This is a genomic window from Planomonospora alba (genome assembly GCF_039534085.1).
GTDB lineage: Bacteria > Actinomycetota > Actinomycetes > Streptosporangiales > Streptosporangiaceae > Planomonospora_B > Planomonospora_B alba.
Map to the genome: position 1 here is coordinate 1 of NZ_BAAAUT010000008.1, position 57,293 is coordinate 57,293.

Sequence of the window (57,293 nt, forward strand, 5' to 3'; positions counted from 1 at the left end):
CCGCGGGCGGAGCCGGCGCGGGCTCCCGGGCCGCGCAGGCCCGTCCCGGCGCCCGCCGGCGGCGCGGAGGCGGTCGTCGCGGGGGCGGCCGGGCCGGAGACCGTCGTCTCGCGGGAGGTCCCGCCGGAGGCCCCGCCCGTCACGGCGGCAGGGGTGCAGGGGCTGGACACCCGGGAGTGGCGGCCGGGCCGCCGCATCCGGTCCGCCGTCTTCCCGCCGGAGGCGCGCGAGCGCCGCCGGGCCGTGCTCCACCGGCGCTGGGTGATCGGCACCGGTCTGCTGACGGCGCTGGCGGCCGCGACGGCCAGGAGCCCGCTGCCGGAGGCGGCGCTGCTGCTGCTGACCGCCTACGGCGTGGCGATGCTCGTGGACGGGGGCGTCGCGCTCTTCGCCCGGCGCAACCGGGGCCGCGCGCTCCTCGACCTGGCCTGCGCGGCCGGGACCGCCGGGCTCTGCTTCCTGCTGGGCGCGCTCTTCAGCCCGCTCACCCTCGCACTGGCCCTGGGCACCGTGGTCCTGGTGCTGGTCGTCATCGTCCTGAGCAGCTGAGTCCCGCCGGGTCCCGTGCCTCGCGGGGGTGGCGGACACCACGCGCGGATTCCGGAACATCGTTCTGTATGGTGGAGGTGATGACTCGCCGGGTAGGAGGCCGATCGGGCGGTGGAAGCCGTACGGGGTGGCGGTTTGCGCCTAAGCTACCGATGGGTAACATGAGGGCGGGGGACCAGGGAGGGCATGTCCCGCCCGGGCCACCCGCTGTCATGCCGCCCTCGGGCACCTGGCAGTCTTGGCATCCACGTGCACGTGCCCCGCGTGTGCGTACCGAGCATCCGGCGTCAGCCGCGGCGACGCGGTGGCGCACGCGAACACGGGAGGTCGGCCACCGGCCATGAACATCGTCGTCTGCGTGAAGCAGGTCCCCGACACGGCGACCGAGCGCAAGCTGCGGTCCGATGACAAGACGCTCGACCGCGACGCCGCCGACGGCGTCATCAACGAGCTCGACGAATACGCGGTCGAGGAGGCGCTGCTGCTGAAGGAGGCCCACGGCGGTGAGGTGACCGTCCTCACCATGGGTCCCGACAAGGCCAGCGACACCATTCGCAAGGCCCTGGCCATGGGCGCCGACAAGGCCGTCCACCTGGTCGACGACGGCCTGCACGGCTCGGACGCGCTGGGCACCTCCTACGCCCTGGCGCAGGCGCTGAAGAAGATCGGGTTCGATCTGGTCGTGCTCGGCTCCGAGTCCACCGACGCCCGCACCGGCGTGCTGGCCGCCATGCTGGCCGAGCGCCTGGGCGTGCCGCAGCTGACCTTCGCCAAGAAGGTCGAGGTCGACGGGTCGTCCATCGCGATCCAGCGCGTCACCGACTACGGCTACGACAAGGTCGAGGCATCGCTGCCCGCGGTCGTCTCCGTGGTCGAGAAGATCAACGAGCCGCGCTACCCGTCCTTCAAGGGCATCATGGCCGCCAAGAAGAAGCCGGTGGAGAAGCTCGGCCTCGCCGACGCCGAGATCGACGCCTCCCAGGTGGGCCTGGCCAACTCCTGGAGCGAGGTCGTCGACTTCGCCGCCGCCCCGCCGCGCGCGGCCGGCACGATCGTCAAGGACGAGGGCGACGGCGGCGCGAAGGCCGCCGAGTTCCTCGCGTCGAAGAAGTTCATCTGAGGACGGGAGGAATAGCTGACATGTCCGAAGTTCTCGTTCTCGTCGAGCACGTCGAAGGCCAGATCAAGAAGGTCACGCTGGAGCTGCTGACGCTCGCCCGCAGGCTGGGCGCCCCGTCGGCCGTGTGGACCGGGCCGGGCTACTCCGCCGACGCCAAGGCCAAGCTGGCCGAGCACGGCGCCGAGAAGATCTACGTCGCCGACTCCGCCGACATCGCCGACTACGTGGTCGCGCCGAAGGTCGACCTGCTCCAGCAGCTCGTCTCCTCCGCCTCCCCGGCCGCGGTGCTCGTCGCCGCGACGGCCGAGGCCAAGGAGATCGCCGGGCGGCTGGCCGTACGGACCGACTCCGGTGTGCTGACCGACGTGGTCGGCCTGGAGGAGGGCGCGGTCGCCGACCAGTCCATCTTCGGCGGCGGCGTCAACGTCCGCTCGCGTGTCACCAAGGGCATCCCGATCATCGCGGTCCGCCCGAACGCGGTCCCGGTCGAGGCCGCCGCGGGCGCGGGCGCCGAGGAGCAGGTCTCCGTGGCCGTCTCCGAGGCCGCCAAGACCGCCAAGGTCGTGGAGCGGGTCAAGGAGGAGAAGGGCGCCCGTCCGGAGCTCACCGAGGCCGCGATCGTGGTCTCCGGTGGCCGGGGCGTGGGCTCGGCCGAGAACTTCTCGATCATCGAGAAGCTGGCCGACTCGCTCGGCGCGGCCGTCGGCGCCTCCCGCGCCGCCACCGACGCCGGCTGGTACCCGCACCAGTTCCAGGTCGGCCAGACCGGCAAGACCGTCTCGCCGCAGCTCTACATCGCGGCCGGCATCTCCGGCGCCATCCAGCACCGGGCGGGCATGCAGACCGCCAAGACGATCGTCGTGGTCAACAAGGACCCCGAGGCGCCGATCTTCGAGATCGCCGACTTCGGTGTGGTGGGCGACCTCAACCAGGTCATCCCGCAGCTGACCGAGGAGATCGCCAAGCGCAAGTAGGCGCCGCGGGCCCGCGCGGGGACGTGCGCGAAGGGGCGGGGAGCACACGCTGCTCCCCGCCCCTTCCGCTTCCCGCCGTCCCGTCCGGGCCGCCGCCCGCCGCCCGGGACGCGCTGTCCGGCGGATGGGGCCGGGGCGTTCCCCGGCCCTCGCCCTGCCCGGGCCCGGACCCGGAAACGGCGCCGGGACCGGGACCGGACCGGGCAGGTCAGGCGGCCACGGTGAGCCCGTGCTCGGAAGCCCGCGCCGGGGCCGGGGCGGCCGTGCCGTACCGGGGGAGGAAGCGGGCGGCCAGGGCGATCAGGACGCCGAGCGCGACGGCCGTGCCGAGCGCGACCCGCAGCGACGCCAGATCGGACAGCAAGCCGATGACCACCGGGCCGAGCAGCAGACCGGCGTAGCCCATCGCCCCCGTCTGGGCGATGGCCGGGCCGGGGTTGCGGGTGGCGTCGCCCGCCAGAGACATGGCCACCGGGGAGACCGTCGCCACCGACAGGCCCACGAAGAACATGGCCGCGACGGCGACCGGCGCCGAGGGCACCGTGATGACCACGGCGAAGGTGGCGGCGGTGGACAGCCCGGAGAAGACGACCATGCCGCGGGCGCCGAACCGGGCCCGGATCCGGTCGCCCGCGAGGCGGGCGAGCAGCATGCCCGCCTCGAAGACCGGGTAGCCGAGCGCGGCGACGGCCTCCGGGGCGCCGAGCGTGCCGCGCAGGTACAGGCCGTTCCAGTCCGCGATCGTGCCCTCGACCATGAACGCGCAGAACGCGATCACGCCGAGAAGGTAGACCACCGGGGGCATCCGGTGCCGGGTCCCGGACCGGCCGGCCTCCGCGGCGGGGGCGGGGTCGGGCAGGTAGGAGCGGCTGACGGCGACCAGCACGGGCAGCGCGGCCAGGGCGACGAGCGTCAGGTGGGCGGTGACCGACAGCCCGGCCGCGATGGCGGCGGAGCCGATCACGCCGGCGCCCATCGCGCCCACGCACCAGCCGGCGTGCATGCCGTTCATCAGCGGGCGGCCGTGGGCCCGCTCGACCGTCGAGCCCTGCGCGTTCATCGCGACGTCCAGCGCGCCGAAGGCCAGGCCGAACAGCCCGGCCGCGACCAGCAGCGCGGGGAAGGAGGGGGCGAGCGCCACCAGGACCAGGGTGGCGGCACAGAGGGGGGCACCGACCCGCAGGACGCTCCGGCTGCCGAAGCGCGTCATCACCCGGCGCATCGACTGCATGGTCACCAGCGCGCCCAGTCCCCACACCAGCAGCGTGAGGCCGACCGAGGACTCGGACAGGCCGAGTTTGTCGGAGAACGCGGGCAGGCGCACGGTCATCGATCCGCACAGCAGTCCACCGAGTACGAAAGTGAGGATCGCCCCGTTGCGGGCTCTCCTCAGGTCGCGGGTCATCACACGATCCCTTCTGCAGAGTCTTCTGGATCCGGATCAGGTCTGCCGCCGCGCACGGGAACCGGCCGCCTCCGCGGGTGCGGGGCGGCCGCCTTCGCGCGCGCCGGGTCCCGGCGGCCGGGCGCGGGGGATCGCGCCGGAAGGGCCCGCCGGGGTCGGAGGTGAGGGGGTGGGGAGAGGTGGCCGGGCCCGGGCTAGCCGGGCAGCAGGTCCAGCAGGCGCCGCTGCAGCTCGGCGTAGTGCCGCTCGTCGTAGAGGCCGGGGTCGTGGCTGGCCACGTCCCAGATCCCCTCGCAGGCCAGGCGGACGATCTGCGCGGCCACCGGGTCGGGCTCGGACTCCAGGCCCTCGCGGTGCCAGCGGGCCATCGCCTCGCGCAGCGGGGCGAGGAGGTAGGGGCTGCCGGAGGCGCCGGTGACCACCGCCCAGCGGCGCAGCCTGCCGCTCCGCACGGCGGCGAGTGTGGCGGCCAGGTAGTTCTTGGTGTAGGTGTCGTGGCCCTGGGCGGCGACGAGCTCGTCGAACTCGTCGATCAACCGCTCGACCATGGCTTTGATCAGGGCCTCTTTGGTGGCGAAGTGGTAGAGCAGGCCGCCCTTGCTGCAGCCGGCGCGCTCGGCGACGGCCGACAGGGTGAGTGCCGAGGAGCCCTCGTCGGACAGCAGCTCCTCCGCAGCGTCCAGTAGCTCCTCCCGTCTCATGGGCCGCTACTGTACCGTCCGGACGGTTCAGTAGCAACCGCGGGACGCCTTCCGTCGCGGGCGCGGATACGCTTGGAAGGCTGCACAACGAGTCGCGGAGGGGGAGCATGGCAGTCAAGCCCGCTTATCTCGATCACGCGGCGACCACGCCGATGCTCCCCGAGGCGATCGAGGCGATGACCGCCCGGCTCGGCGACGTCGGCAACGCGTCCTCGTTGCACGCGGCGGGCCGCCGGGTCCGCCGGGTGGTGGAGGAGTCGCGCGAGTCCATCGCGGACGCGCTCGGCGCCCGGCCCAGCGAGGTCGTGTTCACCTCGGGCGGCACCGAGGCCGACAACCTGGCGATCAAGGGCCTCTACTGGGCCCGCCGCGCCAAGGGGGCGACCCGCATCCTGATCAGCTCGGTCGAGCACCACGCCGCCCTCGACCCCGCCCACTGGCTGGCCGACCACCAGGGCGCCACCGTCGAGCTGCTCGACGTCGACGCGTACGGCCGGGTGCACCCGCAGACCCTCCGCGAGGCCATCGAACGCGACCCGGACGACGTCGCCCTGGTGAGCGTGATGTGGGCCAACAACGAGGTCGGCACCGTCCAGCCGATCCGCGTGCTCGCCGCCATCGCCCGGGACCACGGCATCCCGTTCCACACGGACGCGGTCCAGGCCGTGGGCCAGCTGCCGGTGGTCTTCTCGGAGTCCGGGGCGGACGCGCTGACGCTCTCCGGGCACAAGGTCGGCGGGCCGATGGGCGTCGGAGCGCTGCTGCTGGCCCGCGGCGTCGACCCGGTCCCGGTGCTGCACGGCGGGGGGCAGGAGCGCGACGTGCGCTCCGGCACGCTGGACGCCCCGGCGATCGCCGGCCTCGCGGCGGCCGTGCAGGCCGCCGTCGCCCGGCAGACCGAGCTGGCGGCCCGGCTGGCCGCCCTCCGCGACGACCTCGTCCACCGGGTACGGCAGGCCGTGCCCGACGTGATCCTCAACGGCGACCCGGTGAACCGCCTCCCCGGCAACGCGCACTTCTCCTTCCCCGGCTGCGAGGGCGACGCGCTGCTCATGCTCCTGGACGCCAAGGGCGTGGAGTGCTCCACCGGCTCCGCCTGCTCGGCCGGGGTCGCCCAGCCCTCCCACGTGCTGCTCGCCATGGGCGCCGACGGGGTGCGGGCCCGCGGCTCCCTGCGCTTCTCCCTCGGCCACACCTCGACCGAGGCCGACGTCGACCGCGTCGCCGAGGTGATCGGCTCGGTCGTGGAACGCGCCCGCCGCGCCGGCCTGTCCTGATCCGCGGGCCCGCCCTCCGCCCGCCTCGCCCTGATCCGCGGGTCCGCCCGCTCCGTCCCGCATGCGCTCCGGCCCCGGGCGCGGGCGGGCCCGCGCCCGGCTAGGGTCGAACGGTGAGCGGAGTGTTGATCACGGCACGCGGCCTCGGAGTCGTGCTCGGCGGTGAACCCGTCCTGCGGGGCGTGGACCTGACGGTCGCCCGCGGCGAGATCGTCGCCGTGGCGGGGGAGAACGGCGCGGGCAAGTCGACGCTGCTGCGCTGCCTGGCCGGGCTGCGGTCCCCGGACTCCGGGGAGCTCTCCGTGCTCGGCGGGCCGCCCCGGGACGAGCCGGCGTTCTGGCGCGACGTCGTCCTGGCGGGCGACGAGCCCGCCTGGTACCCGGGGCTGACGGCCCGCGAGCACCTGGAGCTGATGGGCACCGTGCACGGTGCCTCCCGGCTGGACGCCGAAGCGGCGCTGGAGGCGTTCGGCCTGCACGGGCGGGCGGACGCGCCGCCCCCGGCCCTGTCGACCGGTCAGCGGCAGCGGCTCCTGCTGGCGGCGGCCTTCCTGCGGCCGAGCCGGCTGCTCCTGCTGGACGAGCCGGAGCGGGGGCTCGACGCCGGCTTCCGGCGGCGGCTGGCGGCCATCCTGGCGGAGTACGCCGCCGGGGGCGGGGCTGTGGTGATGGCCACCCACGACGCGGCGCTCGCCGAGGCGGCCGGGGGCCGGCGGGTCGAGCTGGCCGCCGGACGGGTGAGGAGCGCCGCGTGAGCACCGTACCGGCCGTCCGCGCCTTCATCCGCGCGCGCGGCCGCCGGCGCCGGGGCTGGACGGACCGCTACACGGCCGTCTTCGGGCTGGCCATGGCCGCCGTGGTGCTGGCCGAGCCCGCCTCCCGGATGCTCGCCGCGGCCCTCCGGCCGGGCGACCCGTCACGCGCCGGGGCCGGGGTCGCGCTGCTCCTGCTGGTCTACGCGGGCCTCCTCGCCGCCGCCCGCGTGATCGGCCCCGTCGTACCGCGGCCCGCCGACGCGGCCTGGCTGCTGCTCTCCCCGCTCGACCGCCGCGGCGTGCTGGGACGCCCCGCGGGTCTCCTCCTCGCGGTCTCCGCCGCGGCCGGAGCGGTGCTCGGCGTGGGCGCGCTCGCGGTCCTGGGCGCCCCCGACCTGCCGGCGGTACGGCTGGCCGCGGCGGCCGTCCTCGGGATCGCGGCGGCCACGGGCGGCGCGGCCGCCGCCGTGCTGGCGCAGGCGTCACGGGAGCAGGCATCCTGGACCGTCCCGGCCGCCGCCGCGGCCACGGTCCTGACGGCGGCCGTCGTGCTCTCGTCGTCCGCGCCGGGACACCGCCTGCTCTCCCTGGCCGCCTCCGCGCCGCCCGCCCTGGGCGCGGCGCTCGCCGGGCTTTCCGCCGTGCCCGCCGCCGCGCTGGTGCGGCGGGCGTGGGCGGCGCTGGAGCGGATCCCGGCCCGGACCCTGCTGGCCGCCTCCACCCGGGCGGGCAGGGCGGCCGCCGTCGCCGCCGCTCTGGACCCCGGGGTCGTCACCTGGGCCGCGGAGGAGCAGCACTGGCGGGGCCGGGTGCTCCGCTCCCGGCCCTGGCCCGCCCTGCCCGCGCCGTCGGCGGTCGCCTGGCAGGACTGGCGGCGGCTGGCGCGCCGTCCGTGGCCGGTGGCCGTGCTGGCCGCGGTGGCCGCGCTGCCCGCGCTCGCCGCGGGGGCGATCGGCTCCGGCCCGGCAGGCGCGGTGACGGACCCGGCGGCGAGTACGGCGGTGGGCACGGCGGTGGACGGCTCCGGCCCGCTGGGCACGGCGGCGGCCACGGCCGCGGACGCGATGGCAGGCGGCCTGGTGGTCGCCGGCCTCGTCGTCGCGGGCGCGCTGGCCGCCGCGCTGGCGGGTGTCTCCGGCGCCCGCCGGGACGCGTCCGATCCCGCGCTGGCGCGGATGCTCGGGACAGGGCCCCGCAGGGTCCTCGCCGCCAGGGCGCTGCTGCCGGGACTGCTGGGTGCCGCGTGGCTGGTCCTCGCCCTGGCCGGGCTCACGCTGAGCGGTGCGCTTCCCGCCGGCCCGTGGTGGCTGCTGGGAGCGCTGGCCGCGCCCGCGTCGGCGGCCGGGGCGTTGCGGGCCGCCCGCAGACCGCCGCCCGACCACGCGCTGCCGGTTATCGACACGCCGATGGGGGTGATCCCGACGGGCCCGATCATCTGGGCTCTGACCGGGATCGACCTCGCGGTGCTCGGATCCCTGCCGCTGATCGGGGCACTGGCGTCCGGGTCCGCCGAGCCCGGTGGCCTCCTGGCCGCGCAGGCGCTGCTCGGCGCGGCCGTCCTGGCGGGCTTCCTGCTGCGGTCGGGGAGGCGCGAGGCCGGATGACCCGGCGGATCCCTCGGGCCGCCACGGCGGACGCCGCGGTGGACGCGGAGCCGGCGGGCGGTCAGCCGTCGAGCCGGTACAGGCGGAGGAAGTCGTTGTCGACCGGGAGCACGGCGCACCGCCGGAACCCCGCCTCGGCCGCGTAGGCGCGCAGGGCGCCGGCGCGCAGCACGGTGCCGGTGGCCGCCGACGGCCGCTCGACCAGCTGGGTGGGCAGGCAGTGCGTGACGCTCCAGCCGTACATCATCCGCTCGACCTTGTCGCCGGGCGCGGTGAACCGGTCGGCCACCCGCTCGTCGGCGACCAGCACCGCGCCGCCGGGGGCGAGGGCGGCGCGGACGGCGCGCAGCGCCTCCACCGGCCGGGGGAAGTCGTGCAGCGCCTCCAGGATCAGCACCAGGTCGTAGGGGCCGGCGCCGGCCAGCGACGCGGCGTCCGCGCACGTCAGGCGGACCCGGCCGGCGAGCCCGGCCCGCGCGGCCTGCTCACGCGCCTCGGCGATGGAGGCCTCGTCGAGGTCGATGCCCTCCACCTCGGCGTGCGGGAAGGCGCGGGCGAGCGCGAGGGTGGACCAGCCCTGCCCGCAGCCCACGTCCGCGATGCGCGGGCGCGGGGCGGTCTTCAACCGCGCGACCACGTCGGGCAGGGCGGCCAGCCAGGCGGTGGGCAGTTCGTGGGTGAAGGCCGGCCGGTTGATGTGGCCCTGGCCGTGCCGGAACGCCCTGCCGTACGCCTCGTAGGGCACGCCCTCGCCGGTGCGGTAGGCCTCGGCCACCCGGGGGAGCACACCGCCGATCCCGGCGAGGAGGTGCGCGAACGGCGCGGCGTGCGCGGGGTCGTCGGCGTGCAGCAGCACCCGGGCGTGCGCGGGGTCCAGGCGGTAGCGGCGCTCGTCGGCGGCCCCGGCGGGCTCCCCGCCGACCGCCTCCAGCAGGCCGGCGACGGCCTGCTGCTCCAGCCACTCGCGGGCGTAGCGCGGGGCGATCCCGGCGTGCCCGGCCAGCGCGGCCGGGGTGAGCGGGCCGTGCCGTTCGAGGGCCCGGTAGAGGTCCAGCTCGGTGCCGAGGTAGACGGAGAAGAGCTCCAGGGCGTCGACGGCGCCGTCGAGCAGCCGTTCGGCGAGCAGGTCGCCGCGGTCGGCCCCGGTGTCCGGAGCGGGTTCGGTGTGCGGGGCGGGCATGGCATGTCCTTCCTGGTGAGGGGGGCGGCATGCCGTAAGGGTTCCCGGTACGGGCGGGCGGTTGTAGGGAGGAATGCACACAACGCCGCGCGGCCGCCACCCGGCGGCGCCGCACCCGCCGCCCGCATCCGGGCCAGACGGCCCGGGCGCCGGCCCGGGAACCCGGGAACCCGGGAACCCGGACGTCGCCCCGGGAGCGCGGGCGGCGGCCCGGGAACGCCCCCCGGGCGCGTCAGCTCAGGAACGGGGAGACGGCGATCCAGCCGGGGTCGCTCGCGACGTCCACCCGGGGCCGTCCCTCCTCCCAGCTCACCACGAGCTCCTCGGCGTGGACCGCCGCGTCCCCCGCCGGGTCGGCGTAGACGTGCAGCACCCGCTGGCCCTCGGCGCTGGTGTGGACGGCGAGCACGGCGCTGCCGTGCAACCGGCTGATCCGCCCGGCGAGGCGCTCCTCGAAGTCGCGCAGCGCCTCCAGCGACGGCCCGACGGGCAGGCCGTCGGCGTCGCGGTGCCGGTAGGGCAGGGTGATCGCGATGTGCTGGTCGAACAGCGGGTGGTCGACCGGGCGGAGCGGGTAGCGGGCGGTGGCGATCAGGCGGGCGCCGGTGGCGGTCTCGCCCTCCAGCAGCGCCCACTGCTCGTGGCGGAAGTCGGAGGCCAGGTCGGCGACCACACCGGGCAGGTGGACGGCGGGCACGGCGTCGATGGGCGGCACCTGGGAGGCGGAGACGTCGCCCACCCAGCGGGCCACGTCGTCCTCGCCGAGCAGCCAGTCGAGGGCGAGCAGCGTCGCCTCGGTCCTGGTGTCGGAGTCGAGGAGGCCGAAGAGCGGGTGGTGGGCGACCACGTCGAGGCGGGGACCGCCGTGCGGGACCCGCAGGCCCAGCACCAGCTCGTCCAGGCGGAACCCGTGGCCGCCCACGTCGATGGAGATGTCCATGGCGTGCGGGTTGGGCTGCCGGGACGGGTGGAACTCCCACAGCGTGTCGGCGGGCGGCGCGGCGGCGGCCCAGCGGTGCGCCAGGGGGCGCAGTTCGGGATCGCCCGCCGCGGTGACCACCAGGGCCTGGTCGGCGTCGCGTCCGGGGGCGATCTCCCAGACCAGGGAGGGGTGGACCACCTGCACCGCGGGCGCGATCCACTCGGCCAGCCGGTCGGCCTCCCCGGCGGCGACCATCGCGTCCAGCTCCGGTCTCGCCCCGGCCCACCACGACCAGAACTCGGCCGTGCCGTCGGCGGGCTCCTCGCCGGATCCGCCCTTGCGCCCGAACAGTCGCATGGTCCTGGATTCTCCCAGTACGACGGTGCGTCTGCCAACGCAGGTAGGCTTCAAGAGTTATGGCTCTCCGTGTGCTTGCCGCCATGTCCGGCGGCGTCGACTCCGCCGTGGCCGCCGCCCGCATCGCCGAGGCGGGCCACGAGGTCACCGGCGTGCACCTGGCGCTGTCGGCCAACCCGCAGTCCTACCGGACCGGCGCCCGGGGCTGCTGCACGATCGAGGACTCGCGCGACGCCCGCCGGGCCGCCGACGTGATCGGCATCCCCTTCTACATCTGGGACATGGCCGAGCGGTTCCACCGGGACGTGGTCGAGGACTTCGTCAGCGAGTACGCCGCCGGCCGCACGCCCAACCCCTGCCTGCGCTGCAACGAGAAGATCAAATTCGAGGCGGTGCTCGACCGGGCGCTGGCGCTGGGCTTCGACGCGGTGGCCACCGGGCACCACGCCCGGCTCGTCGACGGCGTGCTGCACCGCAGCCCCGACGAGGGCAAGGACCAGTCCTACGTGCTCGGCGTGCTCACCCGCGAGCAGCTCAGCCACGCGATCTTCCCGCTCGGCGACTCCACCAAGGCCGAGGTCCGCGCGGAAGCCGCGCGCCGCGGGCTCACCGTGGCCGACAAACCCGACAGCCACGACATCTGCTTCATCGCCGACGGCGACACCCGGGGCTTCCTCGCCGACCGCCTCGGCAGTGCCGAGGGCCCGATCGTGGACGAGTCCGGGCAGGTCGTCGGCACGCACGAGGGCGCCTACGGCTTCACCGTGGGCCAGCGCAAGGGGCTGCGCATCGACCGGCCGGCCCCCGACGGCAGGCCGCGCTACGTGCTGTCCATCGAGCCGGTCACCAACACGGTGACGGTCGGCCCGCGCTCGTCGCTGGAGGTCACCTCCATCACGGCCGTCCGGCCGGTCTGGAACGGCCCGCTGGAGGCGCCCCGCGAGCCGCTGGCCTGCACGGTCCAGCTCCGCGCCCACGGCGAGGTGTACGGCTGCCGCGCCCAGGTCTCCGGCGACGGCTCCGAGGTCCGCATCGTGCTGGACGCCCCCGCCACCGGGGTGGCGGCGGGCCAGGCCGCGGTGCTCTACCTCGGCGACGCCGTGATCGGCTCCGCCACCATCGCCTCCGCCGCCTGACCCGCCCGCCGGGGGCGGGAGGAGACCGCTTCCCGCGGTGGCCGGACGGCCCGCCCGCCGCCCGGGGGATCAGGGGGTCCGGCGGGTGGTCTCGGAGCGGAAACTGCGCCCGAGTTCGGGACCGAGGCCGTGGTAGTGCCGGAAGTTGTAGATCAGAGGGCTCCAGGCGGCGGGGTCGATGCGATCCGTCCCCGGGACGACGATGCGGGGTGCGGCGTGCACGCGCAGCACCCGCGACTCGACGATGAGGAAGCCCCCTGCCCTGTCGGGCCGGATGCCTTCGGCGCGCGCCTCCAACTGGAGGGGGCAGCCGGCGACGCGCGGAGGCCGGACGATGCCGGAGGGCTCGGGGCGCAGCCCGGCGGCTTCGAACTTGTCGTCCTCGTACCGGTAGAGGCCCTGTTTCTCGGGCGGCACCGGGTGACGGCCGGTCAGAGGCGCCAGGCGCTCGACGGCCGTCCACTGCTCCGGCGCGGGAAGGTTGATCACCAGGTCGGGGCGCTCCATGAGGTTGTGCGCGGTCTGGCTGGACCGCGCCAACCCCATGACCACCACCTGGCCCAGCGCCCACGCCGAGGAGATGGGCGCGAGATTGACGCCTGCGTCGTCGTTCTCGGTGGTCAGCAGGACCACCGGCGTCCCGAAGTACAGGATGCTCGGGGAGATCACCAGGTGGCCGTCGTCGTCGTGCGTGGTCATGGCCGTAACCGTAGGAGCGGGACGCTTCGGCGGACCCCGAAGTCTCCCGTCGCGAGGACGGGCCGGTGAGCAGGCGCGACATGCCCGACGGCAACCCCGACGTGGCCGCCCCGGCCGAGTTTCCGGCCCGTCGGACCCGCGCCGCCTTCTGCCCGGCTCTGCCGGACGGCCATGCCGGGACGGTCACCGAGCCGCGCCGCGCTCCGCCGGCACCTCGCTCCGCCCGAGGAGGTCCTCACCGCGGGCTGATCCCGCTCCGGGCCGGTCCCTCCGGGGCTCAGGGCAGGGTGACCGACTCGCCGGGTGCGAGGCGGCGCATCTCGGCCCGCTGGGCGTCCGACTCGGTCTGCAGCCACCGGTCGATCAGGCCCAGTCCGAGCTCGTTGAGCAGGCCGTCGTGGGTGGAGAAGGCCCGGGCGGGGCGGACCTCGCGCAGGTAGGCCACCATCTCCGGGAGCTTCAGCCACGGCGCGTTGGTCGGCACCAGGAGCGTGGGCACCTCGGTGCCCGGCGGGGTGAGCGCGTCGCCCGGGTAGAAGACCTCCTCGTCCACCAGGAAGCCGACGTTCTGCACGATGGGCTGGTCGGGGTGGTTGGGGGCGTGCCACTCGCCGACGACCCGGATCTGGAAGCCTGCCGTGCCGAACGTGTCGCCGTCGCGCACCGTCCGGATCTCCGCCGGGACGCCGGCGAGCGTGGCGGCCACGGCCTCGCAGGTCCAGATCTCCAGGGACGGGTCGGCCTCGGCGGCCCGGCGGAGCCGGTCGGGCTCGACGTGATCGAAGTGCTCGTGGGTGACGAGTACGGCCCGGGCGCCCTCGAGCGCCTCCTCCTCGCTGAAGGAGCCGGGATCGATCACCAGGGCGGTGCCGTCCTTCTCGAGGCGGACGCACGCGTGGCCGAACTTGGTGAGCTTCATGATCGCATGTTATCGGCGTGCCGTCCGGGGACCCGGAGGACGCTCCGGTCGTCTCCGCGCCGCCGGAGCGGTCCCGCCCGGCCGCGTCCGTGATCGGCGGACGGGCCTAAGCTGGCCACCGTGAACACGTTTCCGTGGGATGAGGCGGCCGCGACCGGCATCGGGTCGCATCCGGGGGAGGACCACGCCGAGGCGCTCAGGATCGTCTTCGGGGAGCTCCCCGCCCTGCCGTACCTGCCCGAGCTGCCCGCGCGGGGCGTCGGCGCCGACATGGTCGGACGGGGGGCCTCGCTGCTGGTGGAGCTGCCCGTGGAGGTGCAGCCCTCGGGCTGGCGGTTCACCGACCGGCCCGGCCGGGACGCCAAGCGGGCCCGCGACCACCTGCGGCGCGACCTCGACGGCCTGGAGGAGGCGGCCCAGGGGTACGAGGGCCCCTTCAAGATCCAGGTGTGCGGGCCGTGGACCCTGGCCGGCGCCGTGGAGCTGCGGCACGGCGACCGGACGCTCGCCGACGCCGGGGCCGTGCGCGACCTGGTGGACTCCTTCGCCGAAGGGCTCGCCGCGCACGTGGCGCAGGTGCGCAAGCGGGTGCCGGGCATCACCGGGCTCGTGGTCCAGCTCGACGAGCCGGGCCTGCCCGGCGTGCTGGCGGGCACCGTGCCGACGGCGTCGGGGTTCGGCCGGCTGCGCGCGGTCGAGGCCCCGGTGGTGACCGAGCGGCTCCGGTCGGTGCTGGCCGCGCTGCCGGAGGGGACCTTCCCGATCGTGCACTGCTGCGCCCCCGAGGTGCCGTTGGCGGTCCTGCGCGGGGCGGGGGCGAAGGGGGTCTCGCTGGACGCCTCCCTGCTGCGGCGCAGGGACGAGGACGCGATCGGCGAGTGCGTGGAGGCCGGGACGGCCTTCTTCCTCGGGGTCGTGCCCGGCGGGGACGCCCCGCTCGCGGACGTCGGCGTGGTCGCCCGGCCCGCCGTCGGGCTCTGGCGCCGCCTAAGCTTCCCCTCCGCCACCCTGGCGCGGCAGGTCGTGCTCACCCCCGCCTGCGGTCTGGCCGGGGCCTCGCCCGGTTACGCCCGCGCCGCGCTGGCGAAGTGCCGCGAGGCGGCCCGCGTGCTCCGGGAGGACCCGGGCGACTGACCGGGACCCGCCCGCCGCGCGCCTGACCGGGCGCGGGCCGGGACCGGGACCCGCCCGCCGCGCCGCCTGACGGGGTGCGGCCGGGACCGGGTCGCGCGCCGGGCGACCGGCCGGGGCGCGTCCGCGTCGCCCGGGTTGCAACGGGGCTTCAAGCGGCCCGCAAGTACGAAGCCCTATTTCTGGACATGTCAAAGAACGTCCACATGTCTGGAGTTTTCATGCGTACCGGCGTCCGTGTCCTGGTCGGCCTGACCGCCACCGCGGCCCTCGTCCTGGGCGGGTCCACGGCGGCTTCGGCCGCCTCGGCGGCTTCCGGCTGGAAGTGGGGGCCGATCCACTCCACCGACGGCCACGCCACCGCCAAGGGGAAGATCGTCGTCACCCAGAGCGCCTTCCAGATCCGGGGGAGCCTCGGCGACACCCGGGGGAAGGGCTGCTCGTGGATCCTGCTGCGCTGGCAGAAGGGGAGCAACGGCAAACACGCCTCGGCGGCCTACTACAACTGCACCCCCGGCACGGGGACGTTCCGCAAGAACATCTCCTACCCCCTGACGGTCAAGGCGAAGGTCTGCCGCGGCACCTCCAAGAAGCCGACCGGCCGGTGCACCTCCTGGAAGACGATCTACCGCCAGGGCGGCTGAGTCCTCCGCGGTCCCGTCCCGCCGCCGCGCCCCGTCCGCGCCCCGGGCGGGGCCGCCCCCGCCCGGGACGCCGCGCGCACGGCGCGGAGGAGACCCGCGCCCGGGCGTTTGTCGGTGCCCGGCGATAGATTCTCCCTGCCGGTCCGACGAGGGGAGAGCAGGCGATGGGCGTTGAGGTCGAGGGCGTTCCGGTGACGGCGCTGGAACGGCACGCGGAGTTGAGCGAGCTGGTCGAGGAGGCCAACTGGCGCTACTACGTGCTCGACTCGCCGACCGTCAGCGACGCGCAGTACGACGGGTGGATGCGGGAGCTGCGCGCACTGGAGGAGGAGCACCCGAGCCTGCGCACCCCGGACTCGCCGACCCAGAAGGTCGGCGCGCCCATCTCCACCGAGTTCGCGCCGGTCGCCCACCTGAGCCGGATGGAGAGTCTGGACAACGCCTTCAACGCCGACGACCTGGCCTCCTGGCAGGCGCGCGCCGAGCGGCTGGCCGAGCAGGACCCCGGTCCCTACCTGTGCGAGCTGAAGATCGACGGACTGGCGATCTCGCTGGTCTACGAGAAGGGCCGGCTGGTCCGGGGCGCCACCCGGGGCGACGGCCGGGTGGGCGACGACGTGACCGCCAACGTGCGCACGATCGCGGACATCCCGCAGCGCCTGACCGGTGACGACGTGCCCGACCTGGTCGAGGTCCGGGGCGAGGTCTACATGCCGGTCGCGGAGTTCGCCGAACTCAACGAGCAGCTCGTCGCGGCGGGCAAGCCGCCGTTCGCCAACCCGCGCAACTCGGCGGCGGGCTCGCTCCGGCAGAAGGACCCGCGGATCACCGCGCAGCGCCCGCTGCGCATGATCGTCCACGGGATCGGCGTGTGGGAGGGGGCGGTCCGGCCGCGCGCCCAGTCGGAGATCTACGACCGGCTCCGGGCGTTCGGCCTGCCGGTCAGCGACCTCTACCGGCTCGTCGACGACCTCGACGGCATCAACGGCTACGTCGAGCACTACCGGGAGCACCGCCACGACCCCGCCTACGAGATCGACGGCGTCGTGGTGAAGGTGGACCGCATCGACCTGCAGCGCAACCTGGGCTCCACCAGCCGGGCGCCGCGCTGGGCGATCGCCTACAAATACCCGCCGGAGGAGGTCAACACCAAGCTCCTCGACATCCAGGTGGGGGTGGGCCGGACCGGCCGGGTCACCCCGTTCGGCGTCATGGAGCCGGTCGTGGTGGCGGGCTCCACGGTCGAGCGGGCCACGCTCCACAACGCCTCGGAGGTCGCGCGCAAGGGCGTGCTGATCGGCGACACCGTGGTGCTGCGCAAGGCGGGCGACGTGATCCCGGAGATCGTCAAGCCGGTCGAGGAGCTGCGCGACGGCACCGAGCGCGCGTTCACGATGCCCACGCACTGCCCGGAGTGCGGCACCGAGCTGGCCTACGAGAAGGAGGGCGACGCCGACCTGCGCTGCCCCAACACCCGGGCCTGCCCTGCCCAGCTGCGCGAGCGCATCTTCTTCGCCGCCGGGCGCAAGGCTCTCGACATCGAGGGCCTGGGTTATGTGGCGGCCACCGCACTGACCCAGCCGCTGCCGCCGCAGGAGCCGCCGGTCCGCACCGAGGCCGACCTGTTCGACCTGACCATCGGGCAGCTGCTGCCGATCCGGTCGGTCGTCCGCGACCCCGACACCGGCCTGCCCAAGACCGACCCGGAGACCGGCGAGCCCAAGGTCGTGGCCTTCTTCGCCAACAAGGACGGCACACCCAGCAAGAACGCCGAGAAGATGCTCCAGCAGCTGGAGGCCGCCAAGGACCGGCCGCTCTGGCGGGTGCTGGTCGCGCTCTCCATCCGGCACGTCGGCCCGCCCACCGCGCAGGCGGTCGCCGCTGAGTTCCGCTCGCTGGAGGCGATCGCGAAGGCCACCGAGGAGGAGCTCGCCGCGGTCGAGGGCGTCGGGCCGCGGGTGGCCGCGGCGATCCACGACTGGTTCCGGGTCGACTGGCACCGCGAGATCGTCGACCGGTGGAGGGCCGCCGGGGTCCGGATGGAGGACGAGCCGCCGGCCGACCGGCCGCCGCAGACCCTGGCCGGGCTGACCTTCGTGGTCACCGGGACGCTGGCGGACTACACCCGCGACGAGGTGGGGGCGGCCCTGGCGGCCAGGGGCGGTAAGGTCTCCGGCTCGGTGTCGAAGAAGACCTCCTTCCTGGTGGCGGGGGAGAACGCCGGGTCCAAATACGACAAGGCGGTCAAGCTGAAGGTGCCGATCCTCGACGGGAGCGGCCTGGCGGTGCTGCTGGAGGAGGGGCCCGAGGCGGCGGCCGCGGTGGCGGCCCGGCCGGAGGAGTAACGGAGCGTGTTGGGCTGCGCCGCTATGTAGGCATTATTGGTGCTTCGTCACAGACGGTACGCAATCGGTTTCGCGAAGTGGCTCAGAGGCCGTAGTCTCCCATAGTGAACTAATGGGGGTTTTATTACTCATGGCCGACCCAACGGATACGCGCGACACCGGACCCCGGAGGGGATCCCCCCTGTGGGCCTACCTCACGGCGGTCACCGTGACCGGCACCACCGCCCTGCTCGTGGCGCTGTGGCGGACGAGTCCCGGGGAGCTGGACGATCTCGCCGGCTCCCCGCTGTTCTGGACGCTCATGGTCCTGGTCGTGCTGGGAGACCTGCGCCCGGTGATGCTCTCGTCGTCGGTCGCGGCGGGAGGCACCTACCCGTCGACGATGTTCAGCTTCGCGGCGCTGCTCCACTACGGACTGCCGGTCGCCGTGCTGATGCAGGCCGTCGGCATCGTGGTCAACGGGGCCGTCACGCGCAAGGCGTGGCACCGGACGATGTTCAACATCGCCCAGGTGACGCTGGCCTGCACCGCCGCCGGGGTGGTGCTGGTGCTGTTCGGCCACCGCCCGGCGCCGGAGACCCCCTGGGCGCCCGAGGGGGAGGACCTGTTCGGGATCGGGCTGGCCGCCCTGGCCTACTTCGCGGTCCGCGGGCTGCTGGTGTGCGGCGCGGTGGCGCTGCACGAGCGCCGGTCGGTCCACCGGGTGATCAGGACCACGATCGGCCACCAGAGCCTGGTCTACGCCGCGCTGCTCGGGCTGGCCCCGCTGGTCGCGGTGGTCATGGACCACTCCCCGGCGCTGGTGCCGCTGTTCATCGCGCCGCTGGCCGCGGTCTACTTCACCGCCACGCTCTCGGTCCGCCGCGACCACCAGGCGATGCACGACGGGCTCACCGGCCTGCCCAACCGCAAGCTGCTCGTGCTGCGCACCGAGGAAGCGCTTGCCGAGGCGCGGAGCCGGCCGGGGGAGCGGGTCGGCCTGCTCCTGCTGGACCTGGACCGCTTCAAGGAGGTCAACGACACGCTCGGGCATCCGGTGGGCGACCGGCTGCTCCAGACGGTGGCGCACCGGCTGACCCACAGCGTGCGGCCGGGCGACGTGGTCGCCCGGCTCGGCGGCGACGAGTTCGCGGTGCTGCTCCCCTCGGTCCGGGACGCCGCCGCGGCCCGGGAGGTGGCCGCGCGCCTGCGGGTGGCCCTGACCGAGCCGGTCCGGCTGGAGGGCATGACCTTCGATCTCGACGCCTCGGTCGGGATCGCGCTCCACCCCGACCACGCGCCGGACTTCGAGCTGCTGCTGCAGCGCTCCGACGTGGCGATGTACCTGGCGAAGGAGGGCCGGACGGGGGTGGAGGTCTACGTCGCGGACAAGGACCGCAACAGCCCCGAGCGGCTCAGCCTCCTCGGCGACCTGCGCCGTGCGATCGACCGCTCCGAGCTCGTGCTCCACTACCAGCCGAAGATCGACCTGGCCGCCGGGCAGGTGCGGGGGGTGGAGGCGCTGCTGCGCTGGCGCCACCCCGTGCGGGGCACGATCCACCCGGAGGAGTTCATCCCGCTGGCCGAGCAGTCCTACCTGATGCGCCAGCTCACCGAGTACGTCATCGACGCCGCGCTGGAGCAGGCGGCCTGCTGGTGGCGCTCGGGCGTGCACGAGCAGATCTCCGTCAACGTCTCGGCCCGCGACCTGCTCGACGCCGCGCTCCCCGAGCGGCTGGAGGCCGGCCTGGCGAAGTACCGGCTGCCGCCCAAGGCGATCCAGCTGGAGGTCACCGAGCGCATCCTGATGACCGACCAGGCCTACACCGCCGACGCCGTGCGGGCGCTGACCGGGCTGGGCGTGCCGCTCGCGCTGGACGACTTCGGCACCGGCTACTCCTCGCTGGTCCGCCTGCAGCGGCTCCCGGTCGCCGAGGTGAAGATCGACTCCTCGTTCGTGCGCAGGATCCACGACTCCGGGGACGACGAGCGGATCGTCCGCTCCATCGTCGACCTGGTCCGTTCGCTGGGGCTGCGCTCGGTCGCGGAGGGCGTCGAGTCGGGGGAGACGGCCGCCCGCCTGGCCGCGATGGGCTGCGACCTGGCCCAGGGCTGGTGGTTCGCCGAGCCGATGCCCGCCGCCGAGGCCACGGTCTGGCTGCGCGAGCGCCGCGACCGGGCGAAGCCGGTCCTTCCGCTCTCCGGCGCCGCCGGTCTCCTCGACCCCCAGAGGGCCTGAGGCGTCCGGCCCGGGGAGGGCCGACGGCGGTCCCCGCCTCCGCCGGCCGCGGTCCCCGATCCGGGCGAGGGCTCCGCCGCGGGGCCCGCCGGACGCCGGAGGAGCCGTCCCGGGCTCTTTGACGGAGCCGAGGACGCGCAGCTCCTGCGCGATGGGACTGCGATCGGCCCCGGCGACGTCGATCTCCACGTCGTCGCGCGTCCAGTAGGAGTCGATGGCCGGGGCGTCGGGGAGCGCGTCGGCCGGGACCTGGAGGGCGCCGTTCGGGGTGTTCCGGTGGGACGCCCCACCTGCTCTCCCCGGCGCGGACGTGCTTCCCCGTCGGGAGGCGGCACCGGAACGGGCCGGGAGGACGGCGGGGCGGCGGACGGTCCGGTCCGGGAGGCCGCCCCGGGGCGGCAGCCCCCTTCCGGGGACCGTCCCGGGGGCGGGCCGTGACCGGGCCGGGCCGCACCGGAACCCGAGGAGTCGGGCACGCACGGTCACGCACTCTAGGATGACAGTGTCCGATTGCCATTCCACGAAACGGGTTCAACGACTCATGTCCGCCATAACCCGCGACGAGGTCGCTCACCTCGCCCGGCTGTCCAGGCTGGCGCTGTCCGACGAGGAGCTCGACCACTTCGCCGCCCAGCTCGATGTGATCATCGGTGCGGTCGCCCGCGTCGCCGAGGTGGCGGCCGACGACATCCCGCCGTCCTCGCACGCGCTCCCGCTCACCAACGTCTTCCGTCCCGACGAGGTACGGCCCGGCCTGACGCCCGAGGAGGCGCTGTCCGGCGCCCCGGCCGTCGAGGAGAACCGCTTCCGCGTCCCGCGCATCCTCGGGGAGGAAGAATGAGCCTGATCCACAAGACCGCCGCCGAGCTCGGCGAGCTGATCGCGCGCGGCGAGACCTCGGCCGTCGAGGTCGCCCAGGCCCACCTCGACCGGATCGCCGCCGTCGAGCCCCAGGTCAACGCCTTCCTGCACGTCGACGCCGAGACGACCCTCGCCCAGGCGCGCAAGGTCGACGAGCGCCGGGCGGCCGGGGAGCAGCTCGGCCCGCTCGCCGGCGTGCCGATCGCGCACAAGGACGTCTTCACCACCGTGGACATGCCGACCACGGCCGGATCGAAGATCCTCGAAGGCTGGCGCCCGCCGTACGACGCGACCGTGACCCGCAGGCTGCGCGAGGCCGGGCTGGTGATCCTCGGCAAGACCAACCTGGACGAGTTCGCGATGGGCTCCTCCACCGAGAACTCCGCCTACGGCGTCACCCGCAACCCGTGGGACCTGTCCCGCATCCCGGGCGGCTCCTCCGGCGGCTCCTCGGCCGCGGTCGCCGCCTACGAGGCGCCGCTGTCCACCGGCACCGACACCGGCGGCTCCATCCGGCAGCCCGCCGCGGTCACCGGCATCGTCGGCATGAAGCCGACCTACGGCGGCTCCTCCCGCTACGGCCTGATCGCCTTCGCCAGCTCCCTGGACACCCCGGGCCCGTTCGCGCGGACCGTGCTGGACGCGGCGCTGCTGCACGAGGCGTTCTCCGGGCACGACCCCTACGACTCCACCTCCATCGACGCCGCGGTGCCGAAGGTCGTCGAGGCCGCCCGCGAGGGCGACGTGGCGGGCCTGCGGATCGGCGTGGTCAAGGAGTTCGGCGGCGAGAACGCCGAGGGCTACCAGCCGGGCGTGCTCGCCCGCTTCCGGGAGGCCGTGGAGCTGCTGGAGTCCCTCGGCGCCAAGGTCGTCGAGGTCTCCTGCCCGTCGTTCACCACCGCGCTGCCCGCCTACTACCTCATCGCCCCGTCGGAGTGCTCGTCCAACCTGGCCCGCTTCGACGCCATGCGGTACGGCCTGCGCGTCGGCGACGACGGCACCCGCTCGGCCGAGGAGGTCATGGCGCTCACCCGGGCGCAGGGCTTCGGCCCCGAGGTCAAGCGCCGCATCATCCTGGGCACCTACGCGCTGTCCAGCGGCTACTACGACGCCTACTACGGCCAGGCGCAGAAGGTCCGCACGCTGATCGCCCGCGACTTCGAGGCGGCCTTCCACCAGGTGGACGTGCTGGTCTCGCCGACCACGCCGACCACCGCGTTCCCGATCGGCGAGCGCGCCGACGACCCCATGGCGATGTACCTCGCCGACCTGTGCACGATCCCGACCAACCTGGCCGGCAACGCGGCCATCTCGGTGCCGTGCGGCCTGGCGGACGAGGACGGCCTCCCGGTCGGCCTGCAGATCATGGCCCCGGTGCTCGGCGACGAGCGCTGCTACCGGGTCGGCGCAGCCGTGGAGCGGGCCCTGACCGACCGCTGGGGCGGCGGCCTGCTGTCCAAGGCGCCGGCGCTCTAGGCACGGACAGGGCGCTGGAGGGGGAAGCGGGGGCGTGATCACTCGTATCGAGATCGACGGCTTCAAGTCGTTCCTGGACTTCGAGATCGACGTGCCGCCGTTCCTCGTGCTGGTCGGTCCCAACGCCGGCGGCAAGTCGAACCTGTTCGACGCGCTGGGGTTCGTCGCGGACGAGGTCGGCGGCACCGGCGGGCTCCTCGGCGTGCGCCGGGGCGTGCCGCACGAGCAGTTCCACCGGGTCGCGCAGGGCGCCCCGGTGGCGGCCTTCACCGTGGGGGTGGAGTCCCTGGTCTCCCCGGAGCCGGGGGCCCTGCTCCCGGTACGGCTGGACACGGGCGCGGAGATGGTGCTGCGGATCCCCCGGTCCACCGGGGTGGACGTCGGCCACGTGGCCCGGCGGCTCCCGCAGGAGCTGCTGGAGCTGCTGGTGGTGGACCCCGACCCGGTGACCACCTCCCGCCGCACGGTCGCCGCCTGGCGCCGCTACGTCCCGGCGCCGCACGCCATGCGCTCCCGGCGCTCCCCGGGCGACCGCGGGCCGCTCGCGCCGGACGGCGCGAACCTCGCCGCGGTGCTCGGCCGGATGGCGGGGACGCCGGCCATGGCGGACCTGGTGGCCGACCTCGCCGCGCTCGTCCCCGGGGCGGCCGGGCTGGCGCCCCGGTTGGAGCGCGGGGAGTGGTCCTTCGAGCTGGTCCTGGACGGGCAGGGGGCGGTCCCGGCCGCGCTGCTGTCGGACGGGACCCTGCGGATCCTCGGCCTGCTGACGGCCCTGCACGACCCGGACCACCCGGTCACCCTGCTGGTGGAGGAGATCGAGACGGGCGTGCACCCCGGCCGGCTGCGGGAGCTGCTCCGGCGGGTCCGGCGGCTGGTCCGCGAGCCCGGCGGCGCGGAGCCGTACCGTCAGGTGATCATGACCAGCCACTCGCCGGTGGTGGTCGCCGAGCTGTCCCGGGCGGCGCCGGAGTCGCTGGTGTTCCTGGACGCCGCGGTCCGCGTCGACCCGGAGCGCGAGCGGGTCTCCCGGGTGACCGTGGCCAAGCCGGTCCTGGCCGACGGCGAGCCGGGCACCTTCGTCTCGCCCCGCCAGGTCCGCGAGTACCTGGACGCGGCGGCATGAGCCGCTCCCTGGTCCCGGGCCTGGTCGCCGAGGGGGAGGCCGACGAGGGCTTCCTCAGCGTGGTCATCTCCCGGCAGCTCCGTGAGCTGGTGCGGGAATCGCCGCATACAGTGGACGTCGAGGCCACGCGGGTCATCCCGGGCGACCGCGGCGACCGGGTCGCGGCGCTGGAGCGGCTCGCGGGCGACTGCCACTTGATCTTCGCCCGGGACGGCCGGGCGCGCGGGAGGGCGGACGGCGTCCGCTACCACTCGCACTACCTGGTGCCGGTGATCGGCCTGGGCGACACCGAGGCCTGGCCGCTGGCCGACCCCGCCGTGTGGGCCGGGCTGGCGGGCGGCGACCCGCCCGCGCTGCCGGCCCCCGCTGACGTCGAGAGGATCGCCTACCCCCGCCAGGTGCTGGCCGCGGTCGCGCCGCGGCGGGGCAGGCCGGTCGGCGACTACTTCGAGTACATCGGACGGAACATCGACCTCGCCGCCCTGGCCCGGGTCCCCGGCTACGCGGACTGGGTCGCCGAGACGAGGAACGCACTGAAGGGACTTGCCTACCTGTGACTACCACCGAGACGCTCATGCCGTACGACGAGGCGCTGGAGCGCTTCGAGCCGGTGCTGGGCCTGGAGACGCACGTCGAGCTCGGCACGGCGTCGAAGATGTTCTGCGGCTGCCCGACCACGTTCGGCGCGCCGCCGAACACCCAGGTCTGCCCGGTCTGCCTGGCGCTGCCCGGCTCGCTGCCGGTGGCCAACGCCACGGCGATCGAGTCGACCATCCGGATCGGCCTGGCGCTGAACTGCTCCATCGCCGAGTGGTGCCGCTTCGCCCGGAAGAACTACTTCTATCCGGACATGCCGAAGAACTACCAGATCAGCCAGTACGACGAGCCGCTCTGCTTCGACGGCTACCTCGACGTCGAGGTGGACGGCGAGACCGTGCGCATCGAGATCGAGCGCGTGCACCTGGAGGAGGACACCGGCAAGTCCACCCACATGGGCGGCGCGACCGGCCGCATCCACGGCGCCGACTACTCGATCGTCGACTACAACCGCGCCGGCATCCCGCTGGTGGAGATCGTCACCAAGCCGATCCCCGGCACCGACCGGCTCGCCCCCGAGGTCGCCCGCGCCTACGTCACCGAGCTGCGCGAGGTCATGCGCGCCCTCGGCGTCTCCGACGTGCGCATGGAGGAGGGCTCCCTGCGCTGCGACGTCAACGTCTCGCTGATGCCGCGCGGCTCGGCGGAGTGGGGCACCCGGACCGAGACCAAGAACGTCAACTCGCTGCGCAGCGTCGAGCGCGCGGTCCGCAGCGAGATCGAGCGCCAGGCCGGGATCCTCGCCGCCGGCGGCCGCATCGTCCAGGAGACCCGCCACTTCCACGAGGACACCGGCACCACCAGCCCGGGGCGGTCCAAGGAGGAGGCGCAGGACTACCGCTACTTCCCCGAGCCCGACCTGGTGCCGATCGCGCCGGACTTCGCCTGGGTGGCCTCGCTCAAGACCGCCCTGCCCGAGCTGCCGCGGCTGAAGCGCAAGCGGCTCCAGCAGGAGTGGGGCGTCTCCGACCTCGACATGGAGGCCATGCACAACGCCGACGCCATCGACCTGGTCGAGGCGACGGTGGCCGCCGGGGCGCCGCCCGCGGACGCCCGCAAGTGGTGGATGGGCGAGCTGGCCCGCCGCGCCAACGAGGCCGGGGTGCCGCTCAGCGCCCTGAAGATCACTCCGGACGAGATCGCGCGGGTCTGCGCGATGGTCGCCGGGGGCGCGCTCAACGACAAGCTGGCCCGCCAGGTGCTGGAGGGCGTGCTGAACGGCGAGGGCACGCCGGACGAGGTGGTCTCGGCCCGCGGCCTGCAGATCGTCAACGACGAGGGCGAGCTGCTGGCCATCATCGACCAGGTCCTGGCGGACAACGCCGACGCCGCGGACAAGGTCCGCAGCGGCAAGATCGCCGCTGTCGGCGCGCTGGTGGGCGGCGTCATGAAGGCCAGCAGGGGCAAGGCCGACGCGGCCCGGGCCCGCGAGCTGATCCTGGAGCGGCTCGGCGTCTCCGCCTAGCACCCGCCCGGCGGCGCCTGCGCCGGGCACCCGCGGACGGGCACGCGCGTCCCGCCGATCCGGAGATCGGTGGGACGCGCGCGTTCACCGGCCCGGGATCCGGGCCGGCTGGTCCCGCCGGATCCCGTCCGGCGGTCAGTCCTCCGCGACCCGGCCCGCCCGCGCCGGGCGCGTGAGCATCCTGCGGGCGAGCGGCGACAGCAGGGCCAGCGCGGCCACGGCCAGCAGCACGGCGGAGACGGGGCTGCGCACCAGGACCGACGGGTCGCCCGCCCCGATGGCCAGCGCCCGGCGCAGCTGGATCTCCGCCATCGGCCCCAGGATCACGCCGATCACCGCGGGCGCGACCGGCAGGCCGAAGCGGCGCATCGCGAAGCCGAGCAGGCCCAGGACGTAGAGCACGACCAGGTCGATCCAGGAGGCGTTCAGCGCGTAGACGCCGAGCGCGGCGAACAGCACGATCCCGGCGTAGAGGTAGGGCCGGGGCACGTGCAGCACCTTCGCCCAGAGCGGGGCCAGCGGCAGGTTGAGCACCAGCAGCATGGCGTTGCCCAGGAACAGCGAGGCGATCATGCCCCAGACCAGGGCGGGATCGCGGTCGAACAGCTGGGGGCCGGGCTGCAGGCCGTACTGCTGGAAGGCCGCCAGCATGATCGCGGCCGTCGCCGAGGTGGGCAGGCCCAGGGTGAGCAGCGGGACGAGGGTGCCGGCCGCGGAGGCGTTGTTGGCCGCCTCGGGGCCCGCGACGCCCTCGATCGCGCCCCTGCCGTACTCCTCGCGGGCGACGCCCCGCGCCAGGCGCCGCTCGATCGAGTACGACAGGAACGTCGGGATCTCCGCGCCGCCGCCGGGCAGCGCGCCGAACGGGAAGCCCAGGGCGGTCCCGCGCAGCCACGGCCGCCAGGACCGGGACCAGTCGGAGCGGCCGAGGAACGCCCGGCCGACCGGGATGATCTCGGGCTCGGCGTGCCGCAGCCGCGAGGCGACGTAGAGCGCCTCGCCCAGCGCGAACAGCCCGACCGCGACGACCACCACCTCGACGCCGCCCAGCAGCTGGGGCACGCCCAGGGTCAGCCGGGCCTGCCCGGTCTGCTCGTCGATGCCGATCAGCCCGATGACCAGGCCGAAGCCGAGCGAGGCCAGGCCGCGCACCACCGAGCGGGACAGCACCGACGAGACCGCGGTGAAGGCCAGCACCGCCAGCGCGAAGTAGTCCTCCGGCCCGAAGGAGATCGCCAGCTCCACGACCAGGGGCGCCGCGACGACGACCAGGCCGGTGGCGATCGTGCCCGCGACGAACGACCCGATCGCCGCCGTGGCCAGCGCCTGGGCGGCCCGGCCGCGCCGGGCCATCTTGTTGCCCTCCAGCGCGGTGATCATCGACGAGCTCTCACCGGGGGTGTTGAGCAGGATCGAGGTGGTGGACCCGCCGTACATGCCGCCGTAGTAGATCCCGGCGAACATGATGAACGCGCTGGCCGGGGGGACGCTGAAGGTGACCGGCAGCAGCAGGGCCACGGTCATCGCCGGGCCGATGCCGGGCAGCACCCCCACCAGCGTGCCGAGGGTGACCCCGGCCAGCGCGTAGAGCAGGTTGACCGGGGTGAGCGCGGTCGCGAACCCGTCCAGCAGCAGCCCGAGCGACTCCACCTAGATCACCCCCGAGAGCAGGCCGGCGGGCAGCGTCACGCCCAGGCCCTTGACGAAGGCCAGGTAGGACAGGGTGGACAGGACGATCGCGAGCACGCCCGCGCGCAGCCGGTGCTCGGCGCCGAGCACCGTCGCCAGGCCGAAGAACAGCAGCGCGCCCGCGATGATCCAGCCCAGCAGGTCGACCAGCCCCGCGAAGGCCAGGAAGACGGCGCTGACCCGCACCACCGTCTTCCAGTCCGCGGGGGCGGCGGCGTCGACGTCCTCGCTCTCCTCCGGGTCGCCGTGGCCGCCGCGCAGCACGTCGGCCGTGTAGAACACCCCGATCAGCAGCAGCGCGACGCCGATGAGCACGGGGAAGAAGCGGGGGCCCAGGCCGAGCGCGGAACTCGCGGCGGTGACGTCCGCCGTGCCCACGAGCACGAAGACGCCCAGGCCCACGACGACCAGCGCCATCACCAGCTCCGGCCGCCGCCATCCCCACCCGCCGGACCGGGCGGTCCCGCCCTCCCGCGGCGCCCGCGGTGCGGCGGACCGGTCCGTCCCGGTGCCCCGCGGCGCCTCCGGAACGGCGGGCCCGCCCTCCGGCTCCTCACGCGGGGACATCAGGAGACGAGCCCCATCTCCGCGATGATGCCCTTGACCCGGGCCTGCTCGGCCGCCAGGAAGTCGGCGAACGGCTTGCCCGCCTGGAAGGCGTCGGTCCAGCCGTTCTTGGCCACCGCGTCCTTCCACGCCTGCGACCCGTGCATCCGGGTGACCAGGTCGATGAGGTTCCGCTCCGCCTCCTCGTCGAGGTCGCGGGGGGCGACGAAGCCGCGCCAGTTGGCCAGCTCGACGTCCAGCCCGCCCTCCTTCAGGGTGGGCGCGTCCACGCTCGCGATCCGCTCGGGGGAGGACACGCCGAGGGCGCGCAGCCGTCCCGACTCCACGTGCTCGGCGAACTCGCCGACGCCGGAGACGCCCATCGCGACCTTGTTGCCGAGCAGCGCGTTCAGCGCCTCGCCGCCGCCGGAGTGCGCGACGTAGTTGATCTGCTTGGGGTCGATCCCGGCGGCCTTGGCCATCAGGCCCGCCACGATGTGGTCGCTGCCGCCGGCCGAGCCGCCCGCGATCGCGATCTTCGCGGGGTCCGCCTTCCACGCCGCCACCAGCTCGCCCAGCGTCTTGTACGGGGACTCCGCGGGCACGACGACGAGCTCGTACTCCTCGACCAGCTTCGCGATGGGCGTGGTGTCCTCCAGGGTCACCTGCGACTTGTTCTGCTCCACCGCGCCCACCATGACCAGGCCCATGGTCATCAGCAGGTCGCCGTTGCCCTTCTCCCGCTCCAGCTGGGACAGGCCGATGGTGCCGCCCGCGCCCGGGACGTTGTAGACCTCGATCTTGCGGGACGGCTCGATGCTCGTGATGGCCTGCTCCGCCGTACGGGCGGTCTGGTCCCAGCCGCCGCCGGGCGAGGCCGGGGCCATGATTCTCAGCGCACCGGTGCCCGAGGCCGACCCCGAGCCGCAGGCCGTGAGGGCGGCCAGTGGCAGGATCGCCAGGACGGCGAGTCTGCGAAGACGCATGTCATCTCCTGACATCGGAAGAAAAGCGTGGTGAGGATGCTGGGGGGCGTGCGCCGCCCTGTCGAGGCTTTGCGTGCTTGGCGTCGTATCGGTCGTATTGGTCACGGCGGTACGGCCGGCCGCGATCCGGTCGTTATCTCCGGCTGTTTTGATGAGGCCCCTGACCTCGGAGCCCACTCGTGCGACAGATCCTCCGCGCCTCCCTCGGCACCCAGCTGTTCGTGCTCCAGATGGTGGTCGTGCTGCTCTCGGTGATCGGTACGGCGGGCGTCTGGACGGAGCACCTGCGCGACCAGCTCGAACGCCGGCACCAGCAGCGGGCCCTGGCCATCGCCGAGGCGGTGGCCGGGATGCCCGAGGTGCGGGAGGCGTTCGCGCACCCCCGCCCGGAGCTGGTCCTGCAACCGATCGCGCTGGGCGTGCAGGCCGCGACCGGCGCCGACTACGTGGTGATCGCCAACCGCGACCAGATACGATACGCCCACCCCAACGCCGAGCTGATCGGCAGGCGGCTGTCCACCGACGGCTCGCAGGTCCTGTCCACCGGCCGCTCCTGGACCGGCGTGCAGACCGGCACGCTCGGCCGCTCGGTGCGGGGCAAGGCCCCCGTCCGCGACGCCTCCGGCGCGGTCATCGGCCTGACCTCGGTCGGGGTGCTGGAGGAGACCGTCGCCGGGCAGTTCGGCGCCGCCCTGCCGCCGCTGCTGTGGACCGTGCTGGCCGTGCTCGTCGCCGGGTCGGCGGGCGCCGCGCTGATCGCCCGGCGGATCCGGCGGCAGACCTTCGGCCTCGAACCCGCGGAGATCGCCTCCCTGCTGGAGCAGCGCGAGGGCGTGCTGCACGGCGTCAAGGAGGGCGTGATCGCCCTCGACCTGCAGGGCCGGGTGACGCTGCTCAACGACGCCGCCCGGGAGCTGATCGGCCTGTCCGGCGGCGACGTCGGCCGCCGGATCGCGGAGATTCCGCTCTCGGACCGCCTGCGCGACGTGCTGACCGGGGAGGACGAGGGCGAGGACCGGGTGGTCCTCCACCGGGACCGGGTGCTGGTGCTCAACCGCATGCCGGTGGCCGTGCGGGGCCGCAGCAACGGCTGGGTGGTCACCCTGCGCGACCGGACCGAGCTGGTACGGCTGGCGCACGCGCTCGACCAGGCCAGCAGCACGACCGGCGCGCTGCGCGCCCAGGCCCACGAGTTCGCCAACCGCATGCACACCGTCGTCGGTCTGCTGGAGCTCGGCGAGTACGAGACGGCGATCGGCTACATCACCCAGACCACCGAGGCGTTCGGCCACCACGCGGCCGGCATCCGCGAGAAGGTCGCCGACCCCACCCTGGCCGCGCTGCTGCTGGCCAAGTCCGCCGAGGCGGCAGAGCGGGGCGCGCGGCTGGTGCTCACCGACGACTGCCGGGTGGAGGAGGGCTCGCTCGGCGACCCGCACGACGCCGTGCTGGTCGTCGGGAACCTCGTGGCCAACGCCCTGGACGTGCTGGAGGAGATCGGAGGGACGGTGGAGGTCTCGGTCCGCACGGAGAAGGACGGCCTGCACGTCCGGGTCGGCGACTCCGGTCCCGGCGTCAGCCCCGCGCTGGCCGAGGAGGTGTTCCGGGAAGGGTTCACCACGAAGGTCGCCCGCTCCGGGCCCCGCGGCCTGGGCCTGGCCCTGACCCGGCAGGCGTGCCTGCGCCGCGGCGGCTGGATCCGCGTGCACAACGCGGGCGGCGCGGTCTTCACCGCCCTGCTGCCCCACCGGGAGGAGACCCCGTGAGCGAGCCGACCGGCCAGGAGGCGGCCCGGCCGCCGGCGGCGCGCCGTACGGCCTCGCAGGTGGGCGTCCTGGTCGTCGACGACGACTTCATGGTGGCCAGGATCCACGCCGGCTACGTCGCGCGGGTGCCCGGGTTCGCCGTGGTCGGCACCGCGCACACCGGGGAGGCCGCGGTGGCGGCGGTGGCGCGGCACCGGCCCGACCTGGTGCTGCTCGACATCTACCTGCCGGACATGTCAGGACTCGATGTGCTCAGGACGCTGAGAGGCGTCTCCCACCCCGTCGACGTGCTGGTCGTCACCGCCGCGCGCGACGTGGCCACGGTGCGCGCGGCCATGCGCGGCGGCGCGGTCAACTACCTGATCAAGCCCTTCGCCGCCGGAGCGCTCACCGAACGCCTGGAGCGCTACGCCGACCTGCGCAGACGGCTCGCCGGGATCGGCGGTGACGCCTCCCAGGACGAGGTCGACCGGCTGTTCGGCGAGGCGGGCAGCGGCCCGCCGCCGCTGCCCAAGGGCCTGTCCAGCACCACCTGCGCCCTCGTGGCGGAGGTGCTCAGGGAGGCGGGCACCGACCTGTCGGCGACCGAGGTGGCCGCGCTCACCGGGCTGTCCCGGGTCAGCGCCCGGCGCTACCTGGAGCACCTGTGCGCCGCCGGCCGGACCCGGCTCCGGCCGAGGTACGGCACCGCCGGACGGCCGGAGCACCGCTACCGGTGGACCGATTGATTTGTTACTCCTTTGAGGACACCGGCTGACCATTGTGGTTTAGGGTTGCCAAGGGGAGAAAGCGTGAAGGAGGGGACGAGAGGCCGTGCCGAACGCCGGAAGGCCAGCCCAGCCACCGACGGACCCGTTCGCGGCCGTCCCCCTGCCCTCGCACCCCGTCCGCCCGGGCGCCGGAGCGCGCGACCCGCAGGCGTCCCAGGCGAACCGCCCGGAGGGCGGACCCCGCCTCCCGCCGGGCGTCTCACCTGACATCTTCGGCCCCTCCGGCGGTCCCGGCCAGGGCCACCCGGGCCTCGGCCGGCCCGCCGGCCAGGCACCCGGAGGAACGGTCCTGCCGCCTCCGGCACCGCAGGCGCAGCCCTGGCGGGTGGCGGCCCCGCCACCCGGCCCCCAGCCCCGCCCGTCGCAGGGCGGCCCCGGCGGCCCCGGGCGCGACGACGGCCCGGACCCCGGCGAGCCCGCCCCGCGCGGCCGGAGCCGGAGGATCCTCATCGGCACCGTGCTCCTGCTGGTGCTCGCCGCGCTCGCCTACACCGTCCCCGCGGTCGCCCTGTCCGGCAAGATCCTGCCCGGCACCCGGGTCCAGGGCGTCGACATCGGCGGGCTCACCGTCACCGAGGCGGCCGACCGGCTCAGGACGCGGCTGGCCGAGCGGGCGGGCGCGCCGATGCGGTTGTCGGCCTTCGGCAAGGAGCACGAGCTGGACCCCGCGCGGGCCGGCCTCGAATTCGACGTGGTCGCCACCATCGACCAGGCGTCCAGCGGCTTCCCCGGCCCGGCGCAGGTCTGGCGCGCGTTCACCGGGACCGTCGACCTCCCGCCCAAGGTGACCGCCGACTCCGAGCGGCTGGAGACCGCCGTCAAGGCGCTCGCCGAGGACATCGACCGGGAGGTCGTCGAGGGCGCGGTCCGCTTCGAGGGCACCGAACCGGTGACCGTGAAACCCCGGGACGGCCGCAGGCTGGAGCGGACGGCCGCCGCCGACACCATCAAGAAGGCGTACCTCGGCCCGGACGAGGTGGTCGAGCTGCCGGTCACCGTGATCAAGCCCAAGGTCACCGCCTCCGCGGTCACGAAGGCCGCCGCCACCGCAGCCGAGGCCCTGTCCGGCCCGATCACCCTGACCAGCGGAGGGCGGAAGGCCATCCTCCCGGTCGAGACGATCGCCGCCCACCTGTCCTTCAAGCCCGACGACTCCGGCCGGATGCGCCCGGTGTTCGACGCGCGCAGGGCCGTGGCGACCGTCGAGCGGAACCTGGTCGACCAGGCCCAGGCCCCCCGCGAGCCCACCTTCGAGATCGTCGGCGGCAAGCCGAAGCTGGTGCCCGGCCGCAAGGGCAAGGGTGTGGACGACGACAAGCTCGCCGACGCGGTGGCCGAGCTGGTGGCCGAGGGCGGCAGCCGGACCATCCCGGTCACCCTCACGACCGTCAGGCCGCGGACCTCCGAGGCCGAGATGCGCAAGCTCGGCATCAAGGAGAAGATCAGCGAGTTCACCACGCACTACCCGTGCTGCCAGCCCCGGGTGACCAACATCCGCACCATCGCCAAGCTCCTGGACGGCCACCTGGTCAAGCCCGGTGAGACCTTCTCGCTCAACGGCGTCGTCGGCGAGCGCGACAGGGCCCGCGGCTTCGTCGAGGCCCCCATGATCATGGGCGGCCGGCTGGTCGACTCGGTCGGCGGCGGCATCTCCCAGTTCGTCACGACGATGTACAACGCGGTGTTCTTCGGCGGCCTCGAAGACGTCCAGCACATGGCGCACGAGTTCTACATCTCCCGCTACCCGGCCGGACGCGAGTCGACGGTCTCCTGGCCGCAGCCGGACTTCCGCTGGCGGAACGACTCGCCGTACGGCGTGCTGGTGAAGACCTCCAGCACGAGCACCTCGGTCACGGTCGCCTTCTGGAGCACCAAGCGCTACGAGATCGAGTCCATCTCCTCGGAGCGCTACAACGTCACCCCGTTCGAGCGGAAGACCGACAGCGGCCCCGACTGCATCCCGATGACCGGCCAGCAGGGCTTCACGATCGACGTGACCCGCGTCTTCAAGAAGGACGGCAAGGAGGTCAAGCGGGAGAAGAAGACGACCGTCTACAAGCCCGAGACCGACCTCAAGTGCGTCTCCTCCGACGAGGAGCCCACCGACGGCGACTGACGCCGCCCTCCCGGCCCGGCCCGGCCCGGCCGGGTCCGGTTCGGCGGTCCGGCCATCACGGCCCGCTCGGTCCCGCCCCGGCTCCTTTGCGGAGCAGCGGCGGTGAGCGGCAGGAGGGTGAGCCCGGACTCCACCGTCCCTGCGGGTGAGCGTCAGGCCGCGGCGAGGCAGGCCTCGGCGACCAGGGTGTCCTGCTGGACGTCGCCGCCCGACACCCCGATCGCGCCGGCGGTGCGGCCGTGCCCGTCGATGATCGGCAGCCCGCCGCCGAAGGAGACCAGGCCGTCGTTGGTGGCCTCGATGCCGTAGCAGGGACCGCCCGGCTGGGAGATCCGCCCGATCGCCGCGGTCGGCATCCGGAACAGCGCCGCGGTCCTGGCCTTCTTCAACGCGATGTCGATCGAGCCCAGCCACGCCTGGTCCATCCGCACGAAGTGCAGCAGGTGTCCGCCCGCGTCCACGATCGCGATGTTCATGTCCACGCCCAGCTCGGCGGCGCGGGCCATCCCGGCCTCGGCGCGACGGACGGCGTCCTGCAGCGTCAGCACGGACATCACGTGCTCCCTTCCTCGAGGTGCGTACCGGAACGGCACCACTGTGCCCGGCCGCGCCGGACCCCGGCAGGACCGCCTCCGCCCGGGTCAGGTGTTCCAGGGACAACCACACCCAGGCAGAGGACGCCCCGGATGCCGATACTGCGAGTCATGAGCGAACTAGGGGATTTCCTCAAGGCCAAGCGCGCCGCCCTCACTCCTCACGACGTCGGGTTGTCCGGGGGAGACCGGTTGCGCCGTGTTCCGGGACTGCGCCGGGAGGAGGTCGCGATGCTGGCCGACGTCGGCGTCGACCACTACACCCGGTTGGAGCAAGGCCGAACCACCGGTGTCTCCGATGCCGTGCTCGCCGCGATCGGCCGGGCGCTGCGCCTGACCGACGACGAGCAGGCCTACCTGCAGGCGCTGGCCAAACCTCCCGCCCGGCCCCGTTTCCGGTCCGAGTCCCGGTCCACCGGCCTCCCCGGGATCGATGCGGCCACCGGCGCCCTGCTCGACAGTCTGACCACCGCCCCCGCCCTGGTGCTGGGACGCCGCATGGACATCCTGGCCTGGAATCCGCTGGCCGCCGCACTCTTCCTCGACTTCGCCCGGCTCCCGGCCGATCAGCGCAATCTGGTCCGCCTGGTCTTCCTCGACCCCCACATCCGCGGCCTGTACGCCCACTGGGAGGCCGTCGCCGTCGACGCGGTCGCCCGGCTGCGCATGGTCGCCGCCACCTATCCCCACGACAAGCACCTGACCGCACTGATCGGCGAGTTGTCCGTCCACGACGACGACTTCCGCCGCTGGTGGAGCAGCCACACCGTCAAGGCCACCGACCAGGGCCGTAAGGTCTTCGACCACCCGGTCACCGGTCCCCTGGAACTGGACTGGCAGGCCCTTCGGATCAACGCCCGCCCGGACCAGACGCTGGTCGTCTACACCGCCCCGCTCGGCTCTCCCGCGGACCAGGCCCTGCGTTTCCTCCGCTCCTGGACGTCCGTCTCCGAACCGAGCACGGCCTGATCGTCCTCCGGGCCGCCCCCGGGCACGGGACCGGCCCCGGCGGTCCCCCGGCACGGGACCCGGCGGTCAGGGGGTGAGGGTGAGGATGCGGTCGTCGCCGGGGGCGGGGGAGCCGCGGCCGTCCTTGTTGCTGGTGCCGAACCACAGCGGGCCGCCGGGGGCGGCGGCGACCGCGCGCAGCCGGCCGTACCGGTCGGCGAAGAGCGGGACGGGCTCGCCCGCCTCGCCGTCGGCGGCGAGCGGGATGCGCCAGAGCCGGGCGCCGCGCAGGGCCGCCATCCACAGGGAGCCGTCGGCGTAGGCCAGTCCGGAGGGGGACGCCTCGTCGGTGCTCCAGGTGGCGACGGGGTCGATGAAGCGGGGGTCGTCGCCGACTCCCTCGACCTCGGGCCAGCCGTAGTTGCCGCCCTTGGTGATCAGGTTGAGCTCGTCGAAGGAGTTCTGGCCGAACTCGCTGGCGTACATGCGGCCGGAGGGGTCCCAGGCGAGGCCCTGGACGTTGCGGTGGCCGTAGCTCCAGATCACGCTCTGGAACGGGTTGCCGGGGGCCGGTTCGCCGTCCGCGGTCATGCGGAGGATCTTCCCGGCGAGCGAGCCCAGCGCCTGGGCGAGGCGGCGGTCGCCGACCTCGCCGGTGGAGGCGTACAGGTAGCCGTCGGGGCCGAAGGCCAGGCGGCCGCCGTTGTGGATGCCGCCCTTGGGGATGCCGTCGAGGATGACGGTGGCGCCGGTCAGCGTCCGGTCGTAGCGGTAGCGCACGATCCGGTTGTCGGACGCGGCGGTGTAGTAGAGGAAGACGTACCGGTCCTCGTCGAACGTGGGGGAGACGGCCACGCCCATCAGGCCGCCCTCGCCGTCCGGGCGCACGCCGTCGATCCTCGCGACCTGGGAGACCTTCCCCGCCGGGGTGACCCGGAGCAGCCGGGCGGTGTCCCGCTCGGTCACCAGCGCGTCGCCGCCGGGCAGGAACGCGATCCCCCAGGGCACGGTCAGGTCGCGGACCAGGACGCGGGGCTCGGCGGACCGTCCGGGGGCGGCCTCCGGGGCGGCCGTCCCGGGGGACGCGGACCCCGGAGCCGGGGACCGGGCGGGCGCCGACTCGGCCGGCGCGGAGGTCTCCGCGCAGCCCGCCAGCGCCGTGGCGACGGCGACGGCGGCGGCCGCGAGGACCGCCCGGTGTCCGCGGCCCGTGCCGCGCGGGGTGATGCCGGCCATGCAACTCTCCCTCGTCTCGCCAGTACCTCCATCCATACACGACAGGTGCCGTACGGGGGCCGCATGCGGAGGCGGCGATAATGCGGGTCATGAAGATCTGGGTCCCCTCCGAAGCCGCCGCCGACGTCCTGAGCGATCTGCCCGACGTGGAGTGCACCGTCTACGACGGCACGGGGCCGGCGCCGGGCGGGGCGGAGGAGGTGGAGGTCTGGGTTCCGCCGCTGGTGCCGGTGGCGGGGATCCCGGAGCTGCTGGCCCGGATGTCCTCCCTGCGGCTGCTGCAGACCGTCACGGCCGGGGTGGAGCCGTACCGGCCGCACCTGCCGGAGGGCGTGACGCTGTGCAACGCGCGCGGCGTGCACGACGCGGGCACCGCGGAGTGGGCGGTCGGCGCGATGATCGCGGTGCTGCGGGAGTTCCCGGGCTTCGTCCGGGCGCAGGAGCGCGGGGAGTGGGCCTACCGACACACCGGCGTGCTGGCCGACTCGACCGTGCTGATCGTCGGGTACGGCTCGATCGGCGAGGCGCTGGAGCGGCGGCTGGCCGGGTTCGAGGTGGACGTGGTCCGGGTGGCGAGGACCGCGCGGGAGGGGGTGCACGGGCAGGACGAGCTGCCCCGGCTGCTGCCCCGGGCGGACGTGGTGGTGCTGCTGGTCCCGGCGACGCCGGCCACCGCCGGGATGGTCGACGCCGCCTTCCTCGGCGCGATGAAGGACGGCGCCCTGCTGGTGAACGCCGCCAGGGGAGGGGTGGTGGACACCGGCGCACTCGTCGCCGAACTGGAGAAGGGCCGGATCCGGGCCGCGCTCGACGTGACCGACCCGGAGCCGCTGCCGCCGGGCCACCCGCTCTGGACGGCCCCCGGGGTGTTCGTCACCCCGCACGTCGCGGGCAGCACCCCGGCCTCGGCCCGGCGCGCCCTCCGCCTGCTCCGCTCGCAGCTGCTGCGTTACCTCGCAGGCGAGCCACTCAAAAACGTCATTACCGGCTCTTATTGACACAGAAAAGAGGGCGAGAAAAGGAATCCGGACCGTGTCTGGCCCGTGACCTTCGGTGCGTATCGTGGTCTCCTGCGACACTGATCGCTCGTGCGGTTATCAGAACGGTGACGACTGCGGCGTTGTCACCTCCGGCGCTCGACGGAGAGCACACACTGGCCTTGTCCTCCTGCCGAGGACACGGAGGCGAGTGAAGGCGTGCCCGTGGGGCAGCCGGGAGCGCGGCGCCGCAGGGCGGCTGCGCGACCAGGACGGATCGACACTGGATGGGCGGACACTTGATCGGCTGGCGTGATCCCCGGACACCGCTGTCGGCCGCGGTCGCGGTCGGCGTGGCGGGGTTCGCCGCCGCCCTCGTCGGCGGCTTCCCCGCCGCGGTCGCGGGCGCGGTGACGGGCGTCGCGGCGGCCGGGGCCGCCGCGGTGTCGCTGCTGTACGCCGCCTCCCGGGCGACCGGCCGCCGCAGGGCCCTGTCGTGGCGCTGGCTGGCCGCCGGCTCGGTCGTCTGGCTGGCCGGGACCGCCCTGCGGCCGTTCGCGGACGGCACGCCGTTCGCGGTCGACTTCGCCGACCTGGTGCTGCTGGCCGGCACGGCGCTGCTGGCCGTGGGCACGGGCCTGTCCGCCCTCCGGCCCGCGCGCGGCCGGGCGTTCCTGCGGAACCTCTCCGACGCCTACCTGTGCGCGGCCTCCCTGCTGGTGATCGCCTGGATGGCGGTGCTGGGCCCGGCCTACCGCGACGCCGCCGGACCGGACGACTTCGCGGTCAACCTGGCCCCGCCGCTGCTCTGCCTCTTCCTGGCCTGCGCCGTGGCCCCCGCGGTGGTCCCGGCCCGCAGGTCGGCCCGGCCGGTGGGCCCGGCGGCGCTCGCCGTGCTCGCGGCGATCACCGTCGCGGAGACCGCCACCGCGGTGGCCGGGATGGCCGGGTACGGTCCCCCGATGGTCTGGGTGTGGCCCGCCTCAGCGGCGTTCCTGCTGCTGGCGGCCGTGCCCTGGAGCGGCCGGACGGCCCGGGCGGTGGACACCGGGACGGAGCCGCCCCCACGGTCCGAGGACTCCCCGCTGGTCGCGGCCGCTCCGCTGGTCCTGGTGGCCGCGGCCACCGCGGTCGTGCTCTTCCGCGTGGTCCGGGGCGGGGCGGTGGAGGGGCCCGCGCCGCTCCTGGCCGCCGTGTCGGCGTCGGTGGTGGGCGTCCTGGTGGTGCGGCTGTCCACCGCGCTGTCGGCGCTCGGCCGGATGCGCCACCTGGTGGACCTCGGCGAGCGGCAGCTGCACGATTTGGCCGAGAGCATCGGCGACGTGGTCCTGCTGTGCGACTACGACGGGGTGATGCGCCAGGTCGGCGCCGGTGTCGAGCCCCTGTACGGCTACCGCCCCGACGAGCTGGCCGGGCGGTCCATCTTCGACTACGTGCATCCGGAGGACCTGCCGGGCATCCAGGAGGCGCTGCGCGCGATGAGCGCGGAGGAGGAGCCGCCCGGTCCGGAGACGTTCATGGTGGCCTGCCGCGTGCGGGCGGCCGACGGCACCTGGCGGCCGGCCGAGTCGGTGGCCACCCGGCACGTGCGCGGCCAGGACCTGCTGCTGATCACCACCCGCGACGTCAGCGACGAGGAGGCCCTGCGCCACCAGGTCGCCCACCTGACCTTCCACGACGGCGTCACCGGCCTGCCCAACCGCGCCTACTTCGAGGAGCGCACCCACCAGGTGCTGGCCCGCCCCGGCGAGAACCGCGTCGCCGTGGTCTTCCTCGACCTGGACGGCTTCACCTCGGTCAACGACTCGGTCGGCCACGCCAGCGGCGACTACCTGCTCGGCCAGGCCGCGCGCCGGCTGCGCGCCGCCGTACGGGCCGACGACACCCTGGCCCGCTGGGGCGGCGACGAGTTCGCGGTGCTGCTGGAGGCGGGGGCGGACGCGCAGACGGCGGTCGACCTGGCCGAGCTGCTGGTCCACACGGTCTCCTCCGAGCCCTTCCGGGTGGCCGACCGCGACGTCGCGCTGACCGCGAGCGTCGGGGTCGCCTTCGCCGACGACGACGTGCCCTCGGCCGACCTGATCCGCAACGCGGACGTGGCGATGGCCCGCGCCAAGGAGCTGGGCGGGCGCCGGGTCGAGGTGTTCGCCGCGCACATGCACGCCGACGTGGTGCGCCGCCTGGAGCTCGCCGCGGACCTGCAGCGGGCGCTGCTGGAGAACCAGTTCGCGATCGAGTACCAGCCGGTGGTGGACCTGGCGACCTCGCGGGTCACCGCGGTGGAGGCGCTGGTGCGCTGGTGGCGGGGGAGCGCGTTCGTGCCGCCGGAGCAGTTCCTGGGCCCGGCCGAGGACACCGGTCTGATCGTGCCGCTGAGCGAGTGGATCCTGCGCCAGGCCTGTCACGAGGTGGCGGCGTGGCGGGCCTCGTCGTGGGACATCGGGCTGTCGATCAACCTGTCGGCGCGGCAGATCATCGCGCCGCGCTTCGTGGAGACCGTCGAGTCGGCGCTGGCCGAGAGCGGCCTGCCGCCCAGCGCGCTCACCCTCGAGGTCATCGAGGAGATGCTGGTGGAGGACGCCGAGGAGATCACCAGCCGGCTCTCCGAGCTCCGCGGGCTGGGCGTACGGCTGGCGATAGACGACTTCGGCACCGGCTACGCCTCGCTGGCCTTCCTCCGGCAGCTCCCGGTGGACATGATCAAGATCGATCCGTCCTTCGTGTGCGGCCTGGGGTCCGACGAGACGCTGACGCTGCTGACCCGCACCATCGTGCGGCTCGGCCACGACCTGGGGCTCACCGTGGTGGCGGAGGGCATCGAGCGCGCCGAGCAGCTGGAGCTGCTGCGCGAGATGGGCTGCACCCACGGCCAGGGCTACCTGGTGGCGCGCCCGATGACCGCCCGGGGCGTCGACTCGCTGATGCCCCAGAGCGTCACCAGCCTGCAGGGCAGTGCCTGAGGTCTCGTATCCTGAGACAAGCGTTCCATGGATTTGACGCCGGAACGCTTCGTCAGTCATGGTGGAGCCATGCATCACCGTGGGATTCGCGTAGTACTTCGCCGGCGCGCAGGCCGCTAGCGAAGCACTCCGACCTGCGCGCCGCCCCAGTTCCGCCTCACACAGGCGGGCCGGGGCGTTTTTTATGCCAGCGCAACGTTCAGCCACGCATCAGCCACGCAAGGAACGAGCCGATGACCGAACAGATGACCGGAGCCCAGGCCTTGGTGAGGGCCCTGGAGCACGTCGGGGTTGACACCGTGTTCGGGATTCCGGGCGGAGCCATCCTCCCCGCCTACGATCCCCTCTACGACTCGACCAAGGTCCGGCACGTGCTCGTACGGCACGAGCAGGGCGCTGGCCACGCGGCCCAGGGCTACGCGCAGGCCACCGGCAAGGTCGGGGTGTGCATGGCCACGAGCGGCCCGGGCGCGACCAACCTGGTCACCCCCATCGCCGACGCCTACATGGACTCGGTCCCGATCGTCGCGATCACGGGGCAGGTGGCCAGCTCCGCGATCGGCACCGACGCCTTCCAGGAGGCCGACATCTCCGGCATCACCATGCCGATCACCAAGCACAACTTCCTGATCACCGACCCGGCCGACATCCCCCGGACGATCCTGGAGGCGTTCCACATCGCCTCGACCGGGCGTCCGGGACCGGTCCTGGTCGACATCTCCAAGGACGCGCTCCAGGCGACGACGACCTTCCCGGCCTGGCCGCCGGCGATGCAGCTGCCGGGCTACCGGCCGGTGACCCGGCCGCACTCCAAGCAGATCCGCGAGGCGGCCAAGCTGATCGCGGAGTCGAAGCGGCCGGTGCTGTACGTCGGCGGCGGCGTGCACAAGGCGGGCGCCTCGGCCGAGCTGCGGGAGTTCGCCGAGCTGACCGGCATCCCGGTGGTCACCACCCTGATGGCCCGCGGCACCTTCCCCGACAGCCACCCGCAGCACATGGGCATGCCCGGCATGCACGGCTCGGTGTCGGCGGTCGGCGCGCTGCAGCGGTCCGACCTGATCATCGGCCTGGGCGTGCGCTTCGACGACCGCGTCACCGGTGAGCTGTCCAGCTTCGCGCCGCACGCCAAGGTCGTCCACGCCGACATCGACCCGGCGGAGATCTCCAAGAACCGCCACGCGGACGTCCCGATCGTGGGCGACTGCAAGGAGGTGCTCACCGACCTGATCGCCGCGGTCCGGGCGGAGGGGCGCACGGGCGACCACGCCGAGTGGTGGAAGACGCTCAACGGCTACAAGGAGACCTACCCCCTCGGCTACACCGAGTTCGAGGACGGTTCCCTGGCCCCGCAGTACGTCATGGAGCGGCTGGGCGCGCTGGTCGGCCCCGACGCGATCTACACCGCGGGCGTCGGCCAGCACCAGATGTGGGCCGCGCAGTTCATCGGCTACGAGAAGCCGGGCACGTTCATCAACTCCGGCGGCGCCGGCACCATGGGCTTCGCGGTCCCGGCCGCGATGGGCGCCAAGATGGGCCGTCCCGACGCCGTGGTCTGGGCGATCGACGGCGACGGCTGCTTCCAGATGACCAACCAGGAGCTGGCCACCTGCACGATCGAGGGCGCGCCGATCAAGGTCGCGGTCATCAACAACGGCAACCTCGGCATGGTCCGCCAGTGGCAGACGCTCTTCTACAACGAGCGCTACTCCAACACCGACCTGCAGACGGTCCGCCGGATCCCCGACTTCGTCAAGCTCGCCGAGGCGTACGGCTGCGTCGGCCTGCGCTGCGAGCGGCCGGAGGACGTGGACGCCACCATCGAGAAGGCGATGGAGATCAACGACGTGCCGGTCGTGATCGACTTCGTCGTCCACCAGGACGCGATGGTCTGGCCGATGGTCGCGGCCGGGACCAGCAACGACGACATCAAGGTCGCGCGCGACATGGCGCCGGTCTGGGACAGCGAGGAGTAGGCCCCCATGAGCAGGCACACGCTCTCCGTGCTGGTGGAGAACAAGCCCGGCGTGCTCGCGCGCGTCGCGGCGCTGTTCAGCCGCCGCGGGTTCAACATCGACTCGCTGGCGGTCGGGCCGACCGAGCACGCGGACATCTCACGGATGACCATCGTGGTCAACGTCGAGGAACTGCCCCTGGAGCAGGTCACCAAGCAGCTCAACAAGCTGGTCAACGTGCTGAAGATCGTGGAGCTCGACCCGGCGCAGTCGGTCCAGCGCGAGCTCATGCTGATCAAGGTGCGCGCCGACGCCGACACCCGCTCGAACGTGCTGGAACTGGTCAACCTGTTCCGCGCGCGCTGTGTCGACGTCGCCTCCGACGCGGTGACCATCGAGGTCACCGGGACGCCGGACAAGCTGGAGGCCTTCATCAGGCTTCTGGAGCCGTTCGGCATCAAGGAACTCGTCCAGTCGGGCATGGTGGCCATCGGCCGCGGTGCCCGTTCCATCACCGACCGCTCCCTCCGGGCCCTGGACCGGACCGCGTAGACGGCTGACCGACGAGCGTGCGGGGCGGCCGGCGGCACGGCCGGCCGCCGGGCACGCGAGGAGAGGGAGCCCGACCGTGCGCAGCGCCGTACACACTCTGAAAGGTTCAAGCAAGTGACTGAGATCTTCTACGACGACCAGGCCGACCTGTCGATCATCCAGGGCCGCGTCGTGGCCGTCATCGGGTACGGCAGCCAGGGCCACGCCCACGCGCTCTCCCTGCGGGACTCCGGGGTGGACGTCCGCGTCGGCCTGCCCGAGGGCTCCAAGAGCCGCGAGAAGGCCGAGGCGGACGGCCTGCGCGTGCTGACCCCGGCGGAGGCGGCCGCCGAGGCCGATCTGATCATGATCCTGGCGCCGGACCACATCCAGCGGCACCTGTACGCCCAGGACATCCTGCCGAACCTGCAGCAGGGCGACGCGCTGTTCTTCGGTCACGGCCTGAACATCCGCTACGGCCTCATCGAGGCGCCCGAGGGCGTCGACGTCGCGATGGTCGCCCCCAAGGGCCCGGGCCACCTCGTCCGCCGCCAGTACGCCGCCGGCCGTGGCGTGCCGTGCCTCGTCGCGGTGGAGAAGGACGCCACCGGAGGCGCCTGGCCGCTGGTCCTGTCGTACGCCAAGGGCATCGGCGGCACCCGGGCCGGCGCGCTGAAGACGACCTTCACCGAGGAGACCGAGACCGACCTCTTCGGCGAGCAGGCCGTCCTGTGCGGCGGCGTGTCCGAGCTGATCAAGGCCGGGTTCGAGACCCTGATCGAGGCGGGCTACCAGCCCGAGGTCGCCTACTTCGAGTGCCTGCACGAGATGAAGCTGATCGTCGACCTCATGTACGAGGGCGGCATCCACAAGATGTACTGGTCGGTCTCCGACACCGCCGAGTACGGCGGTTACTCCCGCGGTCCGCGCGTCGTGACGGAGGAGACCAAGAAGGAGATGAAGCGCATCCTCGCCGAGATCCAGTCCGGCGAGTTCGCCAAGGAGCTCGTCGAGGAGTTCGACGGCGGCCAGAAGAAGTTCACCGCCTACCGCGAGGAACTGGCCGAGCACCCGATCGAGAAGACCGGCGCCAAGCTCCGGCCGATGATGAGCTGGCTGAAGGACAAGTAGGCCGAGGGGTCCCGTCCGCGGCTTCCCGCGGCCGGGGCCGCACGGCGACGCCCCCGCGACGTTCTCCGTCGCGGGGGCGTCGGCGTCTCCCGGTGGGGGGTGTCGGCCGGGAGGTGACCCGGAGGGCCGTCCTGCCCGCCGCGGCCGCCCGGACAGCGGGCGCGGCGGGTGGGACGACCCTCCGGGCACGGGGAGGGGCCGGCGGGGCGGCCGCGGGGTGAGGGCGGACCGCCCTCACCCCTGCGCGTGCGGTCTAGCGGGCGGCGAAGTTCTGGGTCCAGTAGATCTGGCCCTTGGAGTTCTTGGCCGCGCCGACCCCGATGAGGTTGAACGCGCAGTTCATGATGTTCTTGCGGTGCCCCTCGCTGTTCATCCAGCCGTTGACCACGGAGGCCGGGTCGGGGTAGCCCATGGCGATGTTCTCCGCCAGGCTCCGTCCTCCGGTGAAGCCCGCCGCCTTGATCCGGTCCCAGGGGGAGCGGCCGTCCTTGGAGGTGTGGCTGAAGTAGCCCTGGGCGGCCATGTCGGCCGAGTGGCCGTAGGCGGCCTGGCGGAGCTGCGGGTCGTGCGTGAGGGGGCCGCAGCCGCCCTTCGCCCGCTCGATGTTCGTCAGGCGGATGACCTCGTTCTCCTCGGCCGTGCCCACCGAGCCGGGGGCGGTGGTCGGCGTGTCCGGCTTGGTGGTGGGCGGCGCCGGGGTGGTGGGCTTGGTGGTCGGGGGTGCCGGGGTGGTGGGCTTGGTGGTGGGCGGTGCCGGAGTGGTGGGCGGTGCCGGGGTGGTGGGCTTGGTGGTCGGCGTGGCCGTCGGGGCACCGGTGGTGGTGGGGGACGGCAGGCTCGGGATCGAGCAGGAGAGCCGGACCTGGGCGGAACGCGCCTGGTTGCCCCGGTAGTCGACGACCTCGGCGTAGTAGGCGCGGAAGGTCTTGCTGCAGTCCAGGCGGAGGGTCAGCTGACCGTTGACCATGCCGCGCTGGGAACCGCTCTTGACGATCCGGTCGGGGCCGGGCTGGGCGCGCTTGAGGCGGACCCGGAACAGCGAGGTGTTCTCACAGCCCGCGCGGGCCGCGGTCACCTCGATCTGCCCGCCGGAGACGACGTAGGGAGCGCTCACCGAAACGCCGCACAGGTTCTGCGGGGCCGGCGCGGCGGTGGCCGCCGCGGCCGGGGTGCTCAGGGCCGCCAGACTTCCGAGGCACACGAGTGCTGCTCCTAGCGGTCTGCGCATAGGGGGTTCCTCCAGATGGGTGGACGCTGGATGGGTCCGCATTCTGGTGCCCCGGGACACGTCTTGTCACGAAATTTCGGACAAAAGCTTGAGCTGTCGGTAAACCGAAGGGGCCTCTGGTGCGTCTAGGGGTGACCGTTGGACCGTTTCCGACCAGGCGTATTCCGGATCTCGGCGTGTCCGGAACCATCAGGACGATCATCGGAAAATTTTTGGCGCTCGAGGCCGGACGGAGGCGTCCGGGCCCGCGGCGGATCTCCGCCGCGGGCCCGCACGTCCCGGTCCGGCGGGCGCTCCGGAAGGGACCGGTCCCTTCCGGAGCGCCCGCGCCCGGCTCACTGCCGGGCCGCGAAGTTCTGGGTCCAGTACGGCCTGCCGCTGCTGTTCTTGGCCATGCCGACGCCGATGTGGGTGTAGGCGCAGTTCATGATGTTGGCCCGGTGGCCCGAGCTGTTCATCCAGGCGTTGACCACGGCGGAGGGGGTCTGCTGGCCCCAGGCGATGTTCTCCGCCCAGCGCCGCGCCCCGGTGAAGCCGGCCGCTCTGATGCGGTCGATGACGGTCCTGCCGTCCTTGGAGGTGTGGCTGAAGTAGTTGTTGACGGCCATGTCGCGCGAGTGGCCGTAGGCGGCCTTGCGGAGGTAGGGGTCGTGGGTGAGCGCGCGGCAGCCGCCCCTCTGGCGCTGGGCGTTGGTCAGCCGCACCACCTCGTTCTCCTCGGCCGTCCCCACGCCGCTCGTCGCGGCCGGGGCGGGGGAGGCGGCCCGGGGGGCCGCCGAGGTTCCGGTGGCGAGGGCGGGAGTGCCCAGCGCGGCCAGGGTTCCGATGCACGCGAGTGCTCCCAGCGATCTGCGCATGTCGGTCCTCCATCCTCAGGGAGATGGTCCAAACCGGATAAATCCCTCATTTCGCCCGGACTGAACAGGATGTTCGGCGAATTTTCCGACAAAACGACATATAGGGATCTATGCCGTCAAAGATGGATATTCATGGCAGATGGGGTGCGGCTCGCGGTCACCGTGCGGCGGCGCGGAAGCAGGGCCTCCGTGGGCCTACCGAGCGGGTGCTTGGCGCGGTTCAATGTGATGGTGATCACACGGGCGCCCGTACCCCCCTCCCTCACCGTGCCGCGCGGCGTGCGCTTCGGCTACGGTGTCGGCTCGGTCTGCACCGCCACCTTCGGCACCGTCCCGGGCCTGCTGCTGCTGTTCTACATGACCAACGTGCTCGCCGTCCCCGCCTGGATCGCGGGCCTGGTCGCCTTCCTCCCCAAGGTCTGGGACGTCGTCATCAACCCCTGGGTCGGCCAGCGCTCCGACCGGACGGTCTCCCGGTTCGGCGCCCGGCGCCCCTGGATGCTGCTGGGCGCGCTCACCCTGCCGCCGGCCTTCGCGGCGACGTTCGCGGGCCCGCCGCTCACCGGCCTGCCCGCCGCGGCCTACGTCACGGTCTGCTACCTGCTCACCGCCACGGCCTACGCCTTCTACGAGGTTCCCTACAAGGCGATGCCGGCCGAGATGACCGCCGACTACCACGAGCGCTCGGCGATCCTGCAGTGGAAGATGGTCTTCGTCGGCCTGGCGATCCTGCTGTCCGGCTCCGTCGCGCCCGCGATCGCGGGCACGGAGGCGTCCGGCTACCGGCTCATGGGGCTGGTCGTCGCAGGGGCGCTGCTCGTGTCGATGCTGACCGCCTTCTTCGGCACGGCCCGCGCCCCGGTGGTCATCCGGGCCGAGGCCGAACCGTCGCTGCGGGCGCAGTTCGCCGCGGCCCGCACGAACCGGCCGTTCCTGCTGCTGCTCGCCCTGAGCTGCGCGCAGATGTTCGCCGCCGGGACGCTGCTGGCCGGCGCGCCGTACCTGGCGACCTACACGCTGGGGGACTCCGGTGCCACCAGCACGCTCCTGCTGTGCATCGTCGGGCCGGTGCTGGTGACGATGCCCGGGTGGGTGGCCCTGTCGCGGCGCTACGACAAGCGCGGGGCGATGATCCTGGCCTCGGTGCTGTACACGGCCGGCGCCGTCGCGCTGGTGCTGACGCAGGAGTTCGGACCGGTCTACGCGCACGCGTGCGTGCTCGTCATCGGCGTCGGCTACGCGGGCCTGCAGCTCCTGCAGTTCTCCATGCTCTCCGACGTGATCGCCCACGACGCGGCGGTCACCGGCAGGAACCGCGCCGGGGTGTTCACCGGCCTGTGGACGGCGGCCGAGACCGTGGTCTTCGCGTTCGGCGCGCTGGTGTTCGGCTGGCTGCTGGGCGCGGCGGGCTTCGTGGAGTCGGGCGCGGGCGCGCCGGTGGAGCAGCCCGAGGCTGCGGTCCGGGCCGTGCTGTACGGCGGCACGCTGGTCCCCGCACTCGTCGCCGCATTCAGTGCGGTGCTGACCTGGCGCTACCGGTTGAGCGAGGAGGAGCTCAGGTCGGCTGGGGCGTGACCACCACGAACGCGCAGTCTCCGAAGGAGATCACGTCACCGGGCCGGACCCTGGCCGGCCCGACCAGCCGCCAGTCGTTCAGCCGGGTGCCGTTGAGCGAGCCGAGATCGACGAGGATCCAGTCGTCGGCGTCGCGGCGGAGCTCGGCGTGGATCCGGGAGACGGTCAGGTCGGCCAGGACCAGGTCGCAGGCCGAGCCGCGGCCCACCACGTAGCGGGTGCGGGCGTCGCCGGGCAGGGCCAGCTTGGGCAGCCGGGGACGGCGCCAGGCGGACTCCACCCGCGTGGTGAAGTCGGAGATCGAGGAGACGACCTCGGTCACCATGCGGCGGAACCGCCCGCGTTGCGGCAGGTCGGCGACCAGGTGCTCCAGCTCGCCCTGGTTGCGGGCGCGCAGGGCCATGTCGACGCGGCCGAGGAACGTGTCGTGCGACAGGCGCCCCTCGACCGCGCGGTCCCGGAGCTCGCTGATCGCACGCTCACGGTCCCCGTCGGACGCGCGGGCCGGGGGATGCGTCGAGCTCATCCCTCGAGTATCGGTCCCAACCCCGATTCCTGTCCAGAATATGCGGATCCTCCACGCCGGTTGCCGTGACCATACCGAGTATGCATACTCGGTATCCATGGCGATCCGACAGGGACTGCTCGTCCTGCTGAGCCGGGGCCCCCGCTACGGCTACCAGCTGCGCACCGAGTTCGAGGCGTCCACCGGGGCGATCTGGCCGCTCAACATCGGCCAGGTCTACACGACGCTCTCGCGCCTGGAGCGTGACGGCCTGGTGACCGCCGGCGAGCAGGACGCGCAGGGCAGGGTCGTCTACACGATCACCGAGGCCGGTCGGGCCGAGACGGAGCGATGGCTGCGCACCCCCGTCGCCCAGTCCGACCGGCCCCGGGACGAGCTGGTCATCAAGCTCGCGATGGCGGTCGCGGCCGGCGCGGACGTGCGCCCGGTCATCCGGGCCCAGCGCACCGCGACCATGCGCACGCTGCAGGAGCTCACCCGGGCCAGGAGGGCGAGCGAGGCGGAGCCCGCCCAGCGGCTGGTGCTCGACTCGCTGATCTTCCAGTCCGAGGCGGAGCAGCGCTGGCTCGACCACTGCGAGGCCGTGCTCGCGGCCTCCTCCCGCACCCAGGAGACGCCGGAGGCGCCCCCTTCCCCGCAGCAGGGGGACGGGACCTCCCCGCACGAGGAGTTCTGATGAGTGATCCGGTCGTACGGCTGGCGGACGTGACCCGCGTCCACGGCGACGGGCCGCAGGCCGTGCACGCCCTGCGCGGGGTGAGCCTGGAGGCGGCCGCCGGGGAGCTGGTGGCGGTGATGGGACCGTCCGGGTCCGGCAAGTCCACGCTGCTCAACGTGGCCGGCGGGCTGGACGCGCCCACCTCCGGCACGGTGACGGTCGAAGGGGTGCCGCTGGCCGGCCTGGCGGCGAAGGAACTGGCCGCGCTCCGCCGCAGGCACGTGGGCTACGTCTTCCAGGACCTCAACCTGATCCCGTCGCTGACCGCCGCCGAGAACGTCATGCTCCCCCGCGAGCTGGACGGCGTCCGGGCGGGGCAGGCCCGGCGCGAGGCGCTGGAGATCCTGGCCGAGGTCGGGATCACCGAGCCCGGCCGCTTCCCCGACGAGCTCTCCGGCGGCCAGCGGCAGCGGATCGCCATCGCCCGCGCCCTGGTCGGCGAGCGGCGGCTGATCCTGGCCGACGAGCCCACCGGCGCGCTGGACACCCCCACCGGGGACGAGATCCTCGGCCTGCTCCGCGCCCGCTGCGACGCCGGCGCGGCCGCGCTGCTGGTCACCCACGAGCCCCGCTACGCCGCCTGGGCCGACCGGGTCGTCTTCCTGCGCGACGGCGAGATCGCCGACTCCACCGCCTCCGCCCTGGAGAGCGCCCGATGAGCGCCGGCCGGACGGTGCGGGCGGACCCGGCGGCCGGGCGCGCGGACGGCGCCGGGGAACGCCGTCCCGCGGGCCGCGGAGGCGCCCGCTCCCCGCTGGCGGCCCTCCTCGCCGCCCTGCGCATCTCCCGCAGGGACGCCCTGCGGGCCAGGGGCCGCAGCGCTCTCATCATGGTGATGGTCGGCCTGCCGGTCCTCGCGGTCACCGTCATGCTCACCTGGCGGGCCACCGAGGACCTCACCCCGCTCGAGCGGCTGCCCATGCGGCTCGGCTCGGCCGACGCCCGGCTGGAGGACACCCGGGAGGCGGGGCCGGTCCGGCAGGGCGAGACCGGCCTGTCGTGGGTGCCCCGCAGCCAGGAGCCGCCCCGGTCGCCTCGGAGCCGGGCGGAGGTCCAGGCCCTGGCCGGGCCGGGCAGCCGGGTGATCCCGATGAGCGAGGAACCCGGCGAGTACCGGCGGGGTTCCGCCTACGGCGAGGCGGTGGTCCGCGAGGTCGACCTGCGGGACCCGATGACGGAGGGCATGTTCCCGCTGCTCTCCGGGCGTTATCCGGGCAGCGCCGACGAGGTCGTGGTCACCGCCTCGGTGAAGGCCGGGATCGGCGCGACCCTCCGCTACCGCCGCACCCGCGACGACGTGCCCAAGCGGGTGGTGGGCATCGTGCGGGAGCAACCCCACGAGTACGGCCGGACGATCGTCGGCCTGCCCGGCAGCCTGATCCCCGCCGACGCCGGGGCCATGCGGTTCTGGCTGCTGGACGCGCCGGGGCCGGTCACCTGGGAGGAGACGCTCCGGCTCAACCGGGAGGGGCTGGCCGTGCTCTCGCGCGCGGTCTTGGAGGATCCGCCCCCGGCCGGTGACGGGTCGCGGGACGCCCTCGCCGACTTCCGGGACGGCGCCCGCACGGACGAGCTCGTGTACGCGGGCCTGGTGGTGGCCCTGATCGTGATCGAGGTCGCGCTGCTGGCCGGACCCGCCTTCGCCGTCGGCCTGCGCCGCCGCCGCCGCGAGCTGGCGCTCCTGGCCTCCCAGGGCGCCTCGGCCCGCCACCTCAAGCTGGTCGTGCTGGCCGACGGGCTGACCCTGGGAGCGGCCGGTTCCGTGCTCGGCGCCCTGCTCGGCGTCGGCGCGGCCGGGGCGGCCGCGTCCGCCGTCGGCGCCTGGCCGGACGGCCGGCTGGGGCCGTTCGAGGTACCCGTCGGACCGGTCGCGCTGACCGTGGGGCTCGGCGTGCTCAGCGCGGTGGCGGCGGCGGTGGTGCCCGCCGTGCAGGCGGGGCGGACGAGCCCGGCGGCGGTGCTCGCCGGCCGGCCGCCCCGGCCGCGGGACCGGGCCGGGTGGCCCCTGCTCGGGCTGCTCCTGACGGCGGCGGGGACGGGGATGACGGTCCACGGGGCCCGGGCGGAGACCGAGTGGGTCTTCGGCGGCGCGGTGCTCGGCCTGCTCGGGCTGGTCATGCTCGCCCCGTCGCTGGTCAAGCTGGCGGGCGGGCTCGCGGGCCGGCTCCCGCTCCCGCTCCGGCTGGCCGTCCGCGACGCCGTCCGCAACCGGGGCCGCACGGCTCCCGCCGTGGTCGCGGTCATGGCCGCGGCGGCCGCCTTCAGCACGGTCGGGGCGGCCGCCGTCACCACCCAGCGTTTCTACGCGGAGGGCCACCGGGCGGCCTATCCGATGGGCACCACGGTCGTCCACGGCGACGACGTCACCGAGGAGTCCTGGAAGAAGATCCGTCCGATCGTCGAGCAGGCGATCCCCGGGGTGCCGCTGGTGGAGGCGTACAAGCCGGTCGACGCCGCCGGCCGGGTCGTCGGCCTCAGCCAGATCGACGGCCGCTGCAACGGCTGCACGACCACGGTGGGCCCGCTCGGCGAGCTCCCGGCGGGAGGGCCCGACCTGCTCCGCTTCCTACTGGGCCGGTCCGACCCCGCGGCCGAGGCGGCACTGGCGGAGGGGAAAGCCGTGATCTTCAATCCGGCGGCGGTCCGCGGCGGGCGGATCCGGCTCCACCTCTGGGCCCGGGGACTGTCCGGTCTGGAAGGGCCGGAGCGGGTCTCCCTGCCCGCCACGGCGGTCACCGTCCGGGAACCCACCGCGGTCCTCGGCGTGGCACCGCTCTCCGCGTGGGAGGGGACCGGGCTGAAGGTCAGGCTGAACCATCTCATCGTGGATCCGGCGGTCGCCCGGCTGACCCCGGAGCAGGAGCGGCGGTTCGACGCTCCGGTGCGGGCCGTCACCCCCGACGTCGCGGTCCGTACGGAACGGGGTGTCCTCACGAACCCGCCCGGCGGGACCTCCGATCTGTGGATCATGGCGGCGGTGGCCTCGGTGGTGGTGCTCGGCGGCACGTTCACCGCTTCCGGCCTCGCCCTCGCCGACGCCCGGCCCGACCTGGCCACGCTCTCCGCGGTCGGGGCGCGGCCGCGGACCCGGCGGCTGGTCGCGGCGGGCCAGGCGCTGTTCGTCGCCGGGTTCGGCACTCCGCTCGGTCTGCTCGTCGGACTGGTCCCCGGCTTCGCCCTGGCGATCCAGCGCAACGCCCACGTGAACCGGGTGAAGGAGGTGGCGCTCAACGGGGTGCCGATCGAGAGCACACAGGGGATCGTCCTCGCCGTTCCGTGGCAGATCTTCCTGCCGGTCGGCCTCGGCCTGCCCCTGCTGGCGGCACTGGTCGCCGCGGTGTCCGTCCGCACGAAGGTGACGCTCACCCGCCGGATCACCTGAGCACGGCCCGGCCCGCCCTCCGGACGCCGGAGGGCGGGCCGGACGCCTGCGGCCTACGGCAGGGTGATGCGGATCTTGGACTGCTTGTGCGGGAGCTCCTCCCAGTCGTCCATGAACTTGGCGGTCAGGCCGTACTTCGCGGCCAGGTCCACCAGCGTCTCGGTCCGGTAGTAGAAGTCCTCGCGCAGCACCTGGTGCTCGCGCCCCTCGGTCCGGTCGAAGGTGAAGTCGAACCAGCCGCCGGGCCGCATGACGCGGCCCACGTGGGCGAAGCACTCCTCGATCACGTGCAGCGGGGAGTGGGAGAAGACGCTGTGCGCGTGCACCACGTCGAAGTGCGCGTCGGGCAGGAACTCCAGCCTCAGGTCCAGCACCGGGGTCAGGTGGGGCAGCTTGTCGCGCAGGCCGTAGGTGACGAGGGTCTTCTGGGCGGCGACGAGGATGTCGGGGGAGATGTCGATGCCGTAGTAGCCGCCGGTGTCGAGGTAGTCGATGAACAGGCGGCCGGCGCGCAGGTTGCCGCAGCCGATCTCCAGCATCCGGTGCTCGGGACGCAGGCCGTGCTTGACCAGGTAGTCGAACTGCATCTGGCCGAGGGCGAGCCAGCGCTCGTGTGTCTTGCTGCCCACCGCGGCCTCGGGGTTGCGCGCGGTGTCCGACTTCATGACGGCCCGGTAGTAGCCGATGTGGTCGCTGGTACGGAGCCGGAACCAGGTGTCCCTGGCCAGTCTCTTGACGTGGGGGACGATCCGGTCCGGATGCCGTACGGCATAGCGGAGCTGATGGATCGGGTTCGAGCGGGTCATCTTCCGGAAACCTCCGCGAGCCGGTGCTTGCAGGTCGTCGGCGCCGCGGTGAGGATGATCACCGCGGGGACGGCGGCCTGACCGGCCGGGAGCGCACCGCGCCCGCCGGACCACCGCACGGCCAGATCCGCCACGGCATGGTTACCAGAACCGCTCCGGCCGGGGCCGTCAGCGCTGAGCCGGGCGTTTCCAGGACGTAGACGGCCAAGCGCGGCCGGGGCGGCCGTGTTCCGGGAGCCGGTGGGATCCCGGGACACGGCCGCCCGTGACGTCCTCGGCGCCGCCGGCGGGTGCCGCCGGTCCGGCGGTCACCTGCCCCGGCGCTCCGCGGTCAGTCCCGTACGTCGGCGCAGACCACGTGGGCGCCGATCTCGATCATGCGCTGCTCGCTGCGCGAGTCGGCGACCCTGGCCATGAGGATCGGCGCCCCGCTCGCCGCCAGCTGCGGCAGCCGGGCGCGCACCCCCCGGTGCAGGTCCCGGACCACGTCCTCGGCCGCCGACATGTGCACCTTGACGTGCAGCATGATCCCGGGCGCGCCGGAGGCGGTCCGGGCCTCGGAGATCCACACGTGGTGGACGAGCGGGAAGTCGGCCAGGAGGTGCGCGATCGCCACGCGCAGCGCGGGCAGGATCGGGTGGGTGCACCGCTTGTAGCCGGGGTCGACCATCTGCATCGGCCCCGACAGGTGGGGGCGCGGGGCGGGGATCCACGGCTGGGCGGAGGCGGTGGGCACCGGGGCCGGGTGCGGGCTCGGCGGTGCCGGGCGGGCGGCCGGGAACGGGTCGCCCGGGGGGCCCATCGGGCCGGCGGGGCTCACCGGGCTGACCGCCGAGGCGCGGGCGACGGTGGCCATGGCCCCGGTCGCGTACGCGGTCGGGGCGGTGCCGGACATCGCCGGGGCCGGGCCGCTGCGGGTCGAGCGCAGGTAGCGCTGGAGGTCCTCGATCGGTACGGCCGCCGCGGTGGGGCCGGCGGCGTCGATCACGATCTCCCGCACGCCGGTGACGCGCTGGATGTCGAGGATGGTGTCGGCGTCGCAGGCCGACAGGGAGTGACTGCCGCGATGCCGTGCGTAGGTGCTCGCCGAGGTGTAGCCGAGCAGCACCCGCTCACCGGTCTGCGTCGTCCCCAGGACGACGGAGCGGTCCGGTCGCACGGCGACCAGGAGTCCCCCTTCGGCAAGCGCCGCCAGCAGCCGGTGCGGGCCGCCGTGCTGCGCGAGCACATCGCCGAGAGCGGGGTTGCCGATGCTCATATGACGAACGATAGGTAGAGGACCACGGCTTATGAGGGTAATCGTGAAGATTTATCGCAGCAATACCAAGTTGAAGGTTCCACGCATGAGATTCGCGGGGATGGGTACCAGTCTCCGTTCGCCGGACAGCGAGACCGCCGTCCGGCGGGCGGGGTGCCGCCCGGCGTGGCTCCCGAGGGTGATCTCTGTCTCGGATCGCGGGACACTCGTGAACGCGTTCACAAGCGCAGATAGACTGCGTGAGGTCCGGTGCAGCCCTTCCCGTCTCGTAAGGAACCACCAGTGAACAAGCCCGTCGTACTGGTCGCAGAGGAACTCTCCGAGGCCGGTCTCGCGGTCCTGGGCGCGGATTTCGAGGTCCGCCACACCGACGGCGCCGACCGCGCCCAGTTCCTGCCCGCCCTCGCCGACGTGGACGCGCTCATCGTGCGCAGCGCCACGCAGGTGGACGCCGAGGCCATCGCGCACGCGCCGAAGCTCCGCGTCGTCGCCCGCGCGGGCGTCGGCCTGGACAACGTGGACGTGGAGGCCGCGACCAAGGCCGGCGTCATGGTCGTCAACGCCCCGACCTCCAACATCACCAGCGCCGCCGAGCACACCGTCGCGCTGATCCTCGCCTCCGCCCGCAACGTCCCCCAGGCGCACGCCGCGCTCAAGGGCGGCGAGTGGAAGCGCTCGAAGTACACCGGCGTGGAGCTCGACGAGAAGGTCGTCGCGATCCTCGGCCTCGGCAAGATCGGCCAGCTCGTCGCCCAGCGCCTGCAGCCGTTCGGCGTCGAGCTGATCGCCTACGACCCCTACCTGCCGCCGGCCCGCGCCGCGCAGATGGGCGTGCGCCTGGTCTCGCTGGAGGAGGCCCTGCGCGAGGCCGACTTCATCACCGTGCACCTGCCGAAGTCCAAGGAGACCATCGGGCTCATCGGCGACAAGGAGCTGCGCATCGTCAAGCCGACCGCGCGCCTGATCAACGTCGCCCGCGGCGGCATCATCGACGAGAACGCCCTCTACGCGGCGATCAAGGAGGGCCGGGTCGCCGGCGCGGGCATCGACGTCTTCCCCAAGGAGCCCGTCACCGACAGCCCGCTGTTCGAGCTGGACCAGGTCGTCGTCACCCCGCACCTGGGCGCCTCCACCCACGAGGCGCAGGAGAAGGCCGGCACCCAGGTGGCGCGGAGCGTGAAGCTCGCCCTCGCCGGGGAGTTCGTGCCGGACGCGGTCAACGTCCAGGGCGGCGCCGTCGCCGAGGACGTCAAGCCGGGCCTGCCGCTGGCCGAGAAGCTCGGCCGGGTCTTCACCGCCCTGGCCGGGGAGGTCGCCACCAAGCTCGACGTGGAGGTCCGCGGCGAGATCGCCTCCCAGGACGTGCGCGTGCTGGAGCTGGCCGCGCTCAAGGGTGTCTTCACCGACGTGGTCGAGGACTCCGTCACCTACGTCAACGCCCCGCTGCTGGCCAAGGACCGCGGCCTGGAGGTGGAGCTGGTCACCAGCGCCGAGAGCCCCGACTGGCGCAACGTGGTGACCGTCCGCGGCGTGCTGGCCGACGGCCGTACGGTCTCCGTCTCCGGCACCCTGTCCGGCCCGCGGCAGATCACGAAGATCGTCGAGGTCAACGGCTACCAGATCGAGATCGAGCCGACCGACCACCTGTCGTTCTTCACCTACTCCGACCGCCCCGGCGTCGTCGGCGTCGTCGGCCGCATCCTCGGCGACCACGGCATCAACATCGCCTCGATGCAGGTGGCCCGGCACGCCAAGGGCGGCAAGGCCCTCATCGCGCTGACCGTGGACACCGCGATCCCCGCCGACGTGGTCGAGCAGATCGCCGGTGAGATCGGCGCCGAGAGCGGCCGCTCGGTCGACCTCGCCGAGTAGGCGCCCGCCGCCCGGACGACGGCCGCCGCTCTCCCGGACGGGAGAGCGGCGGCCGTCTCACTATGTGGGAACTGCGTACGGCGGGCGAGACGGCGCTCCGGCGACCAGGTAGTCTGGGGGGAAATGCGCCAGGTTCTCGTACTCATTACCTGCCGCGGCGGGGCCTGACAGGGGCAGGCCGGCAGCCCGCCGCGGTGAGATGGCGTGCGCCGGTCGGTAAGCCCCCCCGTCGCCGGTCCGTGATCCGGACCCGCGACCCCAGGCCCGGTCCGGGTCCGCGACCGGAGTCCCCGGACGGCCTCCCCCCATGGTTTCCGATGTCCGTGCGACCGAGATGAGAATCGCCATGTACGACATGTATCCCTGGAACTCTCCCGAGGACGCCAAGGAGGAGGCCGCCGAGGCCCTCCAGGCCGCTCTGGACCGCCGCGACAACGGCGGCGCCCCCATCCGCTGACCGGATGCCGGCCGTCCGGCCCCCGGGCGGACGCGGGGCCGGACGGCCGGGGCCTCCCCGGGGCGCCGGAGCGGCCCTGCGCCGGCGGAATCGTCCGCTCCGCCACTCCTCGCGGGGATCCGTCCTGCGAACCGCTGATTTGTCCAATAGTTGAGACCGGTGTCCGACCACCGGGACGGACCGGTAAGGTGCCTGCATGAACTCGCGCAACATCCGCCTGGCGGTCATCCCCGGCGACGGGATCGGGACCGAAGTCGTGGCCGAGGGCCTGAAGGTCCTCGAAGCGGTCGGGACGAAGGTGGAGACCACCACCTACGACCTCGGCGCCAAGCGCTACCACGAGACCGGTGAGACCCTCCCGGACGTGGTCCTGGACGAGCTGCGCGGATACGACGCGATCCTGCTCGGCGCGGTCGGCGACCCCAGTGTGCCCCCGGGCGTCCTGGAGCGCGACCTGCTGCTCCGCCTCCGCTTCGAGCTCGACCACTACGTGAACCTCCGCCCGGTCAAGCTCTTCCCCGGCGTGGAGACCCCCCTCGGCGGGGTCCGCCCGGAGGACATCGACATGATCGTCGTGCGCGAGGGCACCGAGGGGCTCTACGCCGGGGCCGGCGGCGTGCTGCGCCGCGGCACCCCGCAGGAGGTCGCCACCCAGGAGTCGGTGAACACCGCCTACGGCGTCGAGCGCGTCGTCCGCTACGCCTTCGACAAGGCGCTCTCCCGGCCCCGCAGGAAGCTGACGCTGGTCCACAAGACGAACGTGCTGACCTACGCGGGCGACCTGTGGGCCCGCACGGTCGACCGGGTCAGCCTGGAGTACCCCGACGTCGAGACCGACTACTGCCACATCGACGCGGCCTCGATGTTCTTCGTCAACCAGCCGCAGCGGTTCGACGTGATCGTCACCGACAACCTCTTCGGTGACATCATCACCGACATCGGCGCGGCCATCGCC

46 protein-coding genes and 1 pseudogene (1 of these 47 running past the window's edge) are annotated in these 57,293 nt (G+C 73.8%); 31 read left to right on the plus strand and 16 right to left on the minus strand.

Annotation, left to right across the window (positions count from 1 at the left end; translation table 11 throughout):
- The 3 genes and pseudogenes from ABD823_RS06300 to ABD823_RS06310 form a co-directional block, all read left to right on the plus strand.
- Positions 1–549, plus strand: a pseudogene (locus ABD823_RS06300) (serine/threonine-protein kinase); the annotation flags it as partial.
- A 340-nt stretch (positions 550–889) separates the two neighbouring features.
- Positions 890–1,669, plus strand: coding sequence for an electron transfer flavoprotein subunit beta/FixA family protein (locus ABD823_RS06305; RefSeq protein ID WP_344856858.1), 780 nt, complete (start codon positions 890–892; stop codon positions 1,667–1,669).
- Positions 1,670–1,689: 20 nt separating this feature from the next.
- The gene (locus ABD823_RS06310) at positions 1,690–2,643 is read left to right on the plus strand and encodes an electron transfer flavoprotein subunit alpha/FixB family protein (RefSeq protein WP_344856860.1); all 954 of its coding nucleotides are present in this window, start codon (positions 1,690–1,692) and stop codon (positions 2,641–2,643) included.
- A 208-nt stretch (positions 2,644–2,851) separates the two neighbouring features.
- On the opposite strand, the gene ABD823_RS06315 is transcribed toward ABD823_RS06310, so the two are convergent.
- The gene (locus ABD823_RS06315) at positions 2,852–4,048 is read right to left on the minus strand and encodes an MFS transporter (protein ID WP_344856862.1); all 1,197 of its coding nucleotides are present in this window, start codon (positions 4,046–4,048) and stop codon (positions 2,852–2,854) included.
- 194 nt (positions 4,049–4,242) lie between these two features.
- Complete coding sequence (locus tag ABD823_RS06320; RefSeq protein ID WP_344856864.1) at positions 4,243–4,749, minus strand: TetR/AcrR family transcriptional regulator; 507 nt, start codon at positions 4,747–4,749, stop codon at positions 4,243–4,245.
- Positions 4,750–4,856: 107 nt separating this feature from the next.
- On the opposite strand from ABD823_RS06320, the gene ABD823_RS06325 reads away from it, so the two are divergent.
- The 3 genes from ABD823_RS06325 to ABD823_RS06335 all read left to right on the plus strand — a co-directional run bounded on the left by ABD823_RS06325 (position 4,857) and on the right by ABD823_RS06335 (position 8,385).
- On the plus strand, positions 4,857–6,026 hold the full coding sequence (locus ABD823_RS06325; RefSeq protein WP_344856866.1) for a cysteine desulfurase family protein: 1,170 nt from the start codon (positions 4,857–4,859) through the stop codon (positions 6,024–6,026).
- Positions 6,027–6,139: 113 nt separating this feature from the next.
- On the plus strand, positions 6,140–6,781 hold the full coding sequence (gene ccmA / locus ABD823_RS06330) for a heme ABC exporter ATP-binding protein CcmA (RefSeq protein WP_344856868.1): 642 nt from the start codon (positions 6,140–6,142) through the stop codon (positions 6,779–6,781).
- Positions 6,778–8,385 carry a DUF6297 family protein gene (locus ABD823_RS06335; protein WP_344856870.1) on the plus strand — a complete coding sequence of 536 codons (1,608 nt, stop codon included), beginning with the start codon at positions 6,778–6,780 and terminating at the stop codon, positions 8,383–8,385. Before ccmA ends, ABD823_RS06335 begins: the two co-directional genes overlap by 4 nt.
- A 61-nt stretch (positions 8,386–8,446) precedes the next feature.
- Here the strand turns inward: ABD823_RS06335 and ABD823_RS06340 are convergent, their stop codons facing one another.
- Complete coding sequence (locus ABD823_RS06340) at positions 8,447–9,565, minus strand: methyltransferase domain-containing protein (protein ID WP_344856872.1); 1,119 nt, start codon at positions 9,563–9,565, stop codon at positions 8,447–8,449.
- Between the two features lie 232 nt (positions 9,566–9,797).
- Positions 9,798–10,844 carry a DUF695 domain-containing protein gene (locus tag ABD823_RS06345; protein WP_344856873.1) on the minus strand — a complete coding sequence of 349 codons (1,047 nt, stop codon included), beginning with the start codon at positions 10,842–10,844 and terminating at the stop codon, positions 9,798–9,800.
- Between the two features lie 59 nt (positions 10,845–10,903).
- Between ABD823_RS06345 and mnmA the strand changes: the two genes are divergently transcribed.
- Positions 10,904–11,980 (plus strand): tRNA 2-thiouridine(34) synthase MnmA, encoded by a 1,077-nt coding sequence (mnmA, locus tag ABD823_RS06350; RefSeq protein WP_344856875.1) that lies wholly within the window; start codon positions 10,904–10,906, stop codon positions 11,978–11,980.
- 69 nt (positions 11,981–12,049) lie between these two features.
- Here mnmA and ABD823_RS06355 read toward each other — a convergent pair whose 3' ends face one another.
- Complete coding sequence (locus tag ABD823_RS06355) at positions 12,050–12,679, minus strand: flavin reductase family protein (protein ID WP_344856877.1); 630 nt, start codon at positions 12,677–12,679, stop codon at positions 12,050–12,052.
- A gap of 277 nt (positions 12,680–12,956) precedes the next feature.
- Complete coding sequence (locus ABD823_RS06360) at positions 12,957–13,598, minus strand: MBL fold metallo-hydrolase (RefSeq protein WP_344856878.1); 642 nt, start codon at positions 13,596–13,598, stop codon at positions 12,957–12,959.
- A 120-nt stretch (positions 13,599–13,718) separates the two neighbouring features.
- Between ABD823_RS06360 and ABD823_RS06365 the strand changes: the two genes are divergently transcribed.
- The 9 genes from ABD823_RS06365 (at position 13,719) to gatB (ending at position 25,458) form a co-directional block, all read left to right on the plus strand.
- Positions 13,719–14,732 (plus strand): methionine synthase, encoded by a 1,014-nt coding sequence (locus ABD823_RS06365; protein ID WP_344856879.1) that lies wholly within the window; start codon positions 13,719–13,721, stop codon positions 14,730–14,732.
- A gap of 218 nt (positions 14,733–14,950) precedes the next feature.
- Positions 14,951–15,373: a hypothetical protein gene (locus tag ABD823_RS06370; RefSeq protein ID WP_344856881.1), complete on the plus strand. Its 423-nt coding sequence runs from the start codon at positions 14,951–14,953 to the stop codon at positions 15,371–15,373.
- Between the two features lie 164 nt (positions 15,374–15,537).
- Complete coding sequence (gene ligA / locus ABD823_RS06375) at positions 15,538–17,718, plus strand: NAD-dependent DNA ligase LigA (protein WP_344856882.1); 2,181 nt, start codon at positions 15,538–15,540, stop codon at positions 17,716–17,718.
- A 130-nt stretch (positions 17,719–17,848) separates the two neighbouring features.
- Positions 17,849–19,936, plus strand: a complete 2,088-nt coding sequence (locus tag ABD823_RS06380) for a putative bifunctional diguanylate cyclase/phosphodiesterase (RefSeq protein ID WP_344856883.1) — start codon at positions 17,849–17,851, stop codon at positions 19,934–19,936.
- Positions 19,937–20,477: 541 nt separating this feature from the next.
- Positions 20,478–20,777, plus strand: coding sequence for an Asp-tRNA(Asn)/Glu-tRNA(Gln) amidotransferase subunit GatC (gatC, locus tag ABD823_RS06385; RefSeq protein ID WP_344856885.1), 300 nt, complete (start codon positions 20,478–20,480; stop codon positions 20,775–20,777).
- Positions 20,774–22,273 (plus strand): Asp-tRNA(Asn)/Glu-tRNA(Gln) amidotransferase subunit GatA, encoded by a 1,500-nt coding sequence (gatA, locus tag ABD823_RS06390; RefSeq protein ID WP_344856886.1) that lies wholly within the window; start codon positions 20,774–20,776, stop codon positions 22,271–22,273. Before gatC ends, gatA begins: the two co-directional genes overlap by 4 nt.
- Positions 22,274–22,307: 34 nt before the next feature.
- Positions 22,308–23,396: an AAA family ATPase gene (locus ABD823_RS06395; RefSeq protein ID WP_344856888.1), complete on the plus strand. Its 1,089-nt coding sequence runs from the start codon at positions 22,308–22,310 to the stop codon at positions 23,394–23,396.
- Entirely contained in the window at positions 23,393–23,953 is a 561-nt protein-coding gene (locus tag ABD823_RS06400; RefSeq protein WP_344856889.1) for a hypothetical protein, read from the plus strand. Before ABD823_RS06395 ends, ABD823_RS06400 begins: the two co-directional genes overlap by 4 nt.
- On the plus strand, positions 23,950–25,458 hold the full coding sequence (gatB, locus tag ABD823_RS06405; RefSeq protein WP_344856890.1) for an Asp-tRNA(Asn)/Glu-tRNA(Gln) amidotransferase subunit GatB: 1,509 nt from the start codon (positions 23,950–23,952) through the stop codon (positions 25,456–25,458). Before ABD823_RS06400 ends, gatB begins: the two co-directional genes overlap by 4 nt.
- 135 nt (positions 25,459–25,593) lie before the next feature.
- Here the strand turns inward: gatB and ABD823_RS06410 are convergent, their stop codons facing one another.
- The 3 genes from ABD823_RS06410 to ABD823_RS06420 form a co-directional block, all read right to left on the minus strand.
- Entirely contained in the window at positions 25,594–27,108 is a 1,515-nt protein-coding gene (locus ABD823_RS06410) for a tripartite tricarboxylate transporter permease (RefSeq protein WP_344856892.1), read from the minus strand.
- Positions 27,109–27,564, minus strand: coding sequence for a tripartite tricarboxylate transporter TctB family protein (locus ABD823_RS06415; RefSeq protein ID WP_344856893.1), 456 nt, complete (start codon positions 27,562–27,564; stop codon positions 27,109–27,111).
- A gap of 149 nt (positions 27,565–27,713) precedes the next feature.
- Positions 27,714–28,679, minus strand: a complete 966-nt coding sequence (locus tag ABD823_RS06420; RefSeq protein ID WP_344856894.1) for a Bug family tripartite tricarboxylate transporter substrate binding protein — start codon at positions 28,677–28,679, stop codon at positions 27,714–27,716.
- A 179-nt stretch (positions 28,680–28,858) separates the two neighbouring features.
- Between ABD823_RS06420 and ABD823_RS06425 the strand changes: the two genes are divergently transcribed.
- The 3 genes from ABD823_RS06425 to ABD823_RS06435 all read left to right on the plus strand — a co-directional run bounded on the left by ABD823_RS06425 (position 28,859) and on the right by ABD823_RS06435 (position 33,331).
- Complete coding sequence (locus tag ABD823_RS06425) at positions 28,859–30,445, plus strand: ATP-binding protein (protein WP_344856896.1); 1,587 nt, start codon at positions 28,859–28,861, stop codon at positions 30,443–30,445.
- Between the two features lie 59 nt (positions 30,446–30,504).
- Complete coding sequence (locus ABD823_RS06430; RefSeq protein ID WP_344857079.1) at positions 30,505–31,173, plus strand: response regulator; 669 nt, start codon at positions 30,505–30,507, stop codon at positions 31,171–31,173.
- 367 nt (positions 31,174–31,540) lie between these two features.
- Positions 31,541–33,331 carry a VanW family protein gene (locus ABD823_RS06435; protein ID WP_344856897.1) on the plus strand — a complete coding sequence of 597 codons (1,791 nt, stop codon included), beginning with the start codon at positions 31,541–31,543 and terminating at the stop codon, positions 33,329–33,331.
- 152 nt (positions 33,332–33,483) lie between these two features.
- Here the strand turns inward: ABD823_RS06435 and ABD823_RS06440 are convergent, their stop codons facing one another.
- Positions 33,484–33,885: a GlcG/HbpS family heme-binding protein gene (locus ABD823_RS06440; RefSeq protein ID WP_344856899.1), complete on the minus strand. Its 402-nt coding sequence runs from the start codon at positions 33,883–33,885 to the stop codon at positions 33,484–33,486.
- Positions 33,886–34,035: 150 nt separating this feature from the next.
- On the opposite strand from ABD823_RS06440, the gene ABD823_RS06445 reads away from it, so the two are divergent.
- Entirely contained in the window at positions 34,036–34,893 is an 858-nt protein-coding gene (locus ABD823_RS06445; RefSeq protein WP_344856900.1) for a helix-turn-helix transcriptional regulator, read from the plus strand.
- 66 nt (positions 34,894–34,959) lie between these two features.
- On the opposite strand, the gene ABD823_RS06450 is transcribed toward ABD823_RS06445, so the two are convergent.
- Positions 34,960–36,108, minus strand: a complete 1,149-nt coding sequence (locus tag ABD823_RS06450; protein WP_344856902.1) for a PQQ-dependent sugar dehydrogenase — start codon at positions 36,106–36,108, stop codon at positions 34,960–34,962.
- Positions 36,109–36,197: 89 nt separating this feature from the next.
- On the opposite strand from ABD823_RS06450, the gene ABD823_RS06455 reads away from it, so the two are divergent.
- From ABD823_RS06455 to ilvC, 5 genes are all read left to right on the plus strand, one after another.
- A complete protein-coding gene (locus tag ABD823_RS06455) occupies positions 36,198–37,106 on the plus strand; it encodes a 2-hydroxyacid dehydrogenase (RefSeq protein WP_344856903.1) in 909 nt (302 codons plus the stop codon).
- Positions 37,107–37,372: 266 nt separating this feature from the next.
- Positions 37,373–40,045: a putative bifunctional diguanylate cyclase/phosphodiesterase gene (locus tag ABD823_RS06460; protein ID WP_344856904.1), complete on the plus strand. Its 2,673-nt coding sequence runs from the start codon at positions 37,373–37,375 to the stop codon at positions 40,043–40,045.
- A 209-nt stretch (positions 40,046–40,254) separates the two neighbouring features.
- A complete protein-coding gene (locus ABD823_RS06465) occupies positions 40,255–42,018 on the plus strand; it encodes an acetolactate synthase large subunit (protein WP_344857081.1) in 1,764 nt (587 codons plus the stop codon).
- Positions 42,019–42,024: 6 nt separating this feature from the next.
- Entirely contained in the window at positions 42,025–42,549 is a 525-nt protein-coding gene (gene ilvN / locus ABD823_RS06470; protein WP_344856906.1) for an acetolactate synthase small subunit, read from the plus strand.
- Positions 42,550–42,672: 123 nt separating this feature from the next.
- Positions 42,673–43,659 (plus strand): ketol-acid reductoisomerase, encoded by a 987-nt coding sequence (gene ilvC / locus ABD823_RS06475; protein ID WP_344857082.1) that lies wholly within the window; start codon positions 42,673–42,675, stop codon positions 43,657–43,659.
- Between the two features lie 253 nt (positions 43,660–43,912).
- On the opposite strand, the gene ABD823_RS06480 is transcribed toward ilvC, so the two are convergent.
- Together ABD823_RS06480 and ABD823_RS06485 are read right to left on the minus strand one after the other, a co-directional pair.
- The gene (locus ABD823_RS06480) at positions 43,913–44,860 is read right to left on the minus strand and encodes a CAP domain-containing protein (RefSeq protein ID WP_344856907.1); all 948 of its coding nucleotides are present in this window, start codon (positions 44,858–44,860) and stop codon (positions 43,913–43,915) included.
- A 362-nt stretch (positions 44,861–45,222) separates the two neighbouring features.
- Positions 45,223–45,744 (minus strand): CAP domain-containing protein, encoded by a 522-nt coding sequence (locus ABD823_RS06485; protein ID WP_344856909.1) that lies wholly within the window; start codon positions 45,742–45,744, stop codon positions 45,223–45,225.
- A gap of 228 nt (positions 45,745–45,972) precedes the next feature.
- Here ABD823_RS06485 and ABD823_RS06490 point away from each other — a divergent pair, with 228 nt between their 5' ends.
- On the plus strand, positions 45,973–47,319 hold the full coding sequence (locus ABD823_RS06490) for an MFS transporter (protein WP_344856910.1): 1,347 nt from the start codon (positions 45,973–45,975) through the stop codon (positions 47,317–47,319).
- Here the strand turns inward: ABD823_RS06490 and ABD823_RS06495 are convergent.
- Complete coding sequence (locus tag ABD823_RS06495; protein WP_344856912.1) at positions 47,300–47,845, minus strand: FHA domain-containing protein; 546 nt, start codon at positions 47,843–47,845, stop codon at positions 47,300–47,302. The two genes, ABD823_RS06490 and ABD823_RS06495, sit on opposite strands and share 20 nt — an antisense overlap.
- Before the next feature lie 97 nt (positions 47,846–47,942).
- Between ABD823_RS06495 and ABD823_RS06500 the strand changes: the two genes are divergently transcribed.
- From ABD823_RS06500 to ABD823_RS06510, 3 genes are read left to right on the plus strand one after another with little or no spacing between them, the layout of a single operon-like run.
- Positions 47,943–48,521 carry a PadR family transcriptional regulator gene (locus ABD823_RS06500; protein ID WP_344856914.1) on the plus strand — a complete coding sequence of 193 codons (579 nt, stop codon included), beginning with the start codon at positions 47,943–47,945 and terminating at the stop codon, positions 48,519–48,521.
- The gene (locus ABD823_RS06505) at positions 48,521–49,222 is read left to right on the plus strand and encodes an ABC transporter ATP-binding protein (protein ID WP_344856915.1); all 702 of its coding nucleotides are present in this window, start codon (positions 48,521–48,523) and stop codon (positions 49,220–49,222) included. Before ABD823_RS06500 ends, ABD823_RS06505 begins: the two co-directional genes overlap by 1 nt.
- Complete coding sequence (locus ABD823_RS06510) at positions 49,219–51,945, plus strand: FtsX-like permease family protein (RefSeq protein WP_344856917.1); 2,727 nt, start codon at positions 49,219–49,221, stop codon at positions 51,943–51,945. Before ABD823_RS06505 ends, ABD823_RS06510 begins: the two co-directional genes overlap by 4 nt.
- 53 nt (positions 51,946–51,998) lie before the next feature.
- Here ABD823_RS06510 and ABD823_RS06515 read toward each other — a convergent pair whose 3' ends face one another.
- Both ABD823_RS06515 and ABD823_RS06520 read right to left on the minus strand, forming a co-directional pair.
- Entirely contained in the window at positions 51,999–52,751 is a 753-nt protein-coding gene (locus ABD823_RS06515; RefSeq protein WP_344856919.1) for a class I SAM-dependent methyltransferase, read from the minus strand.
- Between the two features lie 331 nt (positions 52,752–53,082).
- Positions 53,083–54,009 (minus strand): hypothetical protein, encoded by a 927-nt coding sequence (locus tag ABD823_RS06520; RefSeq protein ID WP_344856921.1) that lies wholly within the window; start codon positions 54,007–54,009, stop codon positions 53,083–53,085.
- 282 nt (positions 54,010–54,291) lie between these two features.
- On the opposite strand from ABD823_RS06520, the gene serA reads away from it, so the two are divergent.
- Together serA and ABD823_RS06530 are read left to right on the plus strand one after the other, a co-directional pair.
- Entirely contained in the window at positions 54,292–55,881 is a 1,590-nt protein-coding gene (serA, locus tag ABD823_RS06525) for a phosphoglycerate dehydrogenase (protein WP_344856923.1), read from the plus strand.
- A gap of 653 nt (positions 55,882–56,534) precedes the next feature.
- Positions 56,535–57,293 carry the 5' portion of a 3-isopropylmalate dehydrogenase gene (locus tag ABD823_RS06530; RefSeq protein WP_344856925.1) on the plus strand. It continues 288 nt past the right edge of the window, so 759 of the gene's 1,047 nt are visible here — the first part of the coding sequence; the start codon lies at positions 56,535–56,537; its stop codon lies off the right edge, out of view.

Bases quoted from the DNA above. Each gene is read 5' to 3' on its own strand.
- ilvN (WP_344856906.1), top strand. From the start codon at position 42,025: ATGAGCAGGCACACGCTCTCCGTGCTGGTGGAGAACAAGCCCGGCGTG.
- ABD823_RS06520 (WP_344856921.1), bottom strand. From the start codon at position 54,009: ATGAGCATCGGCAACCCCGCTCTCGGCGATGTGCTCGCGCAGCACGGC.
- ABD823_RS06450 (WP_344856902.1), bottom strand. From the start codon at position 36,108: ATGGCCGGCATCACCCCGCGCGGCACGGGCCGCGGACACCGGGCGGTC.
- gatC (WP_344856885.1), top strand. From the start codon at position 20,478: ATGTCCGCCATAACCCGCGACGAGGTCGCTCACCTCGCCCGGCTGTCC.
- ABD823_RS06440 (WP_344856899.1), bottom strand. From the start codon at position 33,885: ATGTCCGTGCTGACGCTGCAGGACGCCGTCCGTCGCGCCGAGGCCGGG.
- ABD823_RS06460 (WP_344856904.1), top strand. From the start codon at position 37,373: ATGGGCGGACACTTGATCGGCTGGCGTGATCCCCGGACACCGCTGTCG.
- ABD823_RS06305 (WP_344856858.1), top strand. From the start codon at position 890: ATGAACATCGTCGTCTGCGTGAAGCAGGTCCCCGACACGGCGACCGAG.
- ABD823_RS06380 (WP_344856883.1), top strand. From the start codon at position 17,849: ATGGCCGACCCAACGGATACGCGCGACACCGGACCCCGGAGGGGATCC.
- ABD823_RS06495 (WP_344856912.1), bottom strand. From the start codon at position 47,845: ATGAGCTCGACGCATCCCCCGGCCCGCGCGTCCGACGGGGACCGTGAG.
- ABD823_RS06315 (WP_344856862.1), bottom strand. From the start codon at position 4,048: ATGACCCGCGACCTGAGGAGAGCCCGCAACGGGGCGATCCTCACTTTC.
- ABD823_RS06500 (WP_344856914.1), top strand. From the start codon at position 47,943: ATGGCGATCCGACAGGGACTGCTCGTCCTGCTGAGCCGGGGCCCCCGC.
- ABD823_RS06370 (WP_344856881.1), top strand. From the start codon at position 14,951: ATGCGTACCGGCGTCCGTGTCCTGGTCGGCCTGACCGCCACCGCGGCC.
- ligA (WP_344856882.1), top strand. From the start codon at position 15,538: ATGGGCGTTGAGGTCGAGGGCGTTCCGGTGACGGCGCTGGAACGGCAC.
- ABD823_RS06485 (WP_344856909.1), bottom strand. From the start codon at position 45,744: ATGCGCAGATCGCTGGGAGCACTCGCGTGCATCGGAACCCTGGCCGCG.
- mnmA (WP_344856875.1), top strand. From the start codon at position 10,904: ATGGCTCTCCGTGTGCTTGCCGCCATGTCCGGCGGCGTCGACTCCGCC.
- ABD823_RS06345 (WP_344856873.1), bottom strand. From the start codon at position 10,844: ATGCGACTGTTCGGGCGCAAGGGCGGATCCGGCGAGGAGCCCGCCGAC.
- ABD823_RS06325 (WP_344856866.1), top strand. From the start codon at position 4,857: ATGGCAGTCAAGCCCGCTTATCTCGATCACGCGGCGACCACGCCGATG.
- ABD823_RS06505 (WP_344856915.1), top strand. From the start codon at position 48,521: ATGAGTGATCCGGTCGTACGGCTGGCGGACGTGACCCGCGTCCACGGC.
- ABD823_RS06340 (WP_344856872.1), bottom strand. From the start codon at position 9,565: ATGCCCGCCCCGCACACCGAACCCGCTCCGGACACCGGGGCCGACCGC.
- ABD823_RS06445 (WP_344856900.1), top strand. From the start codon at position 34,036: ATGAGCGAACTAGGGGATTTCCTCAAGGCCAAGCGCGCCGCCCTCACT.
- ABD823_RS06455 (WP_344856903.1), top strand. From the start codon at position 36,198: ATGAAGATCTGGGTCCCCTCCGAAGCCGCCGCCGACGTCCTGAGCGAT.
- ABD823_RS06490 (WP_344856910.1), top strand. From the start codon at position 45,973: ATGGTGATCACACGGGCGCCCGTACCCCCCTCCCTCACCGTGCCGCGC.
- ABD823_RS06400 (WP_344856889.1), top strand. From the start codon at position 23,393: ATGAGCCGCTCCCTGGTCCCGGGCCTGGTCGCCGAGGGGGAGGCCGAC.
- ABD823_RS06420 (WP_344856894.1), bottom strand. From the start codon at position 28,679: ATGCGTCTTCGCAGACTCGCCGTCCTGGCGATCCTGCCACTGGCCGCC.
- ABD823_RS06510 (WP_344856917.1), top strand. From the start codon at position 49,219: ATGAGCGCCGGCCGGACGGTGCGGGCGGACCCGGCGGCCGGGCGCGCG.
- ABD823_RS06515 (WP_344856919.1), bottom strand. From the start codon at position 52,751: ATGACCCGCTCGAACCCGATCCATCAGCTCCGCTATGCCGTACGGCAT.
- ABD823_RS06355 (WP_344856877.1), bottom strand. From the start codon at position 12,679: ATGACCACGCACGACGACGACGGCCACCTGGTGATCTCCCCGAGCATC.
- gatA (WP_344856886.1), top strand. From the start codon at position 20,774: ATGAGCCTGATCCACAAGACCGCCGCCGAGCTCGGCGAGCTGATCGCG.
- ABD823_RS06310 (WP_344856860.1), top strand. From the start codon at position 1,690: ATGTCCGAAGTTCTCGTTCTCGTCGAGCACGTCGAAGGCCAGATCAAG.
- ABD823_RS06415 (WP_344856893.1), bottom strand. From the start codon at position 27,564: ATGGCGCTGGTCGTCGTGGGCCTGGGCGTCTTCGTGCTCGTGGGCACG.
- ABD823_RS06320 (WP_344856864.1), bottom strand. From the start codon at position 4,749: ATGAGACGGGAGGAGCTACTGGACGCTGCGGAGGAGCTGCTGTCCGAC.
- ABD823_RS06360 (WP_344856878.1), bottom strand. From the start codon at position 13,598: ATGAAGCTCACCAAGTTCGGCCACGCGTGCGTCCGCCTCGAGAAGGAC.